We start from the raw sequence: 57,402 nt of genomic DNA, 5'->3' as shown, positions 1-57,402 counted from the left end.
GCATGGCCGAGAAGCCAGTTGCAGACCTCGCCGTGCTCGCGCTTGCGAGTTGCGGCCGAAAGACGAAAAATCTCCGCTAGTTCTGCCCGCAGACTTTCATAGCGCTTCGAGAAGCGCCATTGAAGCCTGCCGGACTTCACCTTGAAGGACTTCTTCTTTTTGCCGTGACGAACAACGTCAACAGCTTCGTAGTTGTCGGGATTCGTCGCACGGCGGCTTCGCTCCATCGCACGCTGGATTCGGCGTATGGCACGGTGATCCGTGTCCGCGCTCGGCGCAATCTGCACTTTGGCAATTGTCCCGTCCTCAGTCGCATAAGTGAGCGAACCGAGTCCCGGATCAATGGCCATGCGCAGATCCTTGCCGGCGTAGGCGTGCTTCAGGGGGCTTGACCCTTCGGCAACGAGCTGAAGGAAAAAGCGCTCCTTGCCTTTGCGCATTTCACGCACGATCCGACAGTACTTCACTTTTCTGGGCTTTGTGGGATCCGTCGGATCCTGCAAAGCCCGGGTGAGCCAGTCGTCGCGCTTGTCAACGCGAACACGGTACACTTGCTTGCAGACGGTTACGCATTGCTGATCTGCTTTCCAGATGATGCCGGTGCGATTGGTCTTCCCTTCGATCGAATGCAGTCCGCGTCGAGAACTGATGAACCTCGGAGCGCCGCCGTTGTAGAGGTGGCGTTCCACCGAGATCCACGCTCTCGAAGCGAGCTTTTGACATTCGTTGATGCCGAGTAAGTGGCCGCGTCCCGAAGCCTTGCGGTGCATGGCGACGTCGGCATGAAAGTCGTACTCGCTCAAGCGGAACCGCACGCGAAGATCGCGGAAAGCCTTGGTTCTTTCTCTGCCTTTCGGCATGGCCCTTGTGGCCTGCCACTCAGGTGTGGCACGCATCTGCAGCACACGATCCCATCCACCGCCCATGACGGCGTTCTGAAGGTTGCAGCCGAAGCTGAAACTCTTCCGCAGCCGACGGCGGTCTTGATCTCCGGTGATGATCGGAAGACTGATGATGAAGGATTTCGTGCTCATGGGAGTACCTTGGCACAGGGGTTGGAAAGACACACACCTTTCATCGGGGACAACAAATAGATTGGAAGAGAGAGGTTGGCCGCATTCCTCCATCCGAATGAATTCGGAGGCTTCCTGCGACTGTTTCTGTGAAAACGGGCCTGCATCCGTGGCAGGATGCAGGCCCGTTCTGTCGGTGACGCGTCGCGGACGGAGGTCAGGCGGTCTTTTCGGTTTCAGCCTTGGCCGCTTCCTCGGCGGCCCTAGCGGCCTTTTCGGCGGCCTCGGTGCGCTTGGTGGCGACCGTGGCCATCATGCCCGAGCAGAGGATGACGGCAGCGCCCGTGAGGGTCGCGGCGGTCACGCTCTCGCCGAACCAGAAGAAGCTGATGATGACCGAGAACGGAATTGCGGAGAAGCCCAGGCACGAGGAGAGGAGCATGTTGCCGTAGGCGTAGGAGCGGGTCGTGCAGATCTGGCCGAGCGTGGCGCACAGGCCCATGCCGAGAATGCCGACGAGGCCTTGGGCGTTGGGCATGTGCAGGCCGCCCTCGACGACGTAGCAGGCGATGAGGCCCGCGATGGTGCCGAAGAGCGTGAAGTAGAAGACGATTCGCCAGGAGGGCTCCTTCATGTCGCCGAGCTCCTTCATCTGCCAGTAGATGACGAGGTCGAGGAGCGAGACGCCCAGACAGATGAGGGCCGGGATCAGCTCGCCCTCGTTGAAGCTCGGCTGCAGCACGATGGTGACGCCCGTGAAGCCCGCGATCGTGGCGAGCACGAGCGCCCACGGCGCGGGCTTGTGGCGCATCAAGGCGAGGATCACGAAGTTGGCGGCCATGAAGAGCGGCGTCGTGTAGATGAGGGTCATGTTGGTCCCGAAGTGCATCTTTCCGAGCGTGAAGAACCAGAGCATGATCGAGAGCGTGCCGAGGACGGAACGCTTGATGTGGCCCGCGATGTGCGGGGTCTTGAGGGTGAGGGTAGCGCGGTTGCGGAAGACGAAGAGGGAGATCACGAGCACGCCGAAGAGCGAGCGGTAGAAGACCATTTCGATGGGGCCGTGTACGTCGCTGCAGAGCTTGACGAATGCCGCCATGACGGAAAAGAGCGCCGCAGCCGCCAACGCCCAAAGGGATTGCTTCATCATTTTATTTTCTTCTTGAAGACGGTTTGTGGGGGTGGTTTTGGGGTGACACGATTTTAGCCAAACCTGCGGTCCAAAAGAAGACGCAAAAGGCCTGCGGCAGGGGATTCGAGGGAAAACGTGAACACTAAAGACAACACCCGCAGAGCGGTGCGCTGCAGGTGTCGGGGAACAGGCGAAAACGGGCTGCCGGCGTCCTGCGGATGAGCGGCGGACGGGCGGCTCGTCAGCGCCAGGCTTCGATGAAGAGGAGCGTGATGGCGTCGAGGCCCGAGGCCGTCACGGCGAGGCGGGCTTGGGCGCGCACGACGGGCTTGGCGTGGTAGGCGATGCCGAGGGCGGCCGCGCCGATCATCTCGAGATCGTTGGCGCCGTCGCCTGCGGCGATGGCCTGTTCGAGCGTGGCGCCCGCCTGATGGCAGAGGATCTCGAGCGTGCGGCGCTTGCCGTCGGCGTCGAGGATGCGGCCGCCCGCGGGGCCCGTCACGGTGCCCGTGAGGACGCCGCGTTCGGCGTCGATGCCGAGCATGTTGCTGAAGTCGCCCGTCATGCCGAGGCGGGTTGCGATCGCGTGCGTGAAGTGCGTGAAGCCGCCCGAGAGGACGTAGCTGCGGATGCCGTGGGCGTTGCAGAAGTCGATGAGGCGTGCGGCGCCGGGCTGCAGGCGCACGCTCGCGAGGGCCTCGTCGATGACCGAGACGGGGGCGTCCCTGAGGAAGGCGACGCGCTTTTCGAGGCTTTCGGCGAAGGTGAGCTTCGTGCCGCCCTCCATGGCGGCGCGCGTGACTGAGGAGACCTCCTCGCCCACGCCGTGAAGCGCGGCCATGTCGTCGATGCACTCGTTCTGAATGACGGTGCCGTCCATGTCGAGGCAGATGACGCGGAAGTCCCAGACGGAAAGCCCCGCCTTCACTTCGAGGACGTCGATCGATTCGTCGTCCGCTAGGCGCCGTGCGATCGAGCGGGCCGTCATCGGGGAGAGGCCGCAGAAGCGTGCGGCATTGGGGCGCGTGAGGACTTCGCCCGCCATGAATTCGTCGGCGAGGTCGCAGACGAGATCGGGGGTGACGCCGGGGCCGGCAAGAATCAGATCAAGCATGGAAAGCCTTGGAGAAATGAGTGGACGCAGTCCTTCAAATGTAGCCCAAGGCGGATGAAGACGCAAACGAGGAAGGCGTCCTGGAAGGGGTCGGGAACGTGAAAAAAAAGGAGCGGCGTCCCGATACGCACACCTCGGGAAGGCCGCTCCAAAAAGAGGGGAAGATCCTCTTCATGAAGAAGGACGCAGGAGAACCGTCCTTCGGAAAGAAAAGAGAGCAACCGGCGGGATCCCCCGGGAAGCCGTCTCGTCAGGAGGCATTGCGAGACGGCTCCCCGAACCTGACTGCGGCGGGAGATTCTGTCGGATATGCGGCGAAGCGTCCGCCTCAGAACCTGTAGTTCTTGAGGAGGTCGACGCCGGCGCGGATGTCGTCGGTGAAGATTCGGTCGGCCTTGACGTACGGCACCTTGGCGCGGTAGGCGGTGTAGAAGGCGCCGGTCTTGTCGGCGAGCTTCAGGTCCTTGTTCTTCAGGTTGCGGCGCAGGTCGACGGCCTGGGCGGCGTGGAGCATTTCGACCGAGTAGATCTGATAGAGGTTCGTGTCGATGCTGCCGAGGCGCTTGGAGGCCTGAAGGAGGTTCGTGAACGTGTCTTCGATTTCACCGGCGACGGGCATGCCGTAGAGGCTCACGGGCTGGGCGAGCGCCATGTTGTCGACGTGCAGGCCCATGAAGGACTTCTGGATGGCGCCGAAGGCGTGGCCCTTGTTGCTCGGGTCGGTGAGGAAGCGCGTGAGGCCGGTGAACTGGTCGTAGGAGAGGTGCACCGTGCGCTGGACCGAGTAGTGGGAGAGGTGGGCCATGGCGATCGAGGTGCGCTGGAGCGCAAGGGCGACGGGCAGCGGGTTGAAGTTGCCCGACGGGATGATGGCGCCCTTGACGCCGTTGCCCTCGACGAAGTAGTTGGCGACCTGCGTGGACTCAGAGCGATAGGCTTCGTCGGCGTTGAGGATCGTGGCGGGATTGTCGTCCGTGGAGTTGATCTGGACGGCGATCTGGTCGTTGAGGTCCTTGACGGCGCGGCGGGCTTCGCTCAGGCCGTAGACGGTCACGCGGTAGGAAAGCGGGTCCTGAAGCGGACGCGTGGCGTCGACGTTCCAGAGGTAGGAGCCCTTGAGGACGTCGCGCATGTCGGCGGCGGTCTGGGAGAGGCCGTCGAAGGGACGGGCGCCGATCGTCTGCGGGAGGATCGGGGCGACGTTGCCGTTGAGGCCTTCGAGCGAGAGGCCGTAGACGGTCGGGGTCATCTCGACGATGCGCTCGGCGTTGCGGGCGGCGTCGATGGCGTAGGCCATGGCGACGGAGTTGTTGGAGAGGATGGCGAGCGCGTCCTTGCCTTCGGGCTGGAGCGGCTTGATGCCGGCGGCCTTGAGGGCGTCGGCGCCCGTCATGACCTTGCCCTTCACGTCGGCCTTCCATTCGCCGATCATGACGGCGCCGACATGGGAGGCGAGCAGGATGTCGGCCTCGCCGACGGAGCCTTCGGACGGGATGAGCGGCGTCACGTTCTTGTTGAGCATGTCGCGGTAGAGCTCGGCGACGTGGACCTGGGCGCCGGACTTGCCGGCGAGGAGCGTGTTGAGCCGCACGACCATGGAGAGTCGGGCGAGGTCGACGGGCATCATTTCACCGACGCCGGCGGAGTGCGAGCGCAGGGCGTTGTAGTTGAACGCGCGGGAGGCTTCGAGCACTTCGGGGGAGAGCTTGCCGTCGGCGGTGAAGAGCTTCTGGTCCTTGTTGAGGCCGACGCCCACGGTGAGGCCGTAGACGGCCTGGCCCTTGGCGGCGGAGGCCATGACGAGCTTGTGGCTGTCCTCGAGGAGCTTGACGGCTTCGGGAGCGATGGCGACGTCGGCTTCGCCCGCGGCGATCTTCCAGGCGTCCTCGATGGAGAGGCTGGTGCCGTCGAGCGTGATCGTGGCGGCGCCGGCGGCGCCCGCCGCGGCGAGAGCGGCGCAGAGTGCGGTCATCTTGAAGAACTTGTACATGGTTGAAATTCCTTTAGTGTACGGCGTGGTTCGGGGCGCGACGGGCCTTACTTCATCGGCTTGAACGGGAAGGCGTGGCAGTCGTTGCAGATCACGCGGCTTTCCTTGTGCTCGGCGTGGCAGGCCGTGCAGGACATGTTCTCGCCGTAGTGGTGGGACTTGTGCGGATTGGGCTCATGCGGATCGGTGGGCTTCGTCTTTTCGGCGAGGTCCTGCCAGGAGCCGTGGCAGGCGAGGCAGGCTTTGTTGTCGGGGACGACGAAGGCGTTGCCGGCGACGGCGTTTTCCTGGGTGTGGCAGAGCGCGCAGTCGCCGAGGGCCTTGTGGTGGGGCTTGAGTTCGGCGGGACCGGCATTGGCCGTCGTGGAGAGGCCGAGCGCGGCGGCGAGCATGGCCGCAGCGAAGAGTTTGGTCTTGAGCATTGGGAGTCCTTTGGTTCGAAATCGTTAGAGAGCGGCGGGCTTGGCGGCGACGGCGGTGTCGGCAGCGATGCGGCCGAAGACGAGGCCGTCGGCAATGGCGCAGCCGCCGAGACGGCTGGCGCCGTGGGCGCCGCCCGTCACTTCGCCGGCGGCGTAGAGGCCTTCGATCGGCTTGCCGTGGACGGTGAGGACGCGGGCCTGGTGGTCGATGCCGACGCCGCCCATGCAGTAGTGGACCTTCGGCCAGACGCGGCAGGCGTAGAAGGGCGGCTTGTCAAGCTGGATGGCGAGCTGCAGCGCGCGGCCGAACTCCTTGTCGTTGCCGGCGGCGACCATTTCGTTCCAACGGGCGACCTGGGCCTTGAGCTCGGCAGCCGGGATCTTGAAGTGGTCGGCGAGGGCCTCGACCGTGTCGAACTGCCAGATGACCTTGTACTTGAGGCCGTTGCGCAGCGTCTGGGCCTTGGCGACGCCCTTGCTGTCGGTGAAGCAGACCGGGTAGACGGGCTTGCCGTTTTCCATCAGGCCGAGAATGGCGTCGGTGCGGGCCTTGCGGTCGGCGAGCTCGTTGCAGAAGCGCTTGCCGGTGCGCACGTCGACCATGATGCCCATCGGGAAGCCGGCGATCGTGTTGAACTGGGAGACGAGACCGAAGCCCTTTTCGTCGGGAGAGGACCAGGGGCCGAGCTGGATCTGGTCGACTTGGACCGGAGCGCCGCCGATGGCGAACATTTCGAGCATGCCTTCGCCCGTGGCGCCGAGGTGGTTCGTGGAGTCAAGACGGTCGTCGAGCGACGGATCCTGCTGCATGCGGAACCAGAGGTTGCGGGAGAAGCCGCCCGTGGCCATGATCACGCCCTTGCGTGTGCCGTAGGTCTGGAGGACGCCGGAGTCTTCCTTCGGGAACTGGTAGCGTTCGCGGACCTTGAGGCCGATCACGCGGCCGTCGGCGTCGCGGATGAAGGATTCCATCTTGGCGTTGAGGTGCATGTCGACGCCGTGCTTGCGGCAGCTGTCGGCGAGCGGACGGGTGATGCCGCCGCCCGTGGATTCGACGGTCTGCATGATGCGCGGGACGCTGTGGCCGCCGAAGTGCTGCACGAAGGGCTTGTACTGGACGCCGTGCTCGAGCGTGAAGTCAAAGGCGGGACGCGTGCCTTCGACGATCATCTTGAGCAGGTCGACGTGGGAGAGGCCGCGGCCGGAACGGATCATGTCCTGAAGCATGCGTTCGGGACTGTCCTTGATGCCTTCCTTTTCCTGAAGCGGAGAACCCGCGACGGCGAAGGCGCCGCCGTTGATGGCGGAGTTGCCGCCGAAGACGGGCATCTTTTCAATGAGAAGGACTTCGGCGCCCTTGAGGCGGGCCTGAAGCGCGGCGGCAAGGCCGGCAAAGCCCGAGCCCACGACGATCACGTCGTAGATCTTGTCGAAGGCGGGAGCGCCTTCCTTGGCGTGCGCCGCGCCCGTGGCGGCGGCGAGAGCGGCCATCGTGCCGCCGGCGAGAAGGCTGCGGCGGGTGCGGTTGATGTTCTGAGTCATGAGGTTCTCCTTGGAATGACTGGTCTGGATGCTCTTTTAAAAGCAAGAGGCATGCCAAACTTTGGTGCGCGCGTGCCGGGCCTTGTGCCGCAAGCGTTTGCGCAAAACCTAGGAGAAACCCGCCCGAGGTGTTAACCCTTGAAGATCCGACCTTTCATGCATGCGGAGTTACGAAATGTCGTAACATGAGAAACGACATTTCTCTCTTTTACGATATTACGTACTCTTTCAAGACATGAGCGAAGCCTATTTTCCCGACGATCTGCGTCTGAGGACCTATGCGGGTCTTTCCGAGACGCTCAGGCTCGAGCAGGCATTGAGGACCACGCTTCTGACGCTTGCGCCCGTGCTGCCCGCCGACGGCGTGTTCGTGAATTTCTTCATGAAGGACGAGCTCGTCGTGCAGTTTCTTGCGCACGCGACGAAGGCCCGGGCCGAGGCGATGACGGCGAGGGTGCCCGTCTCGCACGACTGGCTTCTCAAGATGTCGTACGAGCGGCGCGGGCAGTGCCTGGTGGTCAACGAGAGGCGGGAGGACCCGCTCACCGACGAGGTGCTCAGGAACGTGCTTCCCGAGGTGCGCTCCTACGTGATGCTCAGGCTTCTGATGGACGGGATCCACTACGGCGTGGTGTGCTTTTATTCGACGAGGCCGAAGGCCTTCGGGGAGCGGCACGCCGACATCGTGCGGCAGCTTCACAATCCGATCGCGATCAACGTGGGGTATTCGCTTGCCGTGTACTTCAGGACGGTTGGGCTGGAGATGAGCGCCGAGAACCGGCGTCTGAGGGAGAACGCGGTGAAGGCGTCGGAGGAGCCCCTGAGGGAGCTTCTCGCGAGGTCTCCTTCGCTCGAGTCGATTGCGCAGCGCATCAGGCGCGTGGCGCCCTATGACGCGACGGTGATCGTGACGGGCGAGTCGGGCTGCGGCAAGGAGGTCGTGGCGACGACGATCCAACAGATGTCGGCGAGGCGCAATGCGCCCTTTGTGAGGGTCAACTGCGCGGCGCTGCCCGGATCCCTCATCGAGAGCGAACTTTTCGGCTTCGAGCGCGGGGCGTTCACGGGCGCGCGCGAGCGCCATGCGGGCCTCTTCGAGCAGGCCGACGGCGGTACGCTCTTTCTCGACGAGGTCGGGGAGCTGCCGCCCGAAGTGCAGGCGAAGCTGCTCAGGGTGCTGCAGGGCCAGTCCTTCAGGCGCGTGGGCGGCGACAAGGAGGTGACGGTCGACGTGCGCATCATCTGCGCGACGAACAGGGACCTGAGGAGCATGGTCGTCGAGGGAAAGTTCCGCGAGGACCTCTACTATCGCCTCAACGTCTATCCGATTCCCGTCGCGCCCCTGAGGGAGAGGCCCGAGGACATCGAGCCGCTCGCCTCGCACTTCATCAGGCAGATCGCAAGACGATACGGCATGGCCGTGCTCCCGAGGCTCGCGGAGGAGGCGCTCGACTTCGCGAGGCGCTGGCCGTGGCCGGGCAACGTGCGCGAATTGAGAAACGTCATGGCCCGAGCCGTCCTGAGCGGCGAGCCCGTCATCAGGACGCTTGACGTGAGCACGGGCGCCGCGCCCGACGTGCACCCCGTCCCCTTTGCCGTGCGCGGACTCGGCGTCACGGGCCCATCGGACGTGCACGGCGCGCAGGAAGGGCCTGCGGACATGAAGGCGGAGGTGAATGCCGACATGACCTTCGACGACATGCAGCGTGCCTACTTCAGGGCGCTTCTTGAGCGCACGGGCGGGCGCGTGAGCGGTGCGGGCGGCGCGGCCGAAAGGGCGGGCATGCATCCCAACACGCTCAGGAGCAGGCTCGAGAAGCTCGGGATCACGCTCCGGAGGACGGTAGGGTAAGGTGCGCGAATGCGGCCCCGCGCGGGCGTTTCCGGGGCGGGATCGTGCCCGCGGCGCGCGTCGGGGCCTCTGATAGAATGGGCGGATTCAGCCCTGAAGAAAAACAACATTCCAAGCAGAACAGACCCGTCATGTCGCTCTTTCAGCTTCGCCAAACCGTTCTTCTCCTCATCACGGCCACGATCTGGGGCCTGAGCTTCGTCGCGCAGTCGGTCGGGATGAACCACGTCGGTCCCTTCACCTTCACGGCGTCGCGCATGTTCCTTGGCGCCCTCGTGCTGCTGCCCTTCGTCCTGTGGAACCGCTCGAGGCTCGCCGCCTCGAATCCCGCGGAGCACGCGCGCCGCACCTCGCCCGCCTACATGAAGATGCTCCTTCTCGGGGGCGCGGCCTGCGGCCTGTGCCTCTTCGGCGGCGAGTCGCTTCAGCAGTTCGGGCTCGTGCACGACACCGAGGTCGGCAAGGCGGGCTTCATCACGGCGCTCTACATCGTGCTCGTGCCGATGATCGGGCTTGCGCTCGGCCGCAGGACGGGCTGGCTCGTCTGGGCGGCCGTGGCGGTCGCGATCGGCGGGCTCTGGTTTCTCTGCGTGCCGCCCGAAGGCTTTTCGGTGAGGCTCGGGGACCTCTACACGCTGCTGTGCGCCTTCGTCTTCTCGCTTCACATCCTCGTCATCTCGCACTTCGTCACGAAGGTCAACGGCGTCGAGCTCGCCTGCGGACAGTTCGTCTGCGGCTCGATCATCGCCTCGGCGGCCGTGCTGATCGCGGAGTCCCCGACCATTGAAGGCCTTCAGGGGGCGCTCCTTCCCATCCTCTGGGCGGGCATCATGTCCAACGGCATCGCCTACACGCTGCAGATCGTGGGCCAGCGCGGCATGAACGAGACGGTCGCGAGCCTCATCATGAGCCTCGAGAGCGCCATCGCCGTGATCGCGGGCTGGCTGCTGCTCGGCGAAGTGCTCTCCCAGAGGGAGCTCTTCGGCTGCGTGCTGATGGCGGGCGCCGTCGTACTCGCGCAGCTTCCTGCGCCCAAGTCCCGCCGTTCCGGGAAGGACTGAGGACCAGCGGGGGCGCTCAGGCGTCCCACCAGAGGCGGGCTGCGGGCGGCACCGCCTTGAGCACGAAGGTCCTGCCCGAACGCTCGAGCAGACCGCTTGAGACCATCCTGCCCACGGCTCGGCTCGTCATGGCGCGCTCGGCGTGCACGAGGCTCGCGATGTCGGAGACGGGAATGTCCCACGGCAGCGCGGCGGGCAGCTGCGCCTCGGTGATGCCTGCGGCGCGAAAGAGCACCGCAACGGCGATCTCGACGCGGTCGTCGACGGAGCAGAGGTCGTTGACGAGATCGCCCTCAACCTGACACTCGGACTTGGCGATGCAGTTGAGAAGCATGGCGCGCTCGCGTTCGGGATTCTCTGAGACCCAGCGGGCGTAGAGCTCGAGGGGGATGGCGAAGCCGCTCACGTCGGTGACGGCCGTGGCCATGAGAGTCATGGCAGCCTTGCCGTGACCGATGGCACGCACGCTGCCGAGCAGTGTCCTGCGAGAGAAGAGGCCGATCCATCGGACCTTGTCGACGTCCGTGGTCGCGGAGCTTGCAACAAGTCCGCTCTCTATCCAGTAGACATGAGGCTGACTGCCGAAATGCACGATGTCGCGGCGGTGGCTGACGAACGGCGTGCCCGAATTCCTGAAGAAATCGGCGACCTCGTCAGCGTCTTCGACCATGAGCCATGGATTTCGACCGTAGATCGGCGCATAGCGGAAGTCGGACATCGGGGATCTCCTGAGAGGTGGAACAGCCATCCGATTTTAACGAAAACAAGCCGGTCGTCCGATGATGCGGACGACCGGCTGTTGGCTGGCGTTGATTATTCCGGTTGTTGCCAAGGAGGTTTGCTTACTTGCCTTCCTGAATCCGCTTGAGGGCGTGCTCAGCAGCATAGCGGCCCGACGTCATGGCGAAGGACGAAGCGGAGCCTTCGCAGCGCAGGTCATAGGACGAGTCGTAGAGACCACCGATGTCCTGACCGATGACGTAGAGGTTCGGGATCACGTCGCCCTGCGGAGTCTTGGCCTCGAAGGCCGGCGTCACTTGAACGCCGCCGAGCGTGAGGAAGAAGGCGCGGATGGCCTTGAGGGCGTAGTAGGGGCCGTGTTCCAGATCGAACTTGACGAGATGCTCGGGCTTGCGGCCGAACTCGGGGTCGTGTCCCTTTTCGGCGTAGCCGTTGACCTTCTTCATCGTGTCCTTCAGGTTTTCGGGCGGGACGCCGATCTGCTGGGCGAGCTCTTCGATCGAGTCGGCCTTGAAGGCCCAGCCGCGTTCCTTGCCGATCTCCCAGGTCTTGGGAAGGGCCTTGAGCGGCGTGTCGGCGAGCACGATGGCATTGAAGGGAAGCACGGCGCCCTTGTTGATCATGCGGTCCATCATCTTCTGGTCGAAGATCGTGTAGGAGACGCCGCCGGCAGTCGTCATGGCGTTGTAGACGTCGACGAAGACGGAGCCGCGGGACTCGTTGAAGAAGCGGCGGCCCGTGTGGTCGACCCAGAGCCAGGGCTGGGCGAGGGCGCAGCGGCCCTGCTTGAGCTCGTCCGGACCGGAGAACTGGTTGATCGGGGGCGTGTCGGGCAGGTACGGGGCGTTGCCTGCGACGGCGTGCATGCCTGCAACGCCTGCGCCGACGAGGCGGGCCATGTTGATGCCGTCGCCCGTGCGGCCGTCGACCACGGGGCTGCGGAGCCAGATCGGCTCGACCATGCCGAGAGCGGAGGAGTCGAAGACGTACTGCGCGAGCATTTCCTTGTTGGCCGCGAAGCCGCCGGTGGCGATGATGACCTTTTTGGCGTGGATGATGAGCTTGTCGCCCGACTTCGTCGTGGCCTCGACGCCCGTGACTCGGCCGTCGGTCATGATGAGCTTGGTGACGCGGGTGTTCGTCAGAAGCTCGCCGCCGCGGGCCTTGATGTTCTCGATCCAACGGCGGATGACTTCAGCCGTGCCGCCCTTGAATAGGTGCCAGCACATCAGCGACTCTTCCTTCGGATACATCGTGCGGATGCCGCGAAGTTCGACGCCCATGTCGATGATTTCATCGATCGTGCGGGTTGATTCCTCGATGAGGACGCGAAGCACGGCGGGGTCGGCGCGGAAGTGGTGGAACTGGAGGGCGGCGTCGAGGACCTGCTGGGCGGTCGTCTTGATGCCATGGGCCTTCTGGTACTTCGTGTTGATGCCGAGCGAGCCTTCGGGCATGATGCCTGCGCCGCCGAGGAACGGAAGCTTTTCAATGACTAGCGCCTTGCAGCCCTTGTTGACGGCCGCGTTCGCAGCGGAAAGACCACCGAGGCCGCCGCCCACGATCACGAGGTCGCGGGTTTCCTCCTTCACGGCGGCGAAGGCGGACGGGATGCCGGGCATGGCGGCCATGACGGCCGCGCCGCCGATGAGCTGACGACGATTGAGTTTCATTACTGTTCTCCTTGTGGACGCCGTGGTCTCGGCGTCTTGTTCTTGCATATGCGGTTCGGTCAAAAACCGCATTGAGAACATGATCGGATTTTCGGGATTGGGTTTCTGTGTGAATTCACACAGTCACAATAGGGAAACCCCGAGGAAGTGGCCGAATGAAAGAAAGGCGGGTCGTCCCGAGGGGACGGCCCGCCCTTGTGTGCTCGGCATGGGCACGTTCTAACGGGTGAAAGTCCCGAGAGGGGCCGGCAGTGGCAACCTCATAGCCAAAAGCAAGGTGTGCGTCGGAGAGCGTCAGAAATTTTGTGTCCATGGGATAATCGGAGCCCGCCAATCGGGTGCATCCAATGAACACGAATACCAAACGCAATTCTCGTAAGAAGTCCACCAACCCCCTCGATAACCATATCGACCAGTACGTTTCCGAGCTTCGAGCATCGGGCCGCCCGCTGGGCCCCGAAGCCTTCTCCGAGGCCGTCCGTACCTTCTCCCAACGCTTCGTCGAAGCCATGCTGCAGGGAGAAATGGATGCCCATCTCACAGGCTGTCAGCCCACTGAAACGCCTCCTGAAGAGGTCGCCGCTGACGAGCTTCCCCAGCTTTCCAACAAGCGCAACGGCTTTAGCCACAAGACCCTGAAGACCGAGTTTGGTCCTCTGCCGCTGAGCGTTCCGCGCGACCGACAGAACACTTTCGACCCGATCATCGTGCCCAAGCACAGCCGCTCGTTCGGCAAGATGGACGAGCAGATCATCGCCATGTACGCCAGGGGCATGAGCACCCGTGACATCCAGGCCTTCATCGACAACCTCTACGGGGTGGACATCAGCCCCGACTACGTCAGCAAGGTTACTGACAGAGTGCTTGAGGACGTCCGGGAGTGGCAGAATCGCCCGCTCGCAAGTGTGTATCCCGTCGCTTTCTTCGACGCCCTTCGAGTCAAAATCCGCAGCGGCGCAGCCGTAAAGAACATGGCTGTTCATCTCGGGATTGGTGTTCGCACGGACGGTACGCGTGAGGTTCTGGGCATGTGGATCGCCGAGAACGAGGGCGCAAGCTTCTGGGCGAGCGTGTTCAACGGGCTCAAGGCCCGAGGCGTGGAGGACATCCTCATCGCCGTTACGGACGGCCTGAAGGGCATGACGGAGGCTCTTGAAACCGTGTATCCGCAGACCCTCCACCAGACCTGCATCGTCCACCTTATCCGCGCATCCACCTCATTCGTCTCTCAGAAGGACAGGGCGGCCGTATGCAAGGAGCTGAAGCCCATCTACCAGGCAGTGGATGCCGACGCTGCAGAACGCGCTCTGGAGCGTTTTGGAAGCACGGACATGGGCAAGAAGTATCCAGCCATCATCCAGATCTGGGAACGCGCCTGGGCGCAAGTGATCCCGTTCTTCCAGTTCCCGCCAGAGATCCGTACACTGATCTATACGACCAATGCGATTGAAGGGCTAAACCGCGCTGTCAGGAAGGTGATCAAGACGCGCACTCTATTCCCTAGTGAGGACGCAGCCCGGAAGCTGATCTACCTGGCTATCATGAATTTCACGACCTCCTGGAAGCGTGCTACAGCCAGGTGGTCTGCTGCCATGCCTCAGTTCGCTCTGCTGTTTGGCGAGCGCTTTACAGGTGCCATGGAGTAAGACAAGGGGTATGATTAGACTACCCGCGCTATCGCATCAGGTCTGGCATACTGCATCACAAAAAACAAAGGGCAGCCTCGTTGGGCTGCCCCTGGAATAACCTCCCCAGACACAGAAATCCTGACACTCCCGTATCGCCACGCAGTGGATTACTTCATCGAACTCGTGATGGCGAATTGGAATACTCACTTCGCCAATCTCAGTCATGCCAACGATTGCATTCGTGTTGCCGAAGGTCTGAGCGTTCGTACGATCAAGCGTCCGATGACGCCTTACAACTTCTGCCACGATTTCGAGAAATTTCCGAGCTACCTTCGCCGAGTCGCCATCAAGGCTGCATACGGACAGGTGTCGTCGTATCAAACGCGTCTGGCCCAATGGAAAGCGAAGCCGGGGCAAAAGGGCCGGCAGCCCGGTCTGCCGAAGGCCGGCAGAAGCTTTCCGGTCATGTACCGCGACAATACGTTCATCAGAGCCGGACGCAACAGCGTGAAACTCAAAGTTCGCATTCGCAATACTTGGGACTGGGTTGATGTCGAACTCGATAAACACGATGTCGATTACATTGCACTTCAATGCGCTACCCGCAACGAATTGTCGCCGGCATTGAGAAAGCGCGGGAAGAAATGGTATCTGGACTTCTCCTTTGAGGAGAAGGTTATTCTGAAGAAGGTGTCTCTCGACACGCAGCTCGTCCTGGGCGTTGATCTTGGGATCAACAATGCATGCGTGTGCTCGGTCATGGATTCAAAGGGCACTATCATCGGCAGACGTTTTAAGAAGCTGCCGGTAGAGCAAGACTCTTTGGAACGTGCCTTGCGGCGCATCAGGAAAGCTCAAAGCAACGGTGCAAAACGCACGCCGAGGCTTTGGGCGAGAGCGAATGGTGTCAACCAGGACATTGCCGTCAAGACGGCCAACTTCATCGCAGGAGTTGCGAACGAATTCAAGGTCGACGTCATTGTCATGGAACACCTTGATCTTGCGGGCCGTAAACGCGGCTCGAAACGTCAGCGACTCCATCACTGGCGAGCCAAGTCTGTCCAGAAGATGGTGGAGCACAAGGCGCACCGGTGCGGAATCCGCATTCGTCGCGTCTGTGCTTGGAACACGTCGAAGCTTGCCTTTGACGGCACCGGTGTCGTTACAAGAGACACGAACAACTACAGCATGTGTACGTTTCAGACAGGCAAGCGCTATTCGTGCGACCTGTCTGCTTCGTACAACATAGGAGCTCGGTACTTCCTGAGGGAGTACGAGAAGTCCATTTCGGTGACGAAATGGCGGCGCACCTCGGCAAAAGTTCCGGGATGTGCCAAGAGGGTCACACGCACCCTGGACACCCTAATTCGGGTTTGCGCGGAGCTGCGTTCCATGTGAACGCAGATTTCTGAGCTTGCTCGCTATCTGTGCCCAGGCAGTCCTTGCCGGTAAAAGGCAGGGAAGCCCCGTCCAATTAATAATTGGGCGGAGAGGATTCACGCGAATTGGCTGACTGTCCGTCAGAGCTTCGGCTCGCCCGTGCCGAACTTCTCGGTGCGGATGCGGGCGGACAGGACGCCTGCGGCCCTGAGGGCCTCGGCGGCGGCCTTCATGAAGCCTGCGGGACCGCAGAGAAGGTAGTCGGCGTTGTCGGTGACAAGCGCCGCGAAGTCTTCCGCAGACGGACGGCCATGGTCGGCCGTGGTGCGCAGGATGAGATGGCGGCCTTCATGGCCGCTGATGCGCGACTCGATCTCGTCCACGCTGCGGAGCATGGCGGCCGCGGGCGTCACGCCGATGCCCGCCGTGATGAAGACGAGCGGGGCGTCGCCCTCGGGCAGGCGGAAGCCTCCCGTCGGCGCGGAGAGGTCGACGAGGGCGCCGGCCGCGAGGTCGCAGAGGACGTTCGAGACCATGCCTGCAGGGAGGCTGTCTCTTGCGGAAATGCGGCGGACGGTGATGCGGATCGAGTTCTCATTGGTCGCCGTCACCGTGCACTGGCGGGGCTGGACGAGGTTTTCTCCGGGGATGTAGACGCGCACTGAGACGTATTCGCCGGGGCGGACCTGAACGACGGAGCCGTTGTTGGCGGGGCCCAGCGTGAGGCTCACGGCGTCGGCCGTCTCCTCGTGCCTGTCGGTGAGCACGAAGCCGCGCCAGCAGCTCCAGCCGCCCGGCGCCTGGGCGGCGCTCGAGTAGCGGTCCTGCTCCAACGCGATCATCATGGCGGCCAGCTGGTTGTAGTCGGCGGACCAGGCGTCGATGACGGAGGGCGTCGCAATCTCGCCGAGCACCTCGCGGATGGCGGCAATCAGATGACGGCCGATGATCGGATAGTGCTCGGCGCGAACGCCCACCGAGCAGTGCCGCATGGCGGTATGCCTTAGGGCGCCCGCAAGCACGGACGGATCGTCGATGTGGGTCGCGTATGCGTGGACCGCATGTGCGAGCGCACGCGGCTGGGAGCCCGTGCGTTGGTGCGTCATGTTGAAGAGCTGCTGGAACTCAGGATTGTGGGTGAGGAGGCGCGAGTAGAAGTGAGCGAGCAGCGCCTCGCCGTTGGTGGCGAGGATGGGAGCAGTTGCCTTGACGACGGCCTTCTGCTAGTCGTTGAGCATGTGTGGGTTCCTTCTTTGTGTTGTTTCTCTTAGCCGAAGGATAAGTCAGGGCGCGCGCCCCGAGCCTGTTCTGAAGAATACGCTTGCATTTCGAAACGCACGCGCGAGAGGAAAAACCATGAGGCGGCGTGTTTGGACGCCGGGGCGCGAAGCCGTCGGACGCGGCTGCGAACTGCGGGGCAGGGAAAGGGGCGGCCCGGAGAGAAGGCGTTCCTAGACGAGAACCTTCTCGATGCCGCCGTTCTTCACGGTGCGGATGAACTGGTCGCGCCAGTTGGCGCCCAGGATCTGGCGGGCCATCTCGACGACGATGTACTCGGCGTCCATGTCGGCGCGCTCCTCATAGCGGGAGAGGCCCTGCAGGCAGCCGGGGCACGTGGTGAGCATCTTGACGTGGCCCTTGATGCCGGCCTTGGCCCTGGCCTTCTCGATCTCCTCGAACTTGCGGTGACGCACCTGGGAGGCGATGTCGGGGCGCTTGACGGCGAAGAGGCCCGACTCGCCACAGCAGCGCTCGGACTGCACGACGTTGGCGCCGGTGAGCTTCTTGACCGTTTCGAGCGGCGGGTTGAGCCTGAGCGGCGTGTGGCACGGATCGTGGTAGAGGTACGTGTCGGCGTGCACGGGCATGGTGATGCCGCGCTCGAGCAGGAACTCGTGGATGTCGATGATGCGGCAGCCCGGGAAGATGCGGTCGAACTCGTACTCGTCGAGCGCCTTGATGCAGGTGCCGCAGCTCACGACGACGGTCTTGATGTCGAGGTAGTTGAGCGTGTTGGCCATGCGGTGGAAGAGCACGCGGTTCTCCGTCATCATCTTCTCGGCCTTGGCGGTCTCGCCGTAGGCGAGCTGCGGGTGGCCGCAGCAGCGGTAGCCCGGCGGGAGCACGGTCTGGACGCCCGCGTGCATGAGCATCGCCTCGACGGCGAGGCCCACGTCGCCGAAGAGGCGTTCGGAGCCGCAGCCCGGGAAGTAGAAGACGGCCTCGGCGTCGGCGGGCATGTCGGGACGCCGAAGAATCGGGATCGTGATCTCGTCCTCGATGCCGAGCGCGGCGCGCATGGTCTGTCTGGGCATGCGGCCCGGAAGCGGCGTCGAGACGAGATGGATCACCTGGTCCTTGAGGCTCGGACGGCCCGTGGTGTTGGCGGGCTTTTCACGAATGCGCGCAAGGTCCGCGGCGAGGTACTTCTTGGCGAGCTCGTTGCCGAGGCGCTGCAGCGAGAAGCCCGCGCGAACGGCGCCCGCGTGGAGCGCACGCACGGCGATCGGGTTGACGGCGTCGACGAGCGCGCCGCCCGCGAGCGCGGCGGGATTGAGATCCCTGTGGCCCGAGCGGTTGAGGAAGGCCTTGACGGCAGTGGTCACTTTGCCGAAGTCGATCTTGACGGGGCAGGGCTTGACGCAGCGGTGGCAGATCGTGCAGTGGTCGGCCAGATCGACGAGCTCGTTGAAGTGCTTGAGCGAAAGGCCGCGGCGGGTCTGCGACTCATAGAGGAAGGCCTCCGTCATCAGCCCGAGCGCGAGGATCTTGTTGCGCGGCGAGTAGAGCATGTTGGCGCGCGGGACATGCGTCGTGCAGACGGGCTTGCACTTGCCGCAGCGCAGGCAGCTCTTGACGGACTGCGAGATGGCGCCGAGGCCCGAATTTTCGAGAATGAGGGACTCCGCGCGGAAAAGCTCGAACGAGGGCGTGTAGGCGCGCTCGAGGCCGCCGCCCGGCATGAGCTTGCCCTTGTTGAAGCGGCCCTCGGGGTCGATCCTGTTCTTCCATTCACGGAAGGGACGAAGCTCCTCGTCGGTGACGAACTCGAACTTCGTGAGGCCGATGCCGTGCTCGCCCGTGATGACGCCGCCGAGCTTCACGGCGCAGCTCATGATGCGCCCGAGCGTGTGCTCGGCGTCCTGCATCATGCCGTAGTCGTCGGAGTTGACGGGGATGTTCGTGTGGACGTTGCCGTCGCCCGCGTGCATGTGGAGCGCGACGAAGAGGCGGCTCCTCACGTGCTTCTTGTGGAGCGCGTGAAGCTCGGCCATCACGTCGGCGGGCAGCGTCGCGGCGAGGATCTCGAGGATCTCGCGCTTGACGGAGATGCGAAGGCGCCCGTCGCGCATGGCGAGAAACACGGTCTCGCCCTCGCGGGGCTCGACGCCTTCGGCGAGATAGGGCGCGGCGTCGCCGTCCATGGCGGCGCGCATTTCCTCCCAGCGGGTCCTGACGCGGGCCGCGAGGTCGCGCGCGAAGGTGATGCCGGGACGCTCGTCGAGCGCGGTGTCGGCGAGGCGCTCGATGAAGGCGCCCGCGATGCGGATCTTGTTCTTGAAGGAGAACTCGATGTTGATGCGCTCGATCTCGTCGGAGTATTCGCCGAGACGCTCGAGCGGAATGACGACGTCCTCGTTGAGCTTGAAGGCGTTGGTGTGCTTGGCGATGGCTGCCGTGCGGGAGCGCTCCTTCCAGTAGGCCTTGCGATCGGCGGACGTGCGGGCGATGAAGCCCGCGCCGCCGCGGGCGCGCGCCATTTCACAGCAGCGTTCGGCCACGGCGTCGAGGTCGGCTTCGTTGTCGGAGACGATGTCGGCGAGAAGCACCATCTTGGGCATGCCGCGGCCCTCGAGCTTGGCACGGTAGCCGACGGCGCGCACGTAGCGCCAGTCGATGTGCTCGAGACCCGCAAGCTCGACCGTCGGATGGCCGCGCACGAAGTCGCGCACCTCGACGATGGCGGGTGTGGATTCGGCCACGGTGCCGTAGAACTCGAGGCAGACCGTGCGGCCGAAGTCGGGCATCCGGTGCAGCACGAAGGCGGCGCTCACGATGATGCCGTCCGTGCCTTCCTTCTGTATGGCGGGCAGGCCGTTGAGAAGCTTGTTGGTGACGTCCTTGCCGAGGCCCGCCTTGCGGAAGGTGCGGCCCGGAATCGAGAGGCGCTCTGTCCTGACGACCGCGCCCTCGTCGGAGAGCTCGTGGATGTCGAACTCGGCGGTCTCGACCTCGTGGATGCGGCCGAAGTTGTGGTTGACGCGCTCGACGCGGATCATGCGGCCGTTGACGTCGACCATCTTCCACCAGGCGAGGTTGTCGATCGTCGTGCCCCAGAGGGCGGCTTTCTTGCCGCCCGCGTTGATGGCGACGTTGCCGCCGATGCAGCAGGCGTCGGCCGAGGCGGGGTCGACCGCGAAGACGAGGCCTGCGGCGGCCGCGGCCTCCTCGATGCGGCGGGTGACGCAGCCCGCGCCGCATTCAATCACGGGATGCTCGCCCTCGACGCCCGGCAGGCGGCGCATGACGGGACCGCTGTGGCGGTCGAACTTCTCCATATTGATCACGGCCGTGTCGGGGTGCAGCGGAACGGCGCCGCCCGTGTAGCCCGTGCCGCCCGAGCGCGGAATGATGGTGAGCTTGAGCTCGAAGAGCGCGCGCACGAGGGGCGCGATCTCCTCCTCGCGGTCGGGCGTGAGGACGACGAACGGATACTCGATGCGCCAGTCGGTGGCGTCGGTGACGTGCGTGACGCGCGCAAAGCCGTCGAAGCGGATGTTGTCCGGATCGGTGATCGCGGACAGACGGCGCTTCACTTCGGCACGGCGCTCGATGAGCTTCGGGAAGCTGTTGTCGAAGCGGCACACGGCGGCGCTCGCCTCGGAGACGAGGCGAAGCACGTCGGCATTGCCCTCGGCGCGCTGGCGAACGGCCTCGAGGCGGCGGCTCATCTCGCGCACGAGCAGTTTGCGGCGCTTCGGGTGCACGATCAGGTCGTCGACCAGATAGGGATTGCGCTCGACCGCCCAGATGTCGCCGAGCACTTCGAAGAGCATGCGGGCGGAACGGCCGGTGCGGCGAGAGCCGCGAAGAGACTCAATCGTGTCCCAGGCCTTTTCGCCCAGGAGACGGATCACAATCTCGCGGTCCGAGAGCGACGTGTAGTTGTAGGGAATCTCGCGCACTCGCGCGGGGGCGGTCATCTCGGTCATCTGTGGGGATCTCCGTGGTTGAAGAGGGCTCGGCGCCGAGCTCAAGCCGCTAGAAATAGCAGGGGTCCGATAATAATAACTTATTGAAATTTAAAAGAAATACATCGTTAGAATTAGGATAAAGTGCTTGTGTGTACCTCCCTCGAGGTATTTTGGAGAGTGGACGCCTTGAGCTTGTGATTGAAGAAAATGTCTCGGAAGCAGACGAATGGACTGCAAAAACGAGGGAGGGGCTGCGGCAGTGGAGAAGAAAGAAAAGAGGCGCGCTCATCTCATGTGAGTGAGCGCGCCTCCTGGCGGCGGGACTTTTGAGCGAAGCCGACCGGGAGGCGGCTTCGCCATGAGGTTCGATCAGCGGTCGCCGCGGTCGAGCACGACGGGGATCGAGTGCCAGAAGCTGCAGTGGTGCAGGTCCGCAAAGTACGAGGCGGGGACGGTCTGGCTCTTGCCGTTGAGTCGAAGTGCCATCATGGCGCCTTCGCCCTCAAAGGGTTTCCAGACGGGGAGGCCTTCGCCGTTCGGGTTCTGGTGCTTGACGAAATTGCCCCAGTAGGCGCGCATCTGGCGTGCAAGCGCACGCTGCTCGTCCGTCATGCGGACGGAGCGCGGCAGGTACTGGCCGGCATCCGGGAAGAGGTAGGTGAGCTCGGCCGCATGGCTTGCGGCGTTGTCGTAGCCTTTGTGGCGACTCGGAGACGTGGGCACGGTGGAGTCCTCGAATGTGTAGATCCAGGGCGCCGAGGCGCCGGTTTGGGCCATTGCTTCGGCGAGCGTCAGGTTGGTGCAGCCGCCCAAGCCGCGCATGCCGCTGTCGGTGATGAAGTCGCCGATCGTGTATTCAAGCGCGTATTGGCCTTCGTGCTTCTTCGGATCGTAGATCTTCAGAGCCTCGACGGCGCTCTGCTCGCCCACGAGCTTGACGACCCAGGCCTTGTAGTCGGGATACTTCCAGCCGACATAGGCGGCGCCGGCGGAGCGGCCCTCCTCCTTGTTGGAGCCGGAGAGCACCGGGACCTTGATCCAGTTGCCCTTGGCGATTTCGCTCACGGCGCTCGTGTCGGAAACGGGATTCCAGCCGCCGAGCGCGGCGCTGGCGACGGCTAGCTTGTCGGTCGAGAGCTTCCTCAGGCAGGCAAGCGGATCTGCTTCGCCGGCACAGCCGGTGAGCACGAGGAACTTGTCGGCGCGCTCCTTGGCCTGTTTGGGCGAGTCAACGTCGTGAATGCAGTCCTCGCTCTGAAGGATAACACCTGCCACGAGCCCCTTCGACTTCGGATCAACGAGGATTCGACAGGCATTGGTCGAGCCCGCCGATTCGGTTGCCAACGTGACTTTGTCGGGATTGCCGCCGAAGGCTGCGGCATTGCGCTTCACCCATGCAAGCGCAGTCTGCGTGTCGGTGATGCCGAAGTTGCCGGCGGACGAATCCATGCTGGGAAGCTTGAGGAAGCCGAAGGCGCCGAGACGGTACTGGACCGTCATGACGATGATGCCGTTTTCGGCGGCAAGACGAGCGCCGTCATGCTCGCTGGCGTTGCCGCCCGTATTGCCGCCGCCGTGTGCGTAGACGGCCACTGGAAGATTGGCGCCGGCCGCGGTGCCGGCGGGTCTGTAGATATTCACGTAGAGGCAGTCTTCGCTACCCTGGCCCTTCTGCTTGCAGGGCTGCGGGGCGGTGTCGGCCTGGCGGATGCCCCGCCATGCGGCGGCGGGCTTGGCCGAAGCCCAGCGGTTCTGGCCGACCGGGGCGGCCGCGTAGGGCACGCCGAGGAAGACGTCCACTCGGACGTTCGTGCCCGGGATGGTTTTCACGAAGCCCGTGAGGTCGCCGGATTCAACACGGACGACATCGGCCTGAGCGGCCGTGGCCACGGAGCAGGCGCCCGCGAGGACGAGCGCCATGACGAGAGGAGTGCGTTGGAAAAGCATGGCTGTTCTCCTTCTAGCAAAACAGCTTTTGTTGGTCTGATGACATTGCGGGCGGGCATTCTGGTCCGGCTCGCCCGCAATGGGTTGTGCGCAGCTTGTTACTTGATCTTCTTCAGCCACATGGAGAGATCGGTGCGGAAGTTGTCGCCGTCCGGGAAGTCGGCGGAGGATTCGGCGCCCCAGCCGTGGTTGCCCGATTCGTAAACGTGAAGCGTGACGGGGCGGGCGTTTTCGATCATGGCGCGGGCGTAGAGCATGGAGCCGAGGCTGCCGGCATACTCATCGCCGGCGGACACGGCGAGGAAGGCGGGCGGCGTCGTAAGCGAAACATGCTTGTACGCCGAGAACGTCGTATCGTACTTCACGGAGCGGGCGGGCCCGATGAGATTGTTGCGGCAGGAGCTCTTTGGCTGGGATTCCTCCTGCATCATCGTGATGTTCGGATAGACGAGAACCGAAAAGTCTGGGCAGGCGGCGCCCTTGCAGGAGACGCTCGACATGGCGGCCAGGTGGCCGCCGGCGCTCGCGCCCATCACGCCGACGGTGTGCAGGTTGTACTTGCCGAAGAGAGAGCGAACGGTTTCAACGGCCTTGTTGGCATCTGCGAGCGGCACTTCCGGGTTGCCCTTCGGAAGCCGATACTTGAGCACGAACGTCGTGAAGCCCTGGGAATGGAAGAACGGAACGAAGCTCTTTTCAATGGTGCTCATCGACAGATTGCCGTAGCCGCCGCCCGGGATGACGATGACGGCCTTGCCGTTGGGATTGGCCGGAGCCGAGACTTCGAGGCGGGCGCGCGTGACGTTGAAGATGGAGCCCTGGGCGTTCGTTTCCTCGGCGGCCGTGATGGTGCTCTTGTTGGGAGCGCCTTCGGGCCAGAGTTCGATGACGTCGGCCGCTTGAGCGGAGCAGGCCGTCGCTGCGAGGACGGCGGCGGTCATGTGAGCGATCTTGTGCATTGTGTTTCTCCTTTGAATGTTGCCTGTCTTAAGATCCGGTCACGATCTTTCGAGAAGGCCTGAAATGCATTCTATAAATCTCGATGTATTACAATCCAATAATCAAAGTTTTATGAACAATCACTAAGTTGTTATTGGTGGCAGCATGACTCAAAGAGCTTTCGGCCTTCTGGAGGCCTTGGTGGAGGAGAGGAGCTTTCGCAGAGCGGCAGAGCGGCTCGGCGTGACGCAGCCCCATGTTTCGCAGAGCCTGCGGCGTCTTGAGGAAAAATACGGCGCCATGATCGTGGACCGCCATGCCTCGCCCCTTCGCCTGACGCCTTTGGGCGAGGTCGTCTTCGACAGCCTCCGCCGCATGGCGCTTATCGAGGTGGAGACGCTTCAGCAGTGCGCCGACTTCAAGGAGCTGCGCACCGGACGCGTGCGGATTGCATGCAGTTCTGAGCGCTCGATCAGCATGCTGATGCCGGTCGCGGCTGCGTTTGCACGTGCATACCCGAAAGTTGAGCTTGACCTGACATTGGATCTCTTGCTGGAGGACGTTCCTGATGCGCTTGCATCCGGGCGAGCCGATGTCGGCGTGCTTTTTCAACGGCTCATGACGGCTGATCTCAACGCCTATCCGCTTGTTGAGGAGCGATATCTGATGGCAGTGCCCGATGCGCCGGAATATGCGAGCGTCGGCGTGCCATTCAATGGCGAAGGCGTTTATCCAAAGGCAACCTCAGTCGATCTGATGCCGATTGCAGGACTGCCGTTTCTTTGTCCCAGCAATCATCAGGAAAGAAAGGAGATACTGAGCCGGGCGCTCGGCATTCCCGTGCACGCAATGCCGATGATGGCATTAAAGCCGGGACTCAGGCTTCCGTTTGTGGCGGAAGGACTTTGTTGGACTGTCTGCCAGGAGCATCTCATTAGGCAGCACGAACTGCACCGGCGTTGCCGTTTTGCCTCTCTTGAGGACGTGCTGCCCGTGCAGACGGTGGTCATCGCTTGGAATGAGCACGTGTATCAGAGTCTGGCGGCACGAGCGTTCTGCCGCATGGCGGCGGACATGATCGGGCGCGGCGGTACGCAGCCGTGAATCAACAGCTTTGGCCGATTCAAGCGATTCTGAGATTGCCGCAAGTATTTGTCGGATGGACGGAGTGTTGTCAGGCGCTGCGCTGTTTTTTGCTCGGAACGTCGTGTCCGACGAGCTTTTCATTGATGAAGCCGTAGGCCTGCATGTTGAGCTCGGCAAAGGGCGGATTGACGCCGAATTTCTTTGTGTAGAAGAAGCCTTCGAGCGCCATGATGGCCACGAAGCGCGGCACGCGCTCCTCTTCCGGAAGGGCGAGGATTCGGCCCCAGAGTCTCTGGTACCAGTCGTGCACGGGCTTCATGAGTTCTTCGTCGTGAAAGAAGTTGGACAGCAGAGCGACGCCGACATCGGCCCAGTCGCGCGTGTCGGCGTCGAAGGTCTTGAACCATTCGACGAAGCCCGGCACGAGCGTTTCGTCGGGACGGCCTTCGAAGAGACCTTCGTGGCGCTTCATCTGGCTTTCAAGGTGGGCGGCATAGTCTTCGATGAGCGCGGCGTGAAGCGCGCGCTTCGTCTTGAAGTGGTACATGCAGGCGCCCTTGCTCATGCCGGCTTCCTGAGCAGCGCGATCCATGGTGAGCGCGCCGATGCCTTCCTTGAGAATGATGCTGCGTGCGGCGGCGATGATGGAGGCGCGGGTTCGAATGGCTTTTTCACTGCTCATGGGAGGTGCTGTCGAAAAGAGTAGAGGTCGGACTATTGTAGTCGAGTCGCAAAGAGCGGTGCGCAGGGGCAGGCCACATAAAAAAACTGCAGCAGGCCGAGAGCGGGGCTTCTCGCCGTGCTCCGCGCGCAGCCTCGAGAGTGGCTCTTCTGCTGCGCATTCTGGCTTTGCCAGACGATTCCCGTCACGGTCATCCTGTTCTACAGCCCGATCATTCTCTCGGACGTGACGGGATCGGCCGACCAGACCGGGCGCGTTGCGCTCATCTACACGCTCTTCATGATCGGCATCCTTCCGATGACGCTTCTGAAGCGCACGATCAACCCTGCGAAGGTGCTGGTTGTGACCGCCGTCGTCATGGCCGCGTCGCTCGCGGGTGTGGAAAGTCCTCGCCCATGCTCCTGAGCCTGTTCTTCGGGGCGTACGCCTTCAGCTACGGGTTTCAGACGACGCTCGACAACCTTTATCCCAACAAGCTCTTCCCCGCACCTCTGCGTGCGAGCGCCGTCGGATCGATCTTTGCAGTCGGCCGGGTGGGGGCCTCCGTTTCGGCCTTCTGCTTCCCGCATCTGATGATGTATTTCTCGCTCGACACGCTGCTCCTCGCCGGCGCCAGCGTTGCCGTCTGCAGCGCGCTCTGCCTCAGGATTCTTCCTGCCGGCCGCGATTGACCTTTTTCCCGATTTCGCGACATTCTTCTCTTCCTGAGACGTGAGAAGGCCGTTCTCTGAAAATAAGGCATGAAGAACGACAATGCATGCAGTTGGATTCCGTTCGCGCAGTAATGCGTGAGGACGGCTCAAAACCGTGCGTTCGTCGCATGCATTTGGATGAGAATATTTTTTGTTGCCTTTAGCCGATCGCCTGCCAAAAGGGTAAAATGTCACTCATCTAAAAGAGAATCATTTTCCTTCTCAGTTCCGTTTTTTCTGCAGGACTCGTCGATCCCCTAGCGAGCCCGCAGGGACGGCTGAAAGAAGACAGAATCCCATTCAATAATTAAAAATGTCCGAAACATTTACTCTGGACAAGGCCGCCATCGGAAACGAGCTCGAGGTGGTCGGCGTCCATGCCGAAGGCGCTCCCGAAGACTGGGAGATCTGGCTTGAGGAAATCGGCTTCACCGCGGGCGAACCGTGCGTGGTGTTGCAGAAGGCCGCTCTGGGCGGCGATCCGATCGCGGTCCGCATCGGCGTCTCGACGTTTGCGCTGAGGCTGGTCGAGGCCCGCTGCATCGAGGTGAGGAGGCGCGACTGATGGCCGTCTCCACCGTTGACATCTATCCGTCCGGGCCGCTCATCGCGATGCTCGGCAATCCGAATGCCGGCAAGACGTCGCTCTTCAACATTCTGACGGGTTCGAAGCAGAAGGTCGCCAACTATGCGGGCGTGACCGTCGAGCGCGTCGAGGGCCAACTCATCGGCGCGCCCGAGAAGATCCGCGTGCTCGACCTTCCGGGCACCTATTCCTTTCATCCGCGCTCGCCCGACGAGAAGGTGACGGTCGACGTCCTCAAGGGCGTCGCGCGCGGCGAGCGCAGGCCCGACCTCGTCGTCTGCGTGCTTGACGCGACGAACCTGAGGCGCGGCCTCAAGCTCGTCATGGCCGCGCAGCGCCTGAAGCTCCCCGCCGTGGTGGCGGTCAACATGATGGACCTCGCGCGCCGCCGCGGGATCGAGCTCAAGGCCGAGGACCTCTCGCGCGAGCTCGGCGTGCCCGTGGTCGAGACGATCGCCGTGCGCAAGCAGGGCATCGACAGGCTCACCGAGCTTCTCTCCGACCCATCCGCCTGGTCGTCTTGGGTGCCCGAGGCGACCGAGGAGGACGACCTTGCGCGCCTCAACAGGATCCTGCGCAAGCTCGGGCTTGACAAGATCTTCCCCGACGAATTCTCCGACCGCATCGACCGCGTCGTGCTCAATCCTTGGCTCGGCGTGACGATCCTGATGATCATCCTCTTCTTCGTCTTCCAGGCGGTGTTCGCCTGGTCCGCCTATCCGATGGAGTGGATCGAGGAGGGCTTCAACATGCTCGGAGAGCTGTGCGCCGAGCACCTGCCCGACGGGTTCGTGAAGGACCTGCTCGTCGACGCCGTCATCGGCGGCGTGGGCGGCGTGGTGGTGTTCCTGCCGCAGATCCTGATCCTCTTCTTCTTCATCCTGCTGATGGAGGAGTCGGGCTACCTGCCGCGAGCGGCGTTCCTGCTTGACCGCACGATGGGCTCGGTGGGCCTTTCGGGCCGCTCCTTCCTGCCGCTTCTCTCGGGCTACGCCTGCGCGGTGCCCGCCATCATGGCGGCTCGCATCGTCGGCAACCAGCGCGACCGCTGGGCGACGATCGCCATTGCGCCGCTTCTCACCTGCGGCGCGAGGCTGCCCGTCTACGCCGTGATGATCGCGGCCTTCGTGCCCGACGTCTCCGTCTGGGGCGTGGGCCTGCAGGGCCTCGTGCTCTTCGCGCTCTACTGTCTCGGCATGGTGGGCGCGCTCGTCGTCGCCTGGATCCTCAAGCACACGACGGGCAAGGGCGAGAACCGCACGCTGATGCTCGAGCTGCCGAGCTACCACCTGCCGCGCATCGACGCGCTCGCGCACGGCCTCTGGCAGCGCGCCTGCATCTATCTGCAGAAGGTGGGCACGATCATTCTGGCGCTCACGGTCTTCCTCTGGGTGCTGACGACCTTCCCGGGCGCGCCCGCCGGCGCGACCGATCCCGCGATCAACTACAGCTTCGCGGGCATGCTCGGCCGCGCGTTGGAGCCCCTCTTTGCGCCGATCGGCTTCAACTGGCAGATGTGCATCTCGCTCGTTCCCGCCATGGGCGCGCGCGAGGTGGCCGTCTCGGTGCTCGGCACGCTCTACGCGACCGCGAGCGACGCGGAGGACGCCCTCGTGCCGATCCTGCAGCACAGCTGGACGATCCCGATGGGCCTCTCCTTCCTCGCCTTCTTCGTTTTCAGCCCGTCGTGCTTCGCGACGCTCGCCGCCATCAAGCGCGAGATGGGCACCTGGAAGGCGCCGGCCGTCCTGTGGGTGGCCTACACGCTCCTCGCTTACGCCTTCTCCTTCGTCGTCTACCGCACGGCCCTCTGGGTCTGCGGCTAAGCCCGGAAAGGGCGCCGTCGAGGGACGGGCAAGAACAATTCGGGCGCCTGCGGCAGATGCTGCGGGCGCCCGAATTGTTTTCAGGACTGCTTCACGATGAAGCGCTCGACGACGTCCGCGGCTCCGAGTACGCGGGCGCGCCTGAGGTATCCGGGATGATGGAACCTCGTGCAGCCCATACCCGAAGGATCGGTTCGAGGATCAGAACGTCCGTTGCGGCATGGTGCATTTTGAAGGCCACTTCAAGGGGACGTACGGTCTTCGCGCCAAAGAGGGCCTCAAAATGCGCCGAGGCCGCTCGATGAAAATCAGCTCGCAAAGTATCTTCGACTAGCGTTCAGCCCGTCCTTCGGGGCGAGACGGCGGACTCGCAGGCTCTGAAGACAAGCGCTTCGGAACCCGTCGAGCTGAAGCTCCAGTTGTTGCATGACGATGCATTTTCGAGTGACGGAGGGATTGCAACTGTAAAGGGTGGAACGGTGGTTTGGTGTGGTTTACAGTCGTGAGTGGAAATGACCGGGATGCTTTTCCGTGAGCCGGCCGGAGGAAGAGGGTCGGCAAGTGTAAAGGTAAAATATGTCTGATCTGTAGTTTAAAGTATGCGTTACTGTCAGCGGGCGGGGTTGACAGTTCCGGTACCGCATGTTTACAGTTTGAGCTGTCGCGGGGCCATTTCCGGTTGCGCGACGGGGCTGCGGGAGCGGACGGAGTGCACCCCGGCGGAAGGGTTTACAGTTGATTTGTCAAGTTGGGAGGACGGCATGTCTGAAGTCGGGAATGAGGACGCGGGCGGCGTGCTGGCGCGTCTCATGAGGGGCGCGAATCTGCGCAGGAGCGTCGAGGTGCTCAAGGCGCCCGACGAGAGTCTTGCAGCGACGGTTTCGGCCCTTGCGAACACGGCGGGCGGATGGATTCTGATCGGCCCCGATCCTGAGGACGGATGGCGGTCTGCGGTGGGGTTCGATGCCGAGGCGGCGGTCGAGGCCCTTCGCGGGGCGCTCGGGGCGGTGGAGCCTGAGGTGCGCGCGGAGGCGGGGATTGCGTCCGTTGACGGACGGCCCGTCGCCTGGCTGCGCGTGCATGAGGTCGACCGCAGGCGCAGGCCCGCCCGCGTGCAGGGCGCGGGCCGTGCGGGCGCCTTTCTGAGAACTGACGAGGGCACCAGGCCTCTGACCGCCTATGAGCGCTACCGCATGATGGAGGAGCGCTGTCCGCCGCTCTTTGACATTGAGCCCGTCGAGCACGCGAATCCCGACGAGCTCGAGGCCGAGCGGATCGCCGCGATGCTCGGCTTTGCGAGGGAGCGTCATCCGAACGTCTTCGCGAGACTCTCCGACGAGACGGCCCTGATGCAGCTCGGCGTCCTCACCCGCGTCGACGGCAGGATCTGCCCGACGCTCGGCGGCCTTGTCGCCGGCTCGATCTTCCCGCAGAAGCATTTTCCGAGGCTCGTGCTCGAGGTGTCGGTCCTCGAGGGACCGAGGGGCGACGGCGCGGACGAGGGCCGCAGAGTGCTCTTCATGAAGCCCGTGCCCGGCCCCGCCGCCGAAATGGCCGCGGAGGCGGAGAGGATCGTCATGGCGTCGTGGGCGCCCGCCGCGGAAACGACGGATGGGGCCTTCGCCCGAGCCCTTCGCGCCGCGCTCGTCAACGCCCTTGAGCACAGGGATTATTCGCCTGAAGGACGAGGCATGCCCGTGCGGGTGCGCGTCTTCGAGGACGCCGTCGACATCAGGAGCCCGGGCGGACTCTTCGGCATGGCGCCCGAGGCGCTCGCCTCGGACGCGGGCCTCAGGGCGAGCCGAAACGAAAGGCTCGCGCGCATGCTTTCCCTCACGCCGCTCGCAGGTGGCCTCGCCGCCGAAGGCACGGGCTTCGGGTTTGCCGCGATCCTCGGCTGCGGGGCCGACGGCCTCGCCGTGCGCGTCGAAACCACGCCCGCCGCCTTCACGGTCATCTTCGCAAAGGCGGCCGAGGAGGAAAAAGCCGACATAAGAGAAGAGGTGAGGGCGGAGGCTCCGGACGAGTCCGCAGCGCCTTTGGCGGGTGCGGATCAGGCCGACTTCGAGACGATTCTCAGGGAGAGGCTCGCGGAGGCGGGCAGTCTTTCGGTCAAGGAGATCACGCTCCTTGCGGGCGTCTCCCGCCAGACGGCCGCCAAGCGCGTGAAGCGTCTTGTGGAGGCGGGCGTCATCGAGCCCACCGAGGCGCGCCAGAACCCGAGGCAACGCTATCGCCTCGCCGCGAAGGGCCGACGCGCCAAGCGCGGGTGAGGTCGCTCAAAAGACTGCTCCGCGCTCGTTTCGGGACTCTTGGAAGGGCGGGAGGGGGGCGGTAGAATGAACGGAAGAACGAAAGTGCCGGACTCGACGGCAGAACAACAGCCAGCCAAAGGACAACGCAAGGATATGCGCCGCAAGAACAAGAAGATCGACATGCTCAACGGATCGATCTGGGACAAGATGATCGTCTTCGCCCTGCCCCTCGCCTTCACAGGCATGCTCCAGCAGCTCTTCAACGCTGCCGACGTTGCGGTGCTCGGGCGCTTCGTCTCGAACGAGTCGATGGCGGGCGTGGGCAACAACGTGCCCGTCATCGGCCTCATCATTGCGTTCTGCATGGGTCTTGCGCTCGGCGCCAACGTCGTGGTGGCGAGGCTGCTCGGCATGAAGGAGCCCGAGCGGGCGAACAGGGCCGTGCACACGGCGCTCGCCACGGCGGTGATCTTCGGCATAGGCACGGCGATCGTCGGCGAGTGCTTCGCGGGGCCCGCCATGGACTGGCTGTCGGTGCCCGAGGCCGTGAGAGACGATGCGCTCACCTATCTGCGCGTCTATCTTCTCGGCATGCCCTTCATTGCGATCTACAACTTCCTCGCCGCTGTGATGCGAAGCCAGGGCGACACGCAGACGCCGCTCTGGGCGCTGGTGGCGGCGACCCTCGTCAACATTGCGGGCAATCTCTTCTTCGTGCTCGTCTTCGGCATGGGAACGGCGGGTGTTGCGCTCGCGACCGTCCTCGCCAACGCGCTCGCCGCCTCGCTCCTCTTCTTCAGCCTCATAACGGCCGATGGCCCGCTTCACATTGAGCCGCGCGAGGTGTTCCGGATCGACATGACGGCGCTGCGCCCGATGGTGAGGATCGGCTGGCCCGCGGGCCTTCAGGGCGCGGTCTTCTCGATCTCGAACCTCGTCATCCAGTCCGCCATCAACAGTCTCGGCGCGGACGCCATGGCGGGTTCGGTCGCGGCCTTCACGATCGAGATCAACATCTACTGCTTCATCAACGCCTTCGGTCTGGCCGCCACGACCTTCGTGAGCCAGAACTACGGCGCGAAGAACCTCGAGCGCTGCAAGCGCGCGACCTACGTCGCCACGGGCCTCAACATGGTCGCCACCGTCCTGATGGTGGCGCTCGTGCTCGTCTTCGGACGCACGATGCTCGGACTCTTCACGGACGTGCCGGCCGTCGTCGAGCTCGCGATGGCGCGCATCTTCTGGGTGGCGAGCTTCGAGCCCATCAGCGTGCTCATGGAGGTCTCCTCGAGCGCCATGCGAGGCTACGGCTACTCGATGCCGCCCGCCATGGCGACCCTCATCTGCGTGTGCTCCGTGCGCCTCATCTGGGTCTGGACCGTCTTCGCGGCAAGCCCCGACTACGTGACCCTGATGATCGTCTATCCGATCAGCTGGGCCGTCACCGTCGTGCCGCTGCTCTACCTCTACGTGCGCCTCATGAAGCGCATCAAGCGCAGGTTCGAGGAGCGCGCCTTCGAAGCCGAAGCCGCCTGACGTCGTGTCCGTCAACGAAAACGGCCACCGTGAAGGCAGGGGCAGTTTCTGTTCGAGAGGATTTCCAGCGGCTATGCCGAGGACTTCTCGAAGTAGGTTGAGATGCTCTCGAGGAAGCGCGAGGGCCTCTGGGCGTAGTTCCAGGCGTTCGCCGCGGGCATCGTCAGGACGAGCGTGCGCTTCGTTCGGCTGATGGCGACGTAGAGCTTGCGGGCGTCCTCGAGGATGTCGGCCTTGTCGTGGTTCTTGAAGAACGGGTACGTGCCGTCGATGACGCTGGTGACGATGACGTTGTCGAACTCGAGCCCCTTGGCCTTGTGGACCGTGGAGATGAAGACGCGGTCGCGCACGATGTCGCTCGAGCAGAGGTCGGGCTCCTTGAGGGAGTTGATCTGCACGAGGTTTCTCTGCAGCTGCGCGTAGAGCGTCGGCTGTGAGGTCGTGTTGATGAGCACGCGGTCGAGGTACTCGTAGATGAGCGGGAGCTTCTTGCGGATGTTCTCGATCTCGCCCTCGTCGTCCGTGTAGTTGGGCAGGGCCTCGATGAACTGCCTGAAGACCTGGACGAGGATCGCCTCGTCGTCGGCGGGCATTCTGCGGTACATGAGGTTCCTGTGCTCGAGGAACATCGGGAGCACGATCTTCCTGAGCGTGTCGGACATGCGCACGACGCTCGGGTTGGAGAGGAAGCGCCGCTGGAGCTCGACGAGCGGACGGGCCTGGGCGTGGAACCAGCGCAGCAGGCTGACGGTCGCCTCGACGTCGTCGTCGGCCTTGTGGGTGTTGCTGCCCTCGAGTCCGAGGACCGCGATGAGGTCCTTGAGCTTGTGCGAGGGAAGGCGCGCAAGGCCCGCGGCCTTGAGGATCGCGGGCTCGAGCGCATGGGAGAGCTTGAGCGTGTCGAAGCGGCGCACGAGCTCGGTGCGGTCGACGTCCTCGTCGGGTCCCGCCGCATCGCCGCGCACGCGCCTGAGCTGGTCCTTGAGGACGGCGTACTGGGCGTTGACGATGTTGGCGTCGTATTCGACGTTGTGGCCCACGACGGGCGCGTAGCCCACGAAGTCGAGGAAGATCTTGAAGCCCGCCTCGGGCGTGACGAGCTCGGCGCGGTGCGCCTCGTACTCCTCGAGCATCGGATTCGGGATGTTGCCGAGCATCTTCGGAATCTCGCGCTCCGTTTCAAGGTAGAGCACGAGCCGCTCGACGACTTCGCCCGCACGCAGCTTGACGGCGGCGATCTGGATCACCTCGTCGAGGCCGATGTCAAGGCCCGTGGTCTCCGTGTCGAAGACGACGAGCTCGCCCTCGTAGGCGCGCATGAAGTCCTCGAGCGCGCTGACGGGCTCCTTTTCGTCATGCGTGCTGTAGAGCATGAGGTCGGAGGCAAGAAGCCCGCGCCTGGGAAATTCGACGGCAAGGTAGTCTCGGATCTTCTTGAGGGAGAGGTTCTTCTTCGAGCTGAGCCGATAGACGAGCTGGGCCCAGGGGGCGCTTCTGAAGTCGTCCTTGAGCACGCTCAGGTAGGCCTTGGCGGCCTTGAGGATGTTCTGCCTGAAGATGTCGCTGCCGGAGATCTTGAAGTGCTCGATGTCCTGTGCCTTGAAGGCGGCGCTGACGGCGTCGGCCTCGCGGTTGCTCGGCACGATGACGGCCGTCGTCTCCTCGGGGCGTCGCCCTTCGAGCAGGTCGCACAGCAGCATCAGCTGCGACTGCGGCGTGGCCGTGCGGATGGCGCGCAGGGCCCCTTCGGGTCTTGCGACCGTCTTCTCGGCCTTGGGCAGGAACTCGGGATCGCACTCGAGCACGCGCTGCGCATAGGTGTTGAACATGTTGAGCAGGTAGTCGGGCGAGCGGAAGTTCCTGTAGAGGCGGTGGATCTCGTGCGTCTTGTGAAGGGCCCTGAGCGTGTCGAGCTTGGCGCCCATGAAGGAGAAGATCGCCTGCTGCTCGTCGCCGAAGTAGACGCACACGCTCCTGTCGATCGAGTCGTTCCAGAGCTTTTTGACGATGTCGAGCTGCAGGGGCGAGAGGTCCTGCACCTCGTCGACCTGGATCCAGGCGTAGCGCCCGCAGGCCTCGGGGGTGGCGTCGAGCCAGGCCCAGGCCTTGAGGAGCAGGTCGTTGAAGTCGAGCAGGTGCTGCGCGGTCTTGTACTCGAGGTAGCGCCTTGCGGCCGCGTCGATCGCGGCATGGTCGAGCTCGATGCAGCGGCCGAAGTCGTCGACCTTGATCAGTCCGAAGGCGTCGAGCTCGTCCTGGTTCTTCTTGTTGACGTCGAATTCTGGCGTGCGATGAAACGTCTCCTCGGGGAAGCCGTTCGCCTCCTGAAAGAGCCTTGCCGAGCGCGCCATGATGTAGTCGGCGGCATTGCCCGGCAGGGATCGTCCTCTGCAGCCGCCGGGGATGTTCTCGATGAGCAGGCCCTCGATCACGTCGTGGACGTCGTCCTCGTCGAGGATCGTCGAGATCTCGGAGACGACGTCGTTGTCAAAGAGAAGGCGGGAGCAGAAGCGGTGGAGGTTGCCCACGTAAAGGGTGTCCATGCACCGGTCCGTGAAGCGCTCGTCGATGCGCTCCTTCATGCCGCGCGCGGCTCGGTTCGTGAACGTGAGGCAGAGCATGTCGGAGAGGTTCACGCCGTCCTTGAGCGCGACGGCGATGCGCTCGGTGAGGATGGCGGTCTTGCCGCAGCCCGGCGGTGCGAGCACGAGATGGCGCCCCTGCGAGAGCTCGATCGCGGCCTGCTGGTCGGGGTTGAAGACGACGGGGGCGCCCTGCGCGGCGATCCTCGCCCTGGGCGGCGTGAGCGGCCTGAAGTCGGGATAGCGGAACTCGCGGTCGAGAAGCGACATGAGCCAGACCGCGATCCCGTGTCCGTACTTGAGGCACTCGGCGGCGTCGTCGGCCGTGCGCACGCGGTAGTGGCGCTCGCCCGTCTCGAGCATCGTCCCGGACGTCCCGAGCCTGAAGTGCGAGGCCTCGTTGCCCAGATCGCGGATGCGGCGGAAGTATTCGAACGTGAGGCTGTCGGCGAGCTGGCGCACGAGCGGCGTGCGCATCATCTCCGAATAGGTGTGCCTGTCGTCCTTGAGGATCGTGCGCAGCACGCCCTCGGCAAACTGGCGCATGACCTGCGTGCACTCGCGGTAGTGGTGGTCGCGAAAGAGGTTTTCGGCCCGTTCGCCGAGAGCGGCGAGTGCAGGCTTGCGGAGCTGCAGAGGCGAGAAGTTCATGTTGCGGGTCTCCTGCGGCGGATGCGGCCGCAATCGAAGTCTTGAGTCCTGACCGGATGTTTCGAACATTGTACGACGGCATGCCGGAAGGCACGTCCCTCAAGCGGGAAGCGAAGGGGAGGAAGGCTTCCTGCCAATATTTGCGTACCTCTTGACGTCGCTCGAGATTCCTCGGACTTTTCTCCTAAGACATCTCGAGTAGATGCGTCGGAATCGCTCCGGAGGCTCCCATAGAATGATCGGACGGCCACTTGAAAGGCTCTCTTCATCAATTCACCACAGGATACTTCTACATGCGTTCTGATCCCCTCAAGAAAGGCATCAACGCGGCTCCCCAGCGCGCGCTTCTCAAGGCTCTCGGTCTCTGCGATGCGGAGATTGAGCGCCCGCTCATCGGCGTCGTCTCCTCGCAGAACGACATCGTTCCGGGACACGTCTTTCTTGACAAGATTACGGACGCGGTGAAGCAGGGCGTCGCCTTGGGCGGCGGCGTGCCCATCGTCTTCCCGGCCATCGCCGTCTGCGACGGTCTGGCGATGGGCCACAAGGGCATGAAGTATTCGCTCGTTTCGCGCGAGCTCATCGCCGACAGCGTCGAGGCGATGGCCACGGCGCATCCGTTCGACGGCCTCGTGATGGTGGCCGCCTGCGACAAGAACGTGCCCGGCCTGCTCATGGCCGCCGCCCGCCTCAACATCCCGAGCATCGTGATCTCGGGCGGCGCGATGCTCGCGGGCCGCGCCTGCGGCCGCAAACTCTCCTACTCCGACATCTCCGAGGGCGTGAGCCGCTTTCGCACGGGCCAGATCGATGCGAAGACCTTTCTCGAGCTTGAGAACAAGTCCTGTCCGACCTGCGGCTCCTGCTCGGGCATGTTCACGGCCAACTCCATGAACTGCCTCACCGAGGTGCTCGGCATGGCGCTGCCCGGCAACGGCACGATTCCCGCCGTCATGTCCGCGCGCTACCGCCTCGCCAAGGAGGCCGGCCTTGCGGTGATGGAGCTCGTGAGGAACAACGTCTGTCCGCGCGACATCATGACGAAGGAGGCGTTCGAGAACGCGCTCACCGTCGACATGGCGCTCGGCTGCTCCACGAACTCGATGCTGCACCTGCCCGCCATCGCGCACGAGTGCGGGTTCGAGCTCGACCTCACGGAGGCCAACGCCATCAGCGCGCGCACGCCCAACCTCTGCCACCTCGCTCCTGCGGGCCACCGCTACATCGAGGAGCTCGACGAGGCGGGCGGCATCCCCGCCGTCATGAACGAGCTCGCCCGCGCGGGCCTGCTCCACACGAACCTGCCGACCGTTACGGGCAAAACCGTGGGCGAGAACATCGAGGGCCGCGAGATCCTCGACGCCGAGGTCATCCGTCCCGTTTCCGATCCGTTCTCGAAGGAAGGCGGCATCGCCGTCCTCAAGGGCAACGTGGCGCCCGACGGCTGCGTCGTCAAGCGCTCGGCCGTGGCGCCCGAAATGCTCATGCACACGGGCCCGGCCCGCGTCTTCGACTGCGAGGAGGATGCGCTCGAGGCCATCTACGGCGGCTGCATCAATCCCGGCGACGTCGTCGTGATCCGCTACGAAGGTCCCAAGGGCGGTCCCGGCATGCGCGAGATGCTCAACCCGACCTCCGCCATCATGGGCTCGGGCCTCGGCGGATGCGTCGCGCTCATCACCGACGGCCGCTTTTCGGGTGCAACCCGCGGCGCCGCCATTGGCCACGTCTCGCCCGAGGCCGCCGTGGGCGGTCCGATCGGACTCCTCGAGGAAGGCGACATGCTCACGATCGACATCCCCGCGAACACCATCAGCGTCGACCTCACCAACGAGGAGCTCGCCCGACGCAGGGCCGCCTGGAAGCCCCGCGCCCCGCGCATCACGACGGGCTACCTCGCCCGCTACGCCAAGCTCGTGACCTCGGGCATGAGCGGCGCCGTGCTCGAATGACGGACGCAGTCCGCGCGCCTTCGGGCGTGCATGAATGAAATCCCGGAAAGCCCCTTGTCCTGCATCGGACGAGGGGCTTCGTCGTTCTCTGGATCCCGGACGGCCGCGGATTCCTGCCTGAATGAGCCGCGGGTAAACCCTTGGGATTTGCGTAAAGACATCACGTGTTTGCGGTATCGGTCCGCGCGTCCGACCCCGAACGTGTCCGAGGACGGGTGACGGCACTTGCCCACGCTCTTTCGCACTGCGAGTAGGCGAGAGTCATTCTCAACTATGTGATGATCGTCGTCCACCATAGTCGAATGCAAATGAGAAGCATCCGCAGATAGAAAGAATAATGAAAGAATGAGAACCATTCTCATATAAGATTCGGGGAACTGCGCGCCCGTGGGCGCACGGGCACATCTCTGGACTTTTTTCAATCGGACTACCGGATCATGGTGCTTCACCGAACTCTCATTGCCGCCGCCGTGCTTGCCGCGACGGCTCCCGCCTGGGCCTCGACCGAAGAGGCTGCGCGCGCCGTCGAGGAGCCTGCGCAGGCGGACGCCGCCGAACCAGCCTCAGACGAAGGCGAATCCGTCGTCGTGCGCGACCGTGCGGGCGAAAGCCTCACGTCGTTCACGCATCTCACCCGCGAGGACATCGCCAGGCGTCCGACGGAGGACGGCAACATCACGGACCTCCTCAAGAGCAATCCTGCGGTCCAGTTCTCCAATCACGGCGACGGCTCTCTGCAGATGGGCGAGATCAAGCCGTCGAACATTTCGATCCACGGCTCGGTCGCCTATCAGAACAACTACACGCTCGACGGCATCTCGACCAACAGCGACCTCGATCCCGCCGAGCAGACTTCGGTGACGACGACGCGCCTCGGCGGCTCGGACGAGCAGGGCTTCTACGTCGACAGCCGCCTCATCGACAGCGTTACCGTCTACGACCACAACATTCCCGCCTCCTTCGGCGGCTTCACGGGCGGCGTCATCGACGCTCAGACCCGCAGCTGGTCGGGCGAAAACCACATCAGCGTGTTCGGCCGCATGACGAAGTCGGGCTGGAGCCGCATCCACACCGATTCCGCGCTCGACGTCGGCTCGGGCGACGCGGACGTCTCGAAGCCCGCCCAGTTCCAGACCGACTTCGAAAAGAAGACCTACGGCTTCACGGGCGAATGGGGCATTACCGACAATCTCGGCGTCGTCGTGGGCTACACCCGCCGCGAGTCGAAGATCCCGACCGTTCAGGTGCCGGGCACCCGAGTCTCCATCGTGCCCGACGACCAGAACTGGACCGGCTGGGGCGTTCTTGAGACGCCGGTCGCGGGCGGCACGCAGACGCAGCGCCGCACGGCCGACAACTTCTTCGCGAAGGCCACGCTCTACGCGACGCCCTGGACGGAGGCGAGTCTCGCGCTCACCTATTCGGGCTACGAGTCGAAGGGCTTCCTCACGACGGTCGCCGACTCCGGCTACGAGGATCACCACGACGGCCTCAACCTGACGGCCAGCGTCAAGCACCGCATGAAGGCGGGCGTGCTCGACTCGTCCCTCGCGTACACGCGCATGACCGACAAGCGCACGAGCGACGTCAAGAACTGGACGCAGCTCGACCGCTATACGATCGGCATGGACGACACGGGGAGCACCTCGACGACGAGCATGACCTCGGCCGCCTCGGGCGGTCTCGGGGACCTCGAGAGCACGCAGTCCGTCATCAACGCGAAGACGAGGATGGACTGCGAGCCCGTCATGGTCGGCAGCGTCAGCCATCAGTTCAGCGCGGGCGCGGACCTCTCCTCGACGCACGCCGAGTACAGGCGCGGCAGCAACTACTACCGCTGGGGCGTCACGCAGTCCGTGATGCAGTCGGACTACGGCGAATTCTCGCAGACCGACTTCTACACGACGCGCTGGAAGGCGGGCACGTACGAGGCCGACTACAACCAGGCGGCGCTCTTCGGCGAGCACAGGATGGGCGTGGGCGACTTCGTGATCCGCACGGGCCTGCGCGCCGAGTACGACGACTTCACGAAGGACGTCAACATCGCGCCGCGCTTCACGACCTCGTGGGACCTCTTCGGCAACGGCGGCTCCGTCATCACCGTGGGCGCCAACCGCTACTACGGCCGCAACATCCTCACCTACGCGCTCTACAAAGCGCAGAACGGCGGGATGGAGAACATCTACGACTACGCCTCCGACGACAGTCCCGCCGCCGACGGCTGGTTCGCCGCCAACGACTTCGACGGCCTCGAGCGCCTGAAGACACCCTTCAGCGACGAGTTCAGCATCGGCCTCACGCAGCGCCTCGGCGACTGGTCCGCATCCGCCGCCTACGTGCACCGCAACGGCCACGACGAGGTGCGCTCGCGCTCGAGGACCGAGGGCAGCGGCTACGACACGCGCTTTGTGCGCGAGTTCTACAACGGCGGCGAGTCCGAGCACGATTCCGTGATCTTCAGCATCAACAACACCGCGCCCCTCAAGTTCGCGAAGGCGAACCACTGGGTGCGCTTCTCCGCCGCATGGCAGGAGACGAAGAGCAACGCAGCAATCGACCAGGGCTACAGCGAGCTCGAGTCCGGCAAGACCGTCAACATGGACAAGGTCTGGTACGACGGCAGCGTGATCGACGCCGAGGACCTCGACTCGACCGACTTCAACATTCCCGTGAAGTTCGACCTCGAGGCAACGTCCGAATGGGCTCAGTGGGGACTCACCTGGTACAACTTCCTGCACCTCTCGCTCGACCGCAGCCAGGCCGTGCGCGACGACGGCGAGTACTACGCCTGGACGCACGAGGGCGAGTACGGCCCGATGACCGAGCAGATCCGCAAGTACAGCCGCGTCGACTTCGCCTCCGCCTGGTCCTGGGACACGAAGGTCCTCTACAGGCCCGACTGGGCCCGCGGCGTGGGCGTCTCGCTCGAGGTCTACAACGTGACCAACAACCGCAACGCCTCTGACGTCTTCGTCTACAAGGGCACCCAGTACAAGAGCTACGATCCGGGCCGCCAGTTCTGGGTCCAGCTCTCCTACGACTACTGATCCGCGCTCCGGCTTCCGCCGAGGCTCAGCCGGGCCTCATTCAAATCCTGACCCGGCCGGACGGCGGACGACTCCGCCGCCCGGCCGCTCCTCACTTCAATACAAGTCCCATGCATCAGCTCAAGACCTTCTGGCGGCTCGTGCGTCCCTTCTGGATGCAGAGCACAGGGCGCACGGGCGCTCGCCTGCTGCTTCTGGCCGTCATCGGCCTGTCGCTCTCGACCGTCTGGTTCTCCGTGCGCCTCAACACCTGGAACGGCGCCTTCTTCAATGCCATTCAGGCCATGGACGGCGGGACGATCTACCCGCTTCTTCTGGAATTCATCGCGATCGTCGCGGCCTTCGTGTTCGTCCTCGTCTATGCGGACTGGCTGCGCAAGAAGCTCGTGATCGAGTGGCGCCGCTGGATGACCGAGGACCTGCTCGGCCGCTGGCTCTCCGCCGACGGCCGCCACTACCGCCTGCAGCTCGCGGGCCTTGAGCCCGACAACCCCGACCAGCGAATCGCCGAGGACGTGCGGCTCCTGATCGAATCGTCGCTCACGCTCGTCATCTCCTTCCTGCGCTCGCTCCTCACCATCGTGAGCTTCGTCACCATCCTCTGGACGCTGTCGGGCACGCTCGAGTGGACGATGTTCGGCACCGAGTGGGCGCTTCCCGGCTACATGGTCTGGACCTGCATCGGCTACACGCTCGTCGCGACGGGCCTCACGCACGTGATCGGCCGTCCCCTGATGAAGCTCAACTTCGAGCAGCAGAGGCGGGAGGCCGACTTCCGCACCTCGCTCTTCGACATCCGCCGCCACGGCGAGTCGATTGCGGGCCTGGGCGCCGAGGAGGCCGAGCAGGCGAGGCTCAGGGCTTCGTTCGAGCGTATTGTCGGCAACTGGCGCTCGCTCATGAACAGGGAGCGAGACCTCGCGTTCTTCACCGTGGGCTTCGGCCAGGTGACGCAGCTCGTGCCCATCTTCTTCGCGCTCCCGAAGTTCCTCTCGGGCGCCATCCAGCTCGGCGGCCTCATGCAGATCCGCATCGCCTTCCAGCAAGTCGCCTCCGCTATCGGCTGGTTCATCTACGCCTACCGCGACATCGCCGAGTGGTCGGCCACGGTCGACCGACTCGCGGGCTTCGAGGCCGCCCTGAGCGCGCCCCTTCCGGGAAGCTGCGTCAGGCAGGGCGAGCACGTCGCCGCCTGCGGCCTCGTGCGCTCGAAGACGGGCGAGCCGCTTCTTGAAGACCTCTGCCTCGGGGCCGAGCCCGGCCGCCTCACCGTCGTGAGGGGTGCTTCCGGCATCGGCAAGACCACGCTCCTTCGCGCCCTCGCGGGCTTCTGGCCCTGGGTCGAGGGACATCTTGAAAACAGGCCGGGCGCCGTCTGGCTCACGCAGCGCACGTGGCTCGCGCCGATGCCGCTCAGAGAGCTGCTTGCCTATCCGTACGGTGCTGATGCCGTCTCGAGGAGCGGCTGCGAGGCCGTGCTTCGCGACGCAGGGCTAGAGCGGCTCGTCCCGCTTCTTGACGAAGATGAACCCCGCAGCTGGATGAACACGCTCTCGGGCGGCGAGCAGCAGCGCGTGCTTTTCGCGCGCCTGCTGCTCGCAAGACCCGCCGCCGTCCTCATGGACGAGACGACCTCGGGGCTCGACGACGCGCTCGCCGTCAGGCTTCTGACGCTCCTCAGGGAGCGGCTCCCCGACACCACCTTCCTTCTGGTCTCGCACCAGCCCGCGGTCCATCGCATTGCGGACCGCCTCTACGATCTCGGAGAACGAGCATGAACAAAATCAGGACAGGCCTGCGCGCCGCACTGCTGGCCGCGGCCGTGTGCGAGGCGCTTTTCATCATGACGGGCTGCACCGCCGCGGACCGCACGGGCGGCGCCGAAGCCGCCCGCAGCGAGGCGACCGTGAGCGAAGGCGTGCTTCCGACGGCATCCGCCATGAAGCGCCGTGTTCTGCCCAACGGCATGACGGTGTTCCTTTATCCGCGCAGGGATGCGACGGGCAGCCTCGAAGCGCGCCTCGTCGTGCGCGCGGGCAGCCTTCAGGAGACCGAGGAGGAGCGCGGGCTTGCACACTACGTCGAGCACATGGCCTTCAACGGCACGCGTGACTTCCCCGACCAGAGCGCCTTCAAGGCGCTTGAGGCCGACGGCATCATGCTCGGCGCGGACGTCAACGCCGTCACGTCTCTCGGCGGAACCACCTACAGGCTCTCCGTCCCCCAGGCCACCCGCACGGGGCTCGACACGGCTCTGCACATCATGCGCGAATGGGCCTTCAACATCACGTTCAGGCCCGAGGCCTTCGAGCGTGAACGCGAGATCATCGTCGAGGAGTGGCGCCTGAGGGAAGGCGTGGGCGCACGCATCAACGGGCCGCTCCAGACCCTTCGCTACGAAGGAAGCGCTTCGCGCGACCGTGATCCGATCGGTCTCATCGACGTGATCCGCACGGCGCCCGTCGAGCGCGCGAAGGCCTTCTACGAGCGCTGGTACTCGCCGCAGAACATGACGCTCCTTCTCGTGGGCGCCTTCGACGAGGCAACGGCGGACGAGCTCATCGAGCGCTATTTCGCCTCCGAACCTGCCCGCGGGCTCGAGACGCCCGCCGACTGGGGCCGCTTCGAACCCGTTGCAAACGAGGATCGCCTGACGACGCTCGTGCTCGACCCCGAGGTCTCGGACCGCTTCGTGCAGATCCAACTCCAGCGCACGCTCGAGTCGACCTCCGACACGGTGAACGAGGCGTGGCGCGAGACGATCGAGCGCCTCACCCTCGACATCTTCGGCCGCCGCTTCGCGCTCATGAAAGAAAACGGCGGACAGGGCTCGCTTCAGGCGCCCGAGTCGAGCTGGATCCTGTCGCCCTCCGAGACGCAGGTTCTGCTCCTTGCGCGCCCCGGCACGGACGAGCCGCTTGAGGCCGCACTTGAGCGCGCCTCGGGTGCCCTGAAGACGCTCGCCGCCTTCGGACCCTCGAAGGAGGAGCTCGACGCCGCCGTGAGGGCAAGACGCGACGCGGTCCGAAGCCGCAGGCTCGCCGCCGTGCGCATTTCGAACGCGAGCGTCGCCGACGACTTCGCCGACGCCGTCGTCTACCGGCTGCCGATGCTCGACGAGACGCAGCAGGACGAAATGGTCTCGGCCTTCCTCGCCGAGGTGACGGCGGACCACGTCAGGGCCTCCGCCTCAGCGCTCCTTGCCTCCCGCGTCAAGCTCGGCGCCGTTGCGGGCGCCTCCGAGAAGACGTCGAAGGCCTCGCTTCGCGCCGCTTGGACGAAGGGCGTCGCCTCGCCCGCAAAGCCCTGGACCGAGGTGAGGAGGACCGTGTCGCTCGATCTCACGCCGCCCGCCGGTCCCGTCACGGCCGAAACGACGGTTCTGCCGTCGCCCACGGGCTCGGGCCGCGCCCGTCGATTCGAATTCGCCAACGGCCTGAAGCTCGTGATCATCGAGGATCCGTCGCTCACGGGCAGGACGACCCTCAACCTGAGGCTTGCGGGCGGCACGTCCGCGGTCGATCACGGCCTTCTCGCCGTGCCCGCCGCACTCACGCTGCCGATGAGGTCCGGGATCGGCTCTCTTACGGCCGCCGACATCCGCCGTGTTGCAAGGGACGCAAAGGTCTCGGTGATGAGCTACGCCGAACAGCTCCACCACGGCATCAGGGCCGAGGCCGACCCTGAGGGCGTGCCCGCCATGATGGCGATCCTGCACGCCAGGCTCTCCGCTCCGAGGTTCGACGAAAAGGCGCTCGCCGACATGCGGCGCGACCGCATCAGGGACCTCGAGCATGCACCCGCCGAGCGCCGCTTCATGGACGCAATCGCCCGCGATGCGTTCACGGCGGGCGGCACGATGGTCGCAGGCAGGGACGACGTGGATGCGCTCGCCTCGACCGAGAAGCTTTCCGCCCTTGAGGCGAAGCTCCTCGGCGACCCGTCGCGCATGACGGTGACGATCGTTACGAGGGAGTCCGTCGAGAAGACCTATGAAGAGGCGGCACCCTGGCTCGCCTCGCTCGCCAAGCGCGGCGAGGGTTTCGAGTTCTGGCGCGATCAGGGCGTGAGGCCTGCGTCCGGCACGGGCGTGAAGGTCTGGCCCTGGGCCACGGCCGACAAGGCCATGGTGCAGATGCACTATCGGTCCGCCATGCCCTGGAGCGAGGCCGACGCCGACAGGCTGAGCCTCATCGGCTATGCGGCGAACCGCGCGCTGCGCGAGTCGCTCAGGACGAAGGCCTCGGGCGTCTACGTTGTGAACCTCAATCCGCTCCTCGTGAAGGAGCCCGCCCCGTACTTCATCGGCCGCCTCAACTTCACGTCCGCGCCCGCGAGGGCCGAGGATCTGGCAAGGCGCGCCGACGAGGTTCTGAAGACACTCGCCCGCACGGGCATCGACGCGGCGGCCTTCGAGGAGCTCAAGGCCGAGTGGCGCGTGCGCCATGAGCGCGACGTGCGCGACGCCTACTACTGGTGCGAGTCCGCCGCCATGACGGACGGCTCGAGGACGGCCTTCGAGGATCTCGCGGGGAGGACCGCACGGTTCGAGGCGATCGGCCTCGAGGACACGAACAGGCTTCTCGCAACGCTTTTCGGGGACGAGCCCCGCACCTACATGATGACGCCCGCGGACCGAAGGAGCGCCGCGACGGCCGGAGACAAGTGATGACGAACTTCAGGAAAACGGCCCTCGCGCTTGCGTCGGCCTTCATGATGGCGGGTGCCGCAGGCGCGGCCGGCCTGCCCGACATTCTCGAGCGTGACGCCGCGGGCACGTCTGCCGCGCAGAAGGCGGGCGCCGAGCTCGCCCGCCTCGTCGACGGAAAGGACGACGCCGAGGCCGCAAGGCGGATGGAGGAGCGCGAGGCAAGGCTTCTTGCGCACTACCGCGACAAGCTCGCCGCATCCCTCTCGCGTCTCGAGGCCTCCGAGGCCGCCATCGAGGCGGAGCGTGAGTCCGTGCGCCGAATGCGCATGGAGACTGGGCCCCTCATGGACGAGATGGCGGCCTCGCTCGCCGAGGTCGTGGCGGCGGACAGGAAGTTTCTTTCGGGCGAACGCCGGGCGAGGCTCGAGAACCTGCGCGCCGTGCTTGCCGATCCGACGCTCACCGACGGCCAGAAGATGGACGTACTCCTTGATGCCTGGCAGGTGGAGGCGAGCTACGGCCTCACGGTCGGCGCCGACCGCGGTGTCAACGACTCGGGCGCGCTCGCCGTCTTCCTGCGCATCGGCAGGCTTCTTCACGCAGAGGTCTCCGAGGACGGGCGCCGAGCTCGCATCGAGACCGCGGACGGCTGGCGCGAGCTCTCCGAAAAGGATGCCGCCATGCTCGCCGAAGCCGTGAAGACCGCTTCGGGCGCCGCTGCGCCCGATCTGATGCTCGTCGCCGAGTCGCTCCTCGGCGAGGCCGTGAAGGAGGCGAAGTGATGATCTCCCGTGTTTTCAAGAGGACCGTTTTTGCCGCAGTCGTTGCTGCCGGCATTCTTGCCGGAACGGCTGCGCACGCCACCACGCTTGACGACGTATACCGAGCTGTCGCTCAGGGGACGAGGGTCGAGGCGGCTGATGCGAAGGCGGCCGTCGATGCCATGAGGGCGTCCGCCGCCGCTGCAGGCGCGGCCCGTGACGAGGCCGCCCGAACGAAGAAGTCGCTCGAGGCCGAGGTTGCGGCGCTTGAGGAAGCCGTTTCGGCCGCTCAGGAGCGCGTGCGCGAGAGGCGCGCGAAGCTCGAGAAGGAGAGGGCCTCGGTCGAGGCCGTGCTCGCCTCGATCGAAAGGCACGAAGGACTCCTCACCGAATCGGTGATGAAGACCCAGATCGGCAGGAGCAAGGCCTTCATGGACGATGCGCCCGTCTCGAAGACGGACGGCGTCGCACGCCTGCGCCGCCACTGGGTGAGGGCCCTCGGGGCCGTCGCCGGGTCGGCGGGCGTGAGGACGGTCGAGGACGCCGTGATCTACGACGCTGCGGGCGCGCCCTCGAGGGGCACGGTGACGCTCTACGGTCCCTTTGCCGCGAAGGCGGGGGACGGCGCGTGGCTCCGATATCTGCCTTCAGAGCGCGCCTGGCGTCGCCTTGCGGACGATCCCGGCATTCCAGCGGGCGTTGTGGCGCTTGATCCGTCCTTCGGCAGGCTGCTTGCGGGCTACGCCGAGCGTCATTCGGCCTGGGCCTGGATGAAGCCCGCAGGCGTCATCGGCATCTTCATCGGACTCGTGGCTGCTGCGGCGCTTCTTCTGGGCTTCCTGCGCTGGACGGCGCTCGCCCTTGAGGAAAGGCGTGTGCGCAGGCAGCTCGAGGACATGGAGAATCCGCGCGAGGACAATTCGCTCGGCCGCATGCTCGCGGCCGCGAAGGAGAGCACGGACGAGCTCCTCGAGGCGAAGCTCGATGCGGCGATCGTCGCCGAGCGTCCCGGGTTCGAGCGCGGCGTCGCGACGCTTGCGGTGCTCGCCGGCATTCCGACGCTTCTCGGTCTGCTCGGGACCGTGAGCGGCATGATCGAGACCTTCACGGTGATGAGCGAGCACGGCTCGGCCGAGCCCGGCCTTCTGGCGGGCGGCATCGCCGAGGCGCTCGTCACGACGGAGCTCGGCCTTGTGTCCGCGATTCCGATCCTGCTTCTTCACTGCGCCGTGAAGACGAAGCGCGACGCGCTCTTCTCGCATCTCGAGGAAGCCGCCTCGACCCTTGCCGTGCGCGAGGCCGCGGGCTGCTGCGGCGCCTGCCGCAGGGACGAGTGAGTCAGGGAGGCGCCATGAACGAAGCACTTGCAGGCTTCTGGTGGTTCGAGGACCTCTCGCTCCTGATGGACAGGGGCGGGCACGTCCTCTGGGCGATCCTCGTCCTCTCGACGGTGCTCTGGATGATTCTTCTCACGGGCGCGAGGCGCCTGAAGGACGCGGAGAAGGCCTGGACGGCCGCCACCGCCGCGCCCGCCCTCGAGTGGGCGACCGCGACCGCCGCGTCGCGCCGCCGCATGATGCAGGCGGCCCTCGTGCGCGTGAGGCGCACGGCCGCGGCCGAGGCCGCCTGGGCCAGAGTGATCGTGGCGCTCCTGCCGCTCCTCGGACTTCTCGGCACCGTGACCGGGATGATCGAGAGCTTCGAGACGCTCTCCGCCGCAGGGGGCTCCGACCCCGGCGGCCTCACGGGCGGCATCAGCGCGGCGCTCCTCACGACCCTTGCGGGACTCGTGACGGCGCTTCCCGGAGTCTTCGCCGTGCACCGCCTCGAGCGAAGGACCGACCGCCTTGCGGACAAGGTGCGCGCAAGGCTGCGCAGGTTCATGCGGCCCTCGTGCTGCAGGTCCTGAATGCAGGTTCAGGAAAAATGAAATGAGGTTTGATCATGAGATTTGAACACAGGGACGGTCGCGAGCGTGACGCGGGCATCGACATGACACCGATGATGGACATCGTCTTCATCATGCTGATCTTCTTCGTGCTCACTGCGAGCTTCACGCAGACGCAGACGCTCGACGTCGAGCGCCCGTCGACGGCCTCGCACGACAGGTCGGCGCCCGAGGCCCTCGTCGTGAGCGTGGACCGCTCGAACATCATCTGGTTCGACGGCAGGCAGGTGGGCAAGGAGGAGGTTGCGGGACTCGTGCGCGGCGCGGCCGCGGGCAGGCCCGTGAGCGTCGTCGTCAACGCCGACAGGCTCGTGCCCTCGGGCCTGCTCATCGAAGTCATCGACCAAATCCGTCTGGGAGGCGTCGCCAATGTGGCCGTTGCAACCAACGCAGGGCATTCCTGACCGCCTCGCCGCCGCCCTGGCGGCCCTCGTCGTGACGGGCGCGGTGCTCACGCTCATCCTGATGCTCACGATGGGCGGACGGCATGAGGCGAAGCGCGCGGTGACGCTTCCCGTCGTCTACTGGTCGGGTCCTCCGCCCGAGGCGCCCGACGAGACGCCGCCCGAGGAGGTCCCCGTCACGGCTGAGACCGTGCCCGAGGTGTCGGCGCCCCCGAAGCCCGTCACGCTCGCCTTCGAGTCGCCCGCAATAGCCGCGGCCGGCCTGCCGATGCCGAAGTACGAGATCGGCAGGCCCACGGTCGATCGCGTCATGACCGTGCCCGACTTTTCGTTCGAGTCGCCCGCCGCTCCCGCCGCCGCAGCGCCCTCAGCGCCCGCCGTGAGCTCGATCGCGCTCGCAAGGCCCGTGCACAGGGTGCCGCCTCAGTATCCCGTGAAGGCGAAGCAGCAGGGCATCGAGGGCTACGTCGTCATGGACCTGCGCATCAACGCCGAGGGCCGCGTCGAGGATGTGCGCGTCGTGCGCGAAAAGCCCGAGGGCGTCTTCCGCGCCTCCGCCCTGCGCGTCGTGCGCCGCTGGGCCTTCATGCCGCCCGCGGAACCCGCGTGGCAGCGCCTCACCATCCGCTATGAGCTGGAGAAATGATGAAGCTGATTCCGAGTCCGCCCCTGAAGTCCGTCGCTGCCCTTGCGGCCGTTGCGGTTTTTACCTGCATGCTCGCGGCCTCGCCCGTCAGGGCAGGCGCCTTTGAGGAGTACCGTGCGGTCGACATGAAGCTGCAGTCCGTCAGGGAAGGTGACGCCGAGGGGCTTCGGGCAGCGGGCGTGCTGGTCGAGTCCTTCTCGAAGCGCTGGTCGAAGGGCGCCGCCTCCGAGCGCACGATGGCCGCCTACCTGATGCTTCGCTGGGGCATCGCGTCGGGTCGCCATCAGGCGGCCTACGGTGCGGCGCTCGTGCTTCTCGAGCTCAAGCCTTCGCCCGAGCAGAGGCCGGGACTTCTGAAGCTCGCCGCCCAGCTGGGTTATCAGAGCGAGCGGTTTGAGGCCGTGCCCGGACACGTGGACGCCTGGATTGAAGTGAAGGGCATGCCGCGCACGGCGACCGAACGCGCCGAGACGGCGGAGATGATGACGCTGGCGGCCTATGCGCTGCACGAGCTCGGACGCGACCGTCAGGCGCTCGCCCGCGTGAAGGAGGCCTACGGCATCGCACCTGCCCGGGCGCGCGGCGACTTCGTGCTCGCGCTCTGCGCCTCGCTCGGCGACGTGAAGGCCGAGCGGGCCTTCCTGCCCGTGATGGTGCGCGACTGGAACGAGACGCCCTACTGGAGCAGATGGGGCTCGCTCGTGCAGCAGGCGGGCGACGGACGTCAGGCGCTCGACATTCTCTCGAGCGCCCGCAAGGCGGGACGCCTTGACGAGCGTCTCGTGCCGCTTCTTCTTTCGCTCGTGATCGAGCATGACGCGCCGACCAAGGCGCTTCGCATCCTCGAGGAGCATCCCGAAGCCTGGAAGCCCGAGGAGCGGCGCATGCTGCAGACGGCTCTTCTCGTGAAGTGCGGCCGCAGGGCCGAGGCACTCGAGCTCTTGAGAAAGGCGGGGGACGGCGGCGCAGGGAACGGGCGCGAGCGCATGGCAGTGGAGCTTGCCTTTGCCGAGGAGGACTGGACGGGTGCAAGAAAGGGCGCGATGAGGCTCGCCGAAAGCGAGACGAAGCCTGCCGAGCGGGACCGGTGGCGCTTCCTCTCGGGGCTTTGCGCCTACAACCTGAAGGACTATGCGGGTGCGGCCGAGGCCTGGGCGTCGGTGGAGACCGAAAGGTGGCGCAGCCTCGCGGCGCCCTGGCGGGCCGAGGTGAAGTTTCTCCTGAGCTGATGCAAGTCGGGCCGCCCGAATGAACGGGCGGCCCGACTCGCTCCGAGGAGCAGGGGACTTTTGGTCGGATTCTGTTTATCCGAAGAAGATCATGTTCGCGATGATCGTGGTGAACATGCCTGCGATCATCGGGATCCAAGTGCGGCGCACGACGGCCATGGGCGAGATGCCCGCAGCGCCTGCGACGGCGATGATGACGCCTGCGACCGGGCTCATGGCGCGCAGCATGCCGGAGGCGAACTGCATCGGCGTGACGAGTGCGGCGACGGAGCCGCCGAGGCCCGCGGCGACGTCGGGAGCGAGCGAGGCGAAGGACGAGTAGGCGCCGACGCCCGAACCCGTGAGGAACGTGACGGCGGAGACGATGGCCGTGAGGATGACGGTCATGACGCCCATGCCCGCTCCGATGCCCTGGGCGGAGTTGATGAGCGCGTCGATGAGGCCGGAGACCTTGAGGCCCGTGGCGAAGAACTCGGCGCAGATGATGAGGGCGACGATGCCCGCGAACATCTTGCCCATGCTCTGGAACATGGCCATGGCGTCCTTGAAGACCTTCTTGACGGACTTCGTGCGGATGATCTCGACGATGACGACGCCGACCCAGACCATGAAGAGCGCGGAGATCGTGTCGAGCTTGATGGACGTGACGACGAGCTTCGAGAAGATGATGAGAAGGACGATCGGCAGGACCGGGAAGATCGCATACCACTTCGGAGCGGCGGGCGCGTCGGAAGCCTTCACCTCGGCGGCTTCGGAGTAGACGTCGTCGTTCTTCCTGTCATAGTGGCGCTGCACGAAGTAGTGCGCGATGCACACGACGATGAGCGTCGGAATGGCAAGGACGAGCTGGTACTGCACGAGGTAGATGATCGGGTCGAGGTTCGCGACCTTGGCGGCGAGGTTGGCGGTGCCCGCCGTCGGCGCGAAGGTCATGCCGGCGGAGGTGCCGATGACGGCCGCGGCCGATGCGGCCGAGGTGCCCACGGCCTTGAGGATCGGGAAGAGCGCGACGAGAAGCAGCATGGCGAGGCCGGCTGCGGACGGAATGACCATCACGAGGATCTGGCCAACGAGGTAGCCGCCCACGAGCACGAGGTACGGCGCCTTGAGCATGCTGAGCGGCTTGACGGCGATGTCGACGAGCGCGCGTGCGGCGCCGATGCGGTCCATGTAGGCCGCAAAGCCGCCCGCAGTCATGATGAGAAAGCCGATGCCGGCGCTCTGCTTCGTGGCGATGCTCTTCAGGGTGTTGAAGATGTCGAAGAGGAAGAAGCCCGAGGGCTTCACGCCCTTGGGCAGGAAGCTCGCGTCGGTGAGGCCTGCGGCGCAGAGCAGCAGGACGAGGCCCGCGAAGAGCAGGACCATGTGCGTCTGGTAGCGCTTGATGAGCGCCCAGCCGGCGACGATCGTCACGGCGACCGCGATCCAGGGCATGAGTGTTTGCATGATGTTGTTCTCCAGTTTGTTCGGACGTTTTCAGCTCTGGCTTCAGAGAAGCTTCCTGAAGGCTTCGTCGAGGTCCTCGAGGGCCTTCGCGACACGGGCCTCTTCGGCCTCGCGTTCGGCGCGCAGGGCGGCGAGCCTGCCTGCGTCGGCCTCAAGCATCTTCCTCACCTCGGCGGGCGAGGCGCTGCCGGCGGTGCGGCGGGCGGCGACGATGCTCCTCGGGTCGAGCGCGGCGCGGAATTCCTCCTCGCTCATCGGAAGCTCGGCGGGGCCTTCGGGGTATTCCTCGGAGACCTCCTCGCGGTAGATGCGGCGCATCTGCGCATAGGGGAATTCGAGCGGGAGCACGTTGTTGGCGCGGGCCCAGCCGACCATGCGGCTCGCCATGTGGTGGCCGATGCGAAACGGCAGACCGTGGTCGCGCATCAGGCGGTCGGCGATTTCCTGGGAGGCCGTCCAGTCGCTGTTGAGTTCCTCGAGGGCGCGGGCGGGATTGATCGTGAGCGCCGCGAGCACCTTGCGAAAGCGCGTGAGCATCGTCATGGCGGTCTTCATCATGCGGGCGTTCTTCTCGACGCGCTTGCCATCGATCATGCCGGGCACGACGTTGTGCGCGCGCAGGAAGGCTGCGTTCATCTCGCCGATGACGTCCGAGCAGTCCTCGCGGCAGTTGTTCATGAGGCCGGGATTGCGCTTCTGCGGCATGGCCGAGGAGACGTAGGTGTTCTCGCCGCCTTCCTGCAGGATGATCCAGGGGCGTGGCTGCGCGTACTGGACCATGATGTCGTCGACCATCGAGCCGATGCGCACGGCCGCGGCGGCGAGCGCTGAGGCGACCTCGAGCGGCATGTCCACGGGCGCGAGGCTCGTCGCGTCGAGCGCGTTCTCGACGGGACGCGGAAAGCCGAGCGCGGCGGCCATCGCGTCGCGGTCAAGGGGCCAGCCCGTGCCGTTGAGGACGGTGGCGCCCATCGCGCACATGTTGAAGCGGGTGTGGCATTCGGAGAGGCGTTCGCGCACGCGAAGGAGCGAGGCGGCGATGCCGAGGAGATGATGGGCGTAGGAGGTCGGCTGCGCGGCGACGCCGTTCGTGTAGCTCGGCACGATCGTGTCGACGTGGCGTTCGGCAAGCGCAAGCAGGTCGCCGATCACGTCCTCGAGGCCTGCGGCAAACTCAAGCGTTTCGTCGCGAAGGATAGCCGTGCGCTGCGTCGAGAGGATGTCCTGGCTCGAGCGGCCCGCGTGAATGGCGGTCACGCCCTGGCCCGCGGCCTTGATGAGAAGCGGCTCCCATGCGATGTAGCTCTTGACGCGAAGCGCGGGATCCGCCTCGCCCATGGCCTCGACGGCCGCAATGCCGGCGGCCGCCCTGCGGGCGAGGTCCTCGCCGAACTGGCCGTTGCGAAGGCCCGTCACGACCGTTGCGCGGTTGACGGCGTTGAGCCAGAAGAATTCGTCCTTTTTCACTTTCAGGTCCTTTGGGGCGGCCCGGATGCGGCCGCCCGGTGTTGGTAATGGCACAAGTCTGCCGCCGCGCAAGGTGGCGCACAACCATGCACAACTCAAAATGACTTTGCGTCAAACGCAAAGTGTTGTGTCACTCAGAGACGACGCTCGGCTATGATCGGAATGTGCATCATCAGGATTTCCGGAGTTCATCATGAGCAAGACGGACGACCTCTCGGCGTGGCGCGTCTTCGTGACCGTCGCGCGAAGCGGCACGCTCAGCGCGGCCGCCAAGGCGCTTGACGTGGAGGTCTCGAGCATTTCCCGCGCGATCGGCGGGCTTGAGAAGGCGCTCGGCTGCGAGCTCATCCGCCGCAACATGCGGCCGATGAAGCTGACGGAGGCGGGACAGGCTGCCCTGAAGCGCATGGAGACGATACTCAGAGCGCACGATGGTCTGATGGAGGCGCTCGTCAACGACAACCGCGCGCTCACGGGCCGCGTGAGGCTCTCGTCCGCACCGGGCTTTGCGACGAGAAAGCTCGTGCCCTTCATCCGCGAGTTCACCGAGGCGCACCCCGGGATTTCGGTCGACATCCAGACGGGCGGCACCGAGGCCGACGTCGCGAAGGGCTTTGTCGACGTGGCCGTCATCACGGGCGAGCCGACCTTGCCGGGCCTCGTCTACGTGAGTCGCGGCAGAAATCTCTATCTTCCCGTCGCTAGTCCCGACTACATCAGCCGCAACGGGTTGCCCGTCACGCCCGAGCAGCTCAGGCAGCACCGCGGCTACATCTACGCGGGTCCCGTCCGTCCCGAGACGAAGGTGCTCTGCAGAGGCGCGGTGAGCGCGCCCGTCGAGTACGGCACGGCCGTGCGCTCGACCGACGTGCTTGCGATCCGGGAGGCGGTGCTCTCCGGCATGGGCGTTGCGGCCGACATGCCGCTCGTGCAGATCTACGAGGATCTTGCCGAAGGCAAGCTCGTGCCGATCCTTCCGGGCTGGAGCCGTCCGCCCGTCGAGTGCTACATCGTGACGAACCGCGATGCCTGGCACATGAAGCGCGTGCGCGTCTTCTTCGAGTGGTTTGCGGCCGCCATGCGCAGCACCTTTGCAGGCTACGAGCGGGCCGTGAGCTCCTTCGTGGGGCTCCCGCCCGACAATCCGCCTGCAGAGAGAACGGAAATCCGGTTCACGGAATCCCGCAAGCGCCGTGCGTGAGGATCGGATTCGCGGAGAATGAAGAAGGGGCCGCCGTCTGGGGACGGAAGCCCCTTTGTTCGTCAGGACTCAGGACTTGTCAAAAGCTGTGGCAGATGCCGAGCATGGCGGCCCTGACCGTGTCGGTCTTCTTGGAGCCTGAGACCTCCTTGCCGTTCTCCTTGTAGGTGCGGTCGACGTAGGACGCGGCGGCGTAGAGGTACGTGCGCTTGCTGAGCGGATAGTCATAGCCGAGCGCGATCTGCCAGGCGTCGGCCTCGACCTTGACGTCGGTTCGCTTGCCCGACTTGACCGTGACCGTGAAGGTGTCGTAGTCGCCCGTGACGTAGCCCGTCTGTATCTTGAGCTTGCCGCCGAGGACCTCATGGGTGGCGCCGAGAACGACGGCGTGGCTGTCGAAGCCTTCATTGCCGCACAGGGTATTTTTGGTGTCCTTGTGGCGCGTCATCTGGTTGCCTACCTTCTCGACGTTGTGGCCGTACTGATAGGCGCCGTAGAGCGTCAGGTCGTCGAGTTTCCAGCGGATACCGAGGTTGTAGGTCTGCGAGTCGTCTCGGTTGTAGGGGCTCGAGCCGCGCTCGTAAAAGTAGTTGTCGGCCACGAAGACGACGCGGAGCGGACCGCGGCGGTACTGGGCGCCGAGGGCGGCGAATCGGTCGCGCTGCGAGCTCGGCACGGCATCGTCGCCGTCCACGCCGTTGGAGTATTCGCCGTAGAGCCTCAGGCCGGCCATGTCGGGCGATTCGTAGCGGATCATGTTGTCGGCGCGCATGACCTGATGGTTGATGATCTGCAGCGCCTAGGCTTCCTTGTAGAGGTTGCCGAAGACCGTATAGCTGTTGAGGAAGATCGAGCCGTTGACGCCCGATCCGAGCGCGCCCTGTCGGCCGAAGCGGACTTCGCCGTAGGGAGAGGCGACGCCGAGGTAGGCGTTGCGGTTGAACGGATTCCCCGCGCATTCCCCATCCATGTGGCACACATGGGTGGGGTCAAGCGGGGCTGACGAAGTCAGTCCATCTCAAGTTATTCAAGATGATCCAGTGGATAAGTTCTTAAGTCCCTTCTTGCACAGGGATTAAGCAGTAAAACGAGCGCAAAATCACAGGGTCATTTTGCGATTCTGATGCAGCACTTTTGCTTGTACTCATAAAATTGTCGATTAACCGTGTCAGGTTGTGTGATGCTTGATACCATACGGAGTATTCCCGCCAACCCATCGCCATGCAACGATGAAGATCACGTCCACTTACTCCGTGCGTTTGCGCAACTTCAACCGCGTCTTTGACGACACGGTTGAGGTGTATCGCCACGCCGTGGATTACTTCATTGAACTCGTGATTGCGAATTGGAATACTCACTTCGCCAATCTCAGTCGTGCCAACGATTGCATTCGTGTTGCCGAAGGTCTGAGCGTTCGTACGAAAAAGCGTCTGATGACGCCTTACAACTTCTGCCACGACTTCATGAAATTTCCGAGCTACCTTCGCCGAGTCGCCATCAAGGCTGCATACGGACATACATGGTCAGCTCCCCGTTTGCAAGTGTTCGGGGGATTTTTTGGGTACAACTCCCCCTGGAGGGCGCGTCCATGCGCGTCCTCCATTCAATACGTGGCGAAGCCACACCACTAAATTTGGCCTTTCGCGGATTCGTGTGGGTAATTCCTGCGCGGAATCGAATCGTCAAACTGTCGTGGAATAGCGCAGGCCGTTAGGCCGAGCATATGCCGCGAAAGCAGATTGACGAGGCGATTCCGCGCAAATAGCCTGTGGTTCGGGGAAAGTAAGGGCGTTAACGCCCGCCTTTCCCCCGAGCCACGTGGCGGCGAACGCCAAGGTGTCGGGGGCGGAGCCCCTGACGGCATGATTCCACTTAGCCATGCACTTACCCACTCAAAGCCGCGAAGAGCCCTAAATTTGTAAAGTCAGATTACGGAATCGAGAAGGCTTTCATATGACAGGCAGCTGCCTACCAGGGTTGGGTTCCCCATTCTCTTCGTCAGCGGAGCGCTCAGTAAGTCGCTCGAAAGACCTCGTCGACTTGCGCACAACAAGCTTTCATCAAGCTCTATTTCCTTCCTTTTTGAGCGCGCCCTGCGCGCCTGTAACTAATTCAGACTTCTACCAGAAGAAACCTGCTGCAACTCATTCGAAGTTGAAGAAAGGGCTTCACTGAAATACATCCGCGGTCAGGAGGTATTCATTCCTAAACCTCCACCGACATAGTGAGATTCGGGGCAATAGAGGTGCTTTATCAGCTGTGCGTAATTATCGCGAACCATGCGATATCACCCTTCGTATGTCAGCATCACTCTATTGCGTTGAGCACGATTCGTCACTAGTAGTTGCCTTCGTAGTCCTTGGCGGGAATTGGCCGATGATCGCTCTGTGCGATCTGTCCCTTTAACAGCTTAGTACAGGTGTGTAATCGACCTTGTCTTTCATCAGACGATAAATGATTCGAGCTAACTTGGCTGCGATGGCGCAGACAATGACGCCATGTTTCTTTCCGCTGTCTCGCATTTTTCGCACCCAGTCACCGAAATTCCCTTTCCACTTATCCGTGTGCATGAGGACAAGTTGGGCGCACTGCACGAGATTGGAACGAAGCCTCTTGGGCCCACATTTGGTGATGTGGTTGAGCCTGCTGTTGCCGCCGGTGCTGTTCTGCTTTGGTACAAGCCCAAGGGAGGCCGCGAACTGCCTGCTATTCTTGAAGCGCCCGATGTCGACGCCAATATGAACCAGCAGTCCTACTGCCGTCTGAGGTCCAACACAGGGAACCGTCATGATGCGCTTAGCATTGGCATCAGTTGCAGCCACCTGTTCCATCCGCCTCTGGGCTTCCTCCTCTTGCTGTAGAAGATTGAGCCAAATCTCACGCCTGCGCTTAAACGAAGCCATCACGTCCTCAGGAATAAGCTCGGCATGCTTTTCAAGATGCGCCACCATGCGAGTCTTAATGAACTTTGAAGATTTTCGGACGGGACATCCGAACTCTTCGAGTCCCGCGTGGATCTGATTGCCTGCTTGAATGCGCAACTCCTGAAGGCTCTTATACTCGTTCTGCAGAAACTGCAGGGACTGCTGCTGTTGACTTTTAATGTAGACGTACGTGGTACCTGG

At 64.3% G+C, this 57,402-nt stretch carries 41 protein-coding genes and 1 pseudogene; 22 read left to right on the top strand and 20 right to left on the bottom strand.

The genetic code is table 11. The features are described 5' to 3' along the window. From HMPREF9465_RS04380 to HMPREF9465_RS04355, 6 genes and pseudogenes are all read right to left on the bottom strand, one after another. Positions 1-1,127: pseudogene (locus HMPREF9465_RS04380) on the bottom strand (hypothetical protein); the annotation flags it as partial. Positions 1,128-1,230: 103 nt separating this feature from the next. Continuing rightward, entirely contained in the window at positions 1,231-2,163 is a 933-nt protein-coding gene (locus HMPREF9465_RS04375) for a DMT family transporter (protein WP_005434469.1), read from the bottom strand. A 223-nt stretch (positions 2,164-2,386) separates the two neighbouring features. Next, positions 2,387-3,259, bottom strand: a complete 873-nt coding sequence (serB, locus tag HMPREF9465_RS04370) for a phosphoserine phosphatase SerB (protein ID WP_005434467.1) — start codon at positions 3,257-3,259, stop codon at positions 2,387-2,389. 328 nt (positions 3,260-3,587) lie between these two features. Further along, positions 3,588-5,249 (bottom strand): HAL/PAL/TAL family ammonia-lyase, encoded by a 1,662-nt coding sequence (locus HMPREF9465_RS04365; RefSeq protein WP_005434465.1) that lies wholly within the window; start codon positions 5,247-5,249, stop codon positions 3,588-3,590. Between the two features lie 47 nt (positions 5,250-5,296). After that, positions 5,297-5,671: a cytochrome c3 family protein gene (locus HMPREF9465_RS04360; RefSeq protein ID WP_005434463.1), complete on the bottom strand. Its 375-nt coding sequence runs from the start codon at positions 5,669-5,671 to the stop codon at positions 5,297-5,299. Positions 5,672-5,695: 24 nt separating this feature from the next. Then, on the bottom strand, positions 5,696-7,213 hold the full coding sequence (locus tag HMPREF9465_RS04355; RefSeq protein ID WP_005434461.1) for a flavocytochrome c: 1,518 nt from the start codon (positions 7,211-7,213) through the stop codon (positions 5,696-5,698). A gap of 235 nt (positions 7,214-7,448) precedes the next feature. On the opposite strand from HMPREF9465_RS04355, the gene HMPREF9465_RS04350 reads away from it, so the two are divergent. Together HMPREF9465_RS04350 and HMPREF9465_RS04345 are read left to right on the top strand one after the other, a co-directional pair. Continuing rightward, positions 7,449-9,065, top strand: coding sequence for a sigma-54-dependent Fis family transcriptional regulator (locus HMPREF9465_RS04350; RefSeq protein ID WP_005434459.1), 1,617 nt, complete (start codon positions 7,449-7,451; stop codon positions 9,063-9,065). Between the two features lie 131 nt (positions 9,066-9,196). Further along, a complete protein-coding gene (locus HMPREF9465_RS04345; protein WP_005434458.1) occupies positions 9,197-10,126 on the top strand; it encodes a DMT family transporter in 930 nt (309 codons plus the stop codon). A gap of 16 nt (positions 10,127-10,142) precedes the next feature. Here HMPREF9465_RS04345 and HMPREF9465_RS04340 read toward each other — a convergent pair whose 3' ends face one another. After that, positions 10,143-10,844 (bottom strand): Crp/Fnr family transcriptional regulator, encoded by a 702-nt coding sequence (locus HMPREF9465_RS04340; protein WP_005434452.1) that lies wholly within the window; start codon positions 10,842-10,844, stop codon positions 10,143-10,145. Between the two features lie 124 nt (positions 10,845-10,968). Next, positions 10,969-12,540: an FAD-dependent oxidoreductase gene (locus HMPREF9465_RS04335; protein ID WP_005434450.1), complete on the bottom strand. Its 1,572-nt coding sequence runs from the start codon at positions 12,538-12,540 to the stop codon at positions 10,969-10,971. A gap of 347 nt (positions 12,541-12,887) precedes the next feature. Between HMPREF9465_RS04335 and HMPREF9465_RS04330 the strand changes: the two genes are divergently transcribed. Both HMPREF9465_RS04330 and HMPREF9465_RS04325 read left to right on the top strand, forming a co-directional pair. Next, positions 12,888-14,186, top strand: coding sequence for an IS256 family transposase (locus tag HMPREF9465_RS04330; RefSeq protein WP_005433166.1), 1,299 nt, complete (start codon positions 12,888-12,890; stop codon positions 14,184-14,186). Positions 14,187-14,330: 144 nt separating this feature from the next. Next, the gene (locus HMPREF9465_RS04325; RefSeq protein ID WP_005434448.1) at positions 14,331-15,566 is read left to right on the top strand and encodes an IS200/IS605 family accessory protein TnpB-related protein; all 1,236 of its coding nucleotides are present in this window, start codon (positions 14,331-14,333) and stop codon (positions 15,564-15,566) included. 122 nt (positions 15,567-15,688) lie between these two features. Here HMPREF9465_RS04325 and HMPREF9465_RS04320 read toward each other — a convergent pair whose 3' ends face one another. The 4 genes from HMPREF9465_RS04320 to HMPREF9465_RS04300 all read right to left on the bottom strand — a co-directional run bounded on the left by HMPREF9465_RS04320 (position 15,689) and on the right by HMPREF9465_RS04300 (position 23,649). Then, positions 15,689-16,741, bottom strand: coding sequence for a globin domain-containing protein (locus HMPREF9465_RS04320; protein WP_081579418.1), 1,053 nt, complete (start codon positions 16,739-16,741; stop codon positions 15,689-15,691). Between the two features lie 258 nt (positions 16,742-16,999). After that, complete coding sequence (locus tag HMPREF9465_RS04315; RefSeq protein ID WP_005434446.1) at positions 17,000-20,761, bottom strand: DUF3683 domain-containing protein; 3,762 nt, start codon at positions 20,759-20,761, stop codon at positions 17,000-17,002. 351 nt (positions 20,762-21,112) lie between these two features. Next, a complete protein-coding gene (locus tag HMPREF9465_RS04310; RefSeq protein WP_005434445.1) occupies positions 21,113-22,690 on the bottom strand; it encodes a carboxylesterase/lipase family protein in 1,578 nt (525 codons plus the stop codon). A gap of 98 nt (positions 22,691-22,788) precedes the next feature. After that, positions 22,789-23,649: an alpha/beta hydrolase gene (locus tag HMPREF9465_RS04300; RefSeq protein WP_005434444.1), complete on the bottom strand. Its 861-nt coding sequence runs from the start codon at positions 23,647-23,649 to the stop codon at positions 22,789-22,791. Positions 23,650-23,794: 145 nt separating this feature from the next. Here HMPREF9465_RS04300 and HMPREF9465_RS04295 point away from each other — a divergent pair, with 145 nt between their 5' ends. Continuing rightward, entirely contained in the window at positions 23,795-24,733 is a 939-nt protein-coding gene (locus tag HMPREF9465_RS04295; protein WP_038006504.1) for a LysR family transcriptional regulator, read from the top strand. A gap of 70 nt (positions 24,734-24,803) precedes the next feature. Here HMPREF9465_RS04295 and HMPREF9465_RS04290 read toward each other — a convergent pair whose 3' ends face one another. Continuing rightward, a complete protein-coding gene (locus HMPREF9465_RS04290; RefSeq protein ID WP_005434442.1) occupies positions 24,804-25,397 on the bottom strand; it encodes a TetR/AcrR family transcriptional regulator in 594 nt (197 codons plus the stop codon). A gap of 117 nt (positions 25,398-25,514) precedes the next feature. On the opposite strand from HMPREF9465_RS04290, the gene HMPREF9465_RS04285 reads away from it, so the two are divergent. The 6 genes from HMPREF9465_RS04285 (at position 25,515) to HMPREF9465_RS04260 (ending at position 32,292) form a co-directional block, all read left to right on the top strand. Then, positions 25,515-25,802, top strand: a complete 288-nt coding sequence (locus tag HMPREF9465_RS04285; RefSeq protein WP_005434440.1) for a hypothetical protein — start codon at positions 25,515-25,517, stop codon at positions 25,800-25,802. Beyond that, positions 25,793-26,068 carry a hypothetical protein gene (locus tag HMPREF9465_RS04280; protein WP_005434438.1) on the top strand — a complete coding sequence of 92 codons (276 nt, stop codon included), beginning with the start codon at positions 25,793-25,795 and terminating at the stop codon, positions 26,066-26,068. The genes HMPREF9465_RS04285 and HMPREF9465_RS04280 overlap by 10 nt, the downstream gene beginning before the upstream one ends. A gap of 334 nt (positions 26,069-26,402) precedes the next feature. Then, positions 26,403-26,654 (top strand): FeoA family protein, encoded by a 252-nt coding sequence (locus HMPREF9465_RS04275; protein WP_005434437.1) that lies wholly within the window; start codon positions 26,403-26,405, stop codon positions 26,652-26,654. After that, positions 26,654-28,501 (top strand): ferrous iron transporter B, encoded by a 1,848-nt coding sequence (gene feoB / locus HMPREF9465_RS04270; protein ID WP_005434435.1) that lies wholly within the window; start codon positions 26,654-26,656, stop codon positions 28,499-28,501. Before HMPREF9465_RS04275 ends, feoB begins: the two co-directional genes overlap by 1 nt. A 761-nt stretch (positions 28,502-29,262) precedes the next feature. Continuing rightward, a complete protein-coding gene (locus HMPREF9465_RS04265) occupies positions 29,263-30,774 on the top strand; it encodes an ATP-binding protein (RefSeq protein ID WP_005434433.1) in 1,512 nt (503 codons plus the stop codon). Positions 30,775-30,909: 135 nt separating this feature from the next. Beyond that, a complete protein-coding gene (locus HMPREF9465_RS04260) occupies positions 30,910-32,292 on the top strand; it encodes an MATE family efflux transporter (protein WP_005434431.1) in 1,383 nt (460 codons plus the stop codon). A gap of 71 nt (positions 32,293-32,363) precedes the next feature. On the opposite strand, the gene HMPREF9465_RS04255 is transcribed toward HMPREF9465_RS04260, so the two are convergent. Further along, positions 32,364-35,525, bottom strand: coding sequence for a UvrD-helicase domain-containing protein (locus HMPREF9465_RS04255; RefSeq protein WP_005434429.1), 3,162 nt, complete (start codon positions 35,523-35,525; stop codon positions 32,364-32,366). Positions 35,526-35,818: 293 nt separating this feature from the next. On the opposite strand from HMPREF9465_RS04255, the gene ilvD reads away from it, so the two are divergent. The 10 genes from ilvD (at position 35,819) to HMPREF9465_RS04205 (ending at position 50,163) form a co-directional block, all read left to right on the top strand. Continuing rightward, positions 35,819-37,477 carry a dihydroxy-acid dehydratase gene (ilvD, locus tag HMPREF9465_RS04250; RefSeq protein ID WP_005434427.1) on the top strand — a complete coding sequence of 553 codons (1,659 nt, stop codon included), beginning with the start codon at positions 35,819-35,821 and terminating at the stop codon, positions 37,475-37,477. A gap of 437 nt (positions 37,478-37,914) precedes the next feature. After that, entirely contained in the window at positions 37,915-40,524 is a 2,610-nt protein-coding gene (locus HMPREF9465_RS04245) for a TonB-dependent receptor plug domain-containing protein (RefSeq protein ID WP_005434424.1), read from the top strand. 110 nt (positions 40,525-40,634) lie between these two features. Further along, entirely contained in the window at positions 40,635-42,302 is a 1,668-nt protein-coding gene (locus HMPREF9465_RS04240) for an ABC transporter ATP-binding protein/permease (protein WP_005434422.1), read from the top strand. Further along, positions 42,299-45,193, top strand: a complete 2,895-nt coding sequence (locus HMPREF9465_RS04235) for a M16 family metallopeptidase (protein WP_005434420.1) — start codon at positions 42,299-42,301, stop codon at positions 45,191-45,193. Before HMPREF9465_RS04240 ends, HMPREF9465_RS04235 begins: the two co-directional genes overlap by 4 nt. Further along, complete coding sequence (locus tag HMPREF9465_RS04230; RefSeq protein ID WP_005434418.1) at positions 45,193-45,957, top strand: DUF3450 family protein; 765 nt, start codon at positions 45,193-45,195, stop codon at positions 45,955-45,957. The genes HMPREF9465_RS04235 and HMPREF9465_RS04230 overlap by 1 nt, the downstream gene beginning before the upstream one ends. After that, the gene (locus tag HMPREF9465_RS12200) at positions 45,957-47,273 is read left to right on the top strand and encodes a MotA/TolQ/ExbB proton channel family protein (protein WP_005434417.1); all 1,317 of its coding nucleotides are present in this window, start codon (positions 45,957-45,959) and stop codon (positions 47,271-47,273) included. The genes HMPREF9465_RS04230 and HMPREF9465_RS12200 overlap by 1 nt, the downstream gene beginning before the upstream one ends. 14 nt (positions 47,274-47,287) lie before the next feature. Beyond that, positions 47,288-47,845, top strand: a complete 558-nt coding sequence (locus tag HMPREF9465_RS04220) for a MotA/TolQ/ExbB proton channel family protein (protein ID WP_005434414.1) — start codon at positions 47,288-47,290, stop codon at positions 47,843-47,845. A gap of 35 nt (positions 47,846-47,880) precedes the next feature. After that, complete coding sequence (locus HMPREF9465_RS04215) at positions 47,881-48,288, top strand: ExbD/TolR family protein (protein ID WP_005434412.1); 408 nt, start codon at positions 47,881-47,883, stop codon at positions 48,286-48,288. Continuing rightward, a complete protein-coding gene (locus tag HMPREF9465_RS04210) occupies positions 48,254-48,934 on the top strand; it encodes an energy transducer TonB (RefSeq protein ID WP_005434410.1) in 681 nt (226 codons plus the stop codon). The genes HMPREF9465_RS04215 and HMPREF9465_RS04210 overlap by 35 nt, the downstream gene beginning before the upstream one ends. Continuing rightward, complete coding sequence (locus tag HMPREF9465_RS04205) at positions 48,931-50,163, top strand: hypothetical protein (RefSeq protein WP_147645227.1); 1,233 nt, start codon at positions 48,931-48,933, stop codon at positions 50,161-50,163. Before HMPREF9465_RS04210 ends, HMPREF9465_RS04205 begins: the two co-directional genes overlap by 4 nt. Before the next feature lie 75 nt (positions 50,164-50,238). Here the strand turns inward: HMPREF9465_RS04205 and dcuC are convergent, their stop codons facing one another. Together dcuC and HMPREF9465_RS04195 are read right to left on the bottom strand one after the other, a co-directional pair. After that, the gene (gene dcuC, locus HMPREF9465_RS04200; RefSeq protein WP_005434406.1) at positions 50,239-51,609 is read right to left on the bottom strand and encodes a C4-dicarboxylate transporter DcuC; all 1,371 of its coding nucleotides are present in this window, start codon (positions 51,607-51,609) and stop codon (positions 50,239-50,241) included. A 42-nt stretch (positions 51,610-51,651) separates the two neighbouring features. Next, entirely contained in the window at positions 51,652-53,076 is a 1,425-nt protein-coding gene (locus HMPREF9465_RS04195; protein WP_005434403.1) for a lyase family protein, read from the bottom strand. A 193-nt stretch (positions 53,077-53,269) separates the two neighbouring features. On the opposite strand from HMPREF9465_RS04195, the gene HMPREF9465_RS04190 reads away from it, so the two are divergent. Next, on the top strand, positions 53,270-54,277 hold the full coding sequence (locus tag HMPREF9465_RS04190; RefSeq protein WP_005434401.1) for a LysR family transcriptional regulator: 1,008 nt from the start codon (positions 53,270-53,272) through the stop codon (positions 54,275-54,277). A gap of 79 nt (positions 54,278-54,356) precedes the next feature. Here the strand turns inward: HMPREF9465_RS04190 and HMPREF9465_RS04185 are convergent, their stop codons facing one another. The 4 genes from HMPREF9465_RS04185 to HMPREF9465_RS04170 form a co-directional block, all read right to left on the bottom strand. After that, the gene (locus HMPREF9465_RS04185; RefSeq protein WP_005434399.1) at positions 54,357-55,049 is read right to left on the bottom strand and encodes a porin; all 693 of its coding nucleotides are present in this window, start codon (positions 55,047-55,049) and stop codon (positions 54,357-54,359) included. A 27-nt stretch (positions 55,050-55,076) separates the two neighbouring features. Beyond that, positions 55,077-55,247 (bottom strand): hypothetical protein, encoded by a 171-nt coding sequence (locus HMPREF9465_RS04180; RefSeq protein WP_005434397.1) that lies wholly within the window; start codon positions 55,245-55,247, stop codon positions 55,077-55,079. An 82-nt stretch (positions 55,248-55,329) separates the two neighbouring features. Continuing rightward, a complete protein-coding gene (locus HMPREF9465_RS13090) occupies positions 55,330-55,794 on the bottom strand; it encodes a hypothetical protein (RefSeq protein WP_155994186.1) in 465 nt (154 codons plus the stop codon). 885 nt (positions 55,795-56,679) lie between these two features. Then, positions 56,680-57,402, bottom strand: a 723-nt coding sequence (locus tag HMPREF9465_RS04170) for an IS110 family transposase (protein ID WP_005434393.1), incomplete at its 5' end; no start/stop codon positions are given.

Origin of the sequence: Sutterella wadsworthensis 2_1_59BFAA (genome assembly GCF_000297775.1) — a bacterium.
Lineage (GTDB): Bacteria > Pseudomonadota > Gammaproteobacteria > Burkholderiales > Burkholderiaceae_F > Sutterella > Sutterella wadsworthensis_A.
This window is presented reverse-complemented; position numbering and strand designations above follow the sequence as displayed.

Coding starts and splice junctions, on each gene's coding strand:
- HMPREF9465_RS04375 (WP_005434469.1), bottom strand. CDS start 2,163: ATGATGAAGCAATCCCTTTGGGCGTTGGCGGCTGCGGCGCTCTTTTCC.
- serB (WP_005434467.1), bottom strand. CDS start 3,259: ATGCTTGATCTGATTCTTGCCGGCCCCGGCGTCACCCCCGATCTCGTC.
- HMPREF9465_RS04365 (WP_005434465.1), bottom strand. CDS start 5,249: ATGTACAAGTTCTTCAAGATGACCGCACTCTGCGCCGCTCTCGCCGCG.
- HMPREF9465_RS04360 (WP_005434463.1), bottom strand. CDS start 5,671: ATGCTCAAGACCAAACTCTTCGCTGCGGCCATGCTCGCCGCCGCGCTC.
- HMPREF9465_RS04355 (WP_005434461.1), bottom strand. CDS start 7,213: ATGACTCAGAACATCAACCGCACCCGCCGCAGCCTTCTCGCCGGCGGC.
- HMPREF9465_RS04350 (WP_005434459.1), top strand. CDS start 7,449: ATGAGCGAAGCCTATTTTCCCGACGATCTGCGTCTGAGGACCTATGCG.
- HMPREF9465_RS04345 (WP_005434458.1), top strand. CDS start 9,197: ATGTCGCTCTTTCAGCTTCGCCAAACCGTTCTTCTCCTCATCACGGCC.
- HMPREF9465_RS04340 (WP_005434452.1), bottom strand. CDS start 10,844: ATGTCCGACTTCCGCTATGCGCCGATCTACGGTCGAAATCCATGGCTC.
- HMPREF9465_RS04335 (WP_005434450.1), bottom strand. CDS start 12,540: ATGAAACTCAATCGTCGTCAGCTCATCGGCGGCGCGGCCGTCATGGCC.
- HMPREF9465_RS04330 (WP_005433166.1), top strand. CDS start 12,888: ATGAACACGAATACCAAACGCAATTCTCGTAAGAAGTCCACCAACCCC.
- HMPREF9465_RS04315 (WP_005434446.1), bottom strand. CDS start 20,761: ATGACCGAGATGACCGCCCCCGCGCGAGTGCGCGAGATTCCCTACAAC.
- HMPREF9465_RS04310 (WP_005434445.1), bottom strand. CDS start 22,690: ATGCTTTTCCAACGCACTCCTCTCGTCATGGCGCTCGTCCTCGCGGGC.
- HMPREF9465_RS04300 (WP_005434444.1), bottom strand. CDS start 23,649: ATGCACAAGATCGCTCACATGACCGCCGCCGTCCTCGCAGCGACGGCC.
- HMPREF9465_RS04295 (WP_038006504.1), top strand. CDS start 23,795: ATGACTCAAAGAGCTTTCGGCCTTCTGGAGGCCTTGGTGGAGGAGAGG.
- HMPREF9465_RS04290 (WP_005434442.1), bottom strand. CDS start 25,397: ATGAGCAGTGAAAAAGCCATTCGAACCCGCGCCTCCATCATCGCCGCC.
- HMPREF9465_RS04280 (WP_005434438.1), top strand. CDS start 25,793: ATGCTCCTGAGCCTGTTCTTCGGGGCGTACGCCTTCAGCTACGGGTTT.
- HMPREF9465_RS04275 (WP_005434437.1), top strand. CDS start 26,403: ATGTCCGAAACATTTACTCTGGACAAGGCCGCCATCGGAAACGAGCTC.
- feoB (WP_005434435.1), top strand. CDS start 26,654: ATGGCCGTCTCCACCGTTGACATCTATCCGTCCGGGCCGCTCATCGCG.
- HMPREF9465_RS04265 (WP_005434433.1), top strand. CDS start 29,263: ATGTCTGAAGTCGGGAATGAGGACGCGGGCGGCGTGCTGGCGCGTCTC.
- HMPREF9465_RS04260 (WP_005434431.1), top strand. CDS start 30,910: ATGCGCCGCAAGAACAAGAAGATCGACATGCTCAACGGATCGATCTGG.
- HMPREF9465_RS04255 (WP_005434429.1), bottom strand. CDS start 35,525: ATGAACTTCTCGCCTCTGCAGCTCCGCAAGCCTGCACTCGCCGCTCTC.
- ilvD (WP_005434427.1), top strand. CDS start 35,819: ATGCGTTCTGATCCCCTCAAGAAAGGCATCAACGCGGCTCCCCAGCGC.
- HMPREF9465_RS04245 (WP_005434424.1), top strand. CDS start 37,915: ATGGTGCTTCACCGAACTCTCATTGCCGCCGCCGTGCTTGCCGCGACG.
- HMPREF9465_RS04240 (WP_005434422.1), top strand. CDS start 40,635: ATGCATCAGCTCAAGACCTTCTGGCGGCTCGTGCGTCCCTTCTGGATG.
- HMPREF9465_RS04235 (WP_005434420.1), top strand. CDS start 42,299: ATGAACAAAATCAGGACAGGCCTGCGCGCCGCACTGCTGGCCGCGGCC.
- HMPREF9465_RS04230 (WP_005434418.1), top strand. CDS start 45,193: ATGACGAACTTCAGGAAAACGGCCCTCGCGCTTGCGTCGGCCTTCATG.
- HMPREF9465_RS12200 (WP_005434417.1), top strand. CDS start 45,957: ATGATCTCCCGTGTTTTCAAGAGGACCGTTTTTGCCGCAGTCGTTGCT.
- HMPREF9465_RS04220 (WP_005434414.1), top strand. CDS start 47,288: ATGAACGAAGCACTTGCAGGCTTCTGGTGGTTCGAGGACCTCTCGCTC.
- HMPREF9465_RS04215 (WP_005434412.1), top strand. CDS start 47,881: ATGAGATTTGAACACAGGGACGGTCGCGAGCGTGACGCGGGCATCGAC.
- HMPREF9465_RS04210 (WP_005434410.1), top strand. CDS start 48,254: ATGTGGCCGTTGCAACCAACGCAGGGCATTCCTGACCGCCTCGCCGCC.
- HMPREF9465_RS04205 (WP_147645227.1), top strand. CDS start 48,931: ATGATGAAGCTGATTCCGAGTCCGCCCCTGAAGTCCGTCGCTGCCCTT.
- dcuC (WP_005434406.1), bottom strand. CDS start 51,609: ATGCAAACACTCATGCCCTGGATCGCGGTCGCCGTGACGATCGTCGCC.
- HMPREF9465_RS04190 (WP_005434401.1), top strand. CDS start 53,270: ATGAGCAAGACGGACGACCTCTCGGCGTGGCGCGTCTTCGTGACCGTC.
- HMPREF9465_RS04185 (WP_005434399.1), bottom strand. CDS start 55,049: ATGCGCGCCGACAACATGATCCGCTACGAATCGCCCGACATGGCCGGC.
- HMPREF9465_RS04180 (WP_005434397.1), bottom strand. CDS start 55,247: ATGGATGGGGAATGCGCGGGGAATCCGTTCAACCGCAACGCCTACCTC.
- HMPREF9465_RS13090 (WP_155994186.1), bottom strand. CDS start 55,794: ATGTCCGTATGCAGCCTTGATGGCGACTCGGCGAAGGTAGCTCGGAAA.